General features: G+C 42.2%; 47 protein-coding genes and 2 pseudogenes (2 of these 49 only partly in view). 16 read left to right on the forward strand and 33 right to left on the reverse strand.

What is annotated here, in order from left to right; genetic code table 11:
• The 10 genes in view from MHN30_RS01600 to MHN30_RS01645 are tightly spaced (at most 26 nt apart) and all read right to left on the reverse strand, a layout consistent with a single transcriptional unit that may run on beyond the window.
• On the reverse strand, window positions 1–371 hold the start of the coding sequence (locus MHN30_RS01600) for an AAC(3) family N-acetyltransferase (protein WP_045989171.1). Its footprint begins 547 nt before the window's first position; 371 of the gene's 918 nt are visible here — the first part of the coding sequence; the start codon lies at window positions 369–371; its stop codon lies off the left edge, out of view.
• A gap of 11 nt (window positions 372–382) precedes the next feature.
• A complete protein-coding gene (locus MHN30_RS01605; RefSeq protein ID WP_222241127.1) occupies window positions 383–1,351 on the reverse strand; it encodes a transketolase C-terminal domain-containing protein in 969 nt (322 codons plus the stop codon).
• Window positions 1,335–2,180, reverse strand: a complete 846-nt coding sequence (locus MHN30_RS01610) for a transketolase (RefSeq protein ID WP_222241126.1) — start codon at window positions 2,178–2,180, stop codon at window positions 1,335–1,337. Before MHN30_RS01610 ends, MHN30_RS01605 begins: the two co-directional genes overlap by 17 nt.
• Window positions 2,181–2,191: 11 nt before the next feature.
• The gene (locus tag MHN30_RS01615; RefSeq protein WP_239357475.1) at window positions 2,192–2,938 is read right to left on the reverse strand and encodes an SDR family oxidoreductase; all 747 of its coding nucleotides are present in this window, start codon (window positions 2,936–2,938) and stop codon (window positions 2,192–2,194) included.
• Window positions 2,935–3,354: a gluconate 2-dehydrogenase subunit 3 family protein gene (locus MHN30_RS01620; protein WP_239357477.1), complete on the reverse strand. Its 420-nt coding sequence runs from the start codon at window positions 3,352–3,354 to the stop codon at window positions 2,935–2,937. Before MHN30_RS01620 ends, MHN30_RS01615 begins: the two co-directional genes overlap by 4 nt.
• Window positions 3,354–4,958, reverse strand: a complete 1,605-nt coding sequence (locus tag MHN30_RS01625; protein WP_222241123.1) for a GMC family oxidoreductase — start codon at window positions 4,956–4,958, stop codon at window positions 3,354–3,356. Before MHN30_RS01625 ends, MHN30_RS01620 begins: the two co-directional genes overlap by 1 nt.
• Window positions 4,955–5,428: a 3-hydroxyacyl-ACP dehydratase FabZ gene (gene fabZ / locus MHN30_RS01630; RefSeq protein ID WP_045989177.1), complete on the reverse strand. Its 474-nt coding sequence runs from the start codon at window positions 5,426–5,428 to the stop codon at window positions 4,955–4,957. The genes MHN30_RS01625 and fabZ overlap by 4 nt, the downstream gene beginning before the upstream one ends.
• Window positions 5,429–5,454: 26 nt before the next feature.
• The gene (locus MHN30_RS01635; RefSeq protein ID WP_239357479.1) at window positions 5,455–6,669 is read right to left on the reverse strand and encodes an acyl-CoA reductase; all 1,215 of its coding nucleotides are present in this window, start codon (window positions 6,667–6,669) and stop codon (window positions 5,455–5,457) included.
• Window positions 6,650–7,735 carry an acyl-protein synthetase gene (locus MHN30_RS01640; protein WP_130163651.1) on the reverse strand — a complete coding sequence of 362 codons (1,086 nt, stop codon included), beginning with the start codon at window positions 7,733–7,735 and terminating at the stop codon, window positions 6,650–6,652. The genes MHN30_RS01635 and MHN30_RS01640 overlap by 20 nt, the downstream gene beginning before the upstream one ends.
• Window positions 7,720–9,132 (reverse strand): AMP-binding protein, encoded by a 1,413-nt coding sequence (locus tag MHN30_RS01645; RefSeq protein WP_239357495.1) that lies wholly within the window; start codon window positions 9,130–9,132, stop codon window positions 7,720–7,722. Before MHN30_RS01645 ends, MHN30_RS01640 begins: the two co-directional genes overlap by 16 nt.
• A gap of 351 nt (window positions 9,133–9,483) precedes the next feature.
• Between MHN30_RS01645 and MHN30_RS01650 the strand changes: the two genes are divergently transcribed.
• The gene (locus tag MHN30_RS01650) at window positions 9,484–10,356 is read left to right on the forward strand and encodes a hypothetical protein (RefSeq protein ID WP_239357497.1); all 873 of its coding nucleotides are present in this window, start codon (window positions 9,484–9,486) and stop codon (window positions 10,354–10,356) included.
• Between the two features lie 25 nt (window positions 10,357–10,381).
• On the opposite strand, the gene MHN30_RS01655 is transcribed toward MHN30_RS01650, so the two are convergent.
• On the reverse strand, window positions 10,382–11,899 hold the full coding sequence (locus MHN30_RS01655) for a winged helix-turn-helix domain-containing protein (protein ID WP_239357509.1): 1,518 nt from the start codon (window positions 11,897–11,899) through the stop codon (window positions 10,382–10,384).
• Window positions 11,900–12,037: 138 nt separating this feature from the next.
• Between MHN30_RS01655 and MHN30_RS01660 the strand changes: the two genes are divergently transcribed.
• Window positions 12,038–13,465 (forward strand): beta-lactamase family protein, encoded by a 1,428-nt coding sequence (locus MHN30_RS01660; RefSeq protein ID WP_239357512.1) that lies wholly within the window; start codon window positions 12,038–12,040, stop codon window positions 13,463–13,465.
• 123 nt (window positions 13,466–13,588) lie between these two features.
• On the opposite strand, the gene MHN30_RS01665 is transcribed toward MHN30_RS01660, so the two are convergent.
• Entirely contained in the window at window positions 13,589–15,217 is a 1,629-nt protein-coding gene (locus MHN30_RS01665; RefSeq protein WP_239357514.1) for a methyl-accepting chemotaxis protein, read from the reverse strand.
• An 813-nt stretch (window positions 15,218–16,030) separates the two neighbouring features.
• On the opposite strand from MHN30_RS01665, the gene MHN30_RS23765 reads away from it, so the two are divergent.
• The 3 genes from MHN30_RS23765 (at window position 16,031) to MHN30_RS01675 (ending at window position 17,340) form a co-directional block, all read left to right on the forward strand.
• Window positions 16,031–16,156, forward strand: coding sequence for a hypothetical protein (locus MHN30_RS23765; protein ID WP_275446429.1), 126 nt, complete (start codon window positions 16,031–16,033; stop codon window positions 16,154–16,156).
• 440 nt (window positions 16,157–16,596) lie between these two features.
• Window positions 16,597–16,791, forward strand: coding sequence for a hypothetical protein (locus MHN30_RS01670; protein ID WP_239357526.1), 195 nt, complete (start codon window positions 16,597–16,599; stop codon window positions 16,789–16,791).
• A gap of 228 nt (window positions 16,792–17,019) precedes the next feature.
• Window positions 17,020–17,340, forward strand: a complete 321-nt coding sequence (locus MHN30_RS01675; RefSeq protein WP_239357529.1) for a hypothetical protein — start codon at window positions 17,020–17,022, stop codon at window positions 17,338–17,340.
• 79 nt (window positions 17,341–17,419) lie between these two features.
• On the opposite strand, the gene MHN30_RS01680 is transcribed toward MHN30_RS01675, so the two are convergent.
• From MHN30_RS01680 to MHN30_RS01700, 5 genes and pseudogenes are all read right to left on the reverse strand, one after another.
• Complete coding sequence (locus MHN30_RS01680; RefSeq protein WP_239357532.1) at window positions 17,420–19,291, reverse strand: hypothetical protein; 1,872 nt, start codon at window positions 19,289–19,291, stop codon at window positions 17,420–17,422.
• Between the two features lie 9 nt (window positions 19,292–19,300).
• Entirely contained in the window at window positions 19,301–20,611 is a 1,311-nt protein-coding gene (locus MHN30_RS01685; protein ID WP_239357534.1) for a hypothetical protein, read from the reverse strand.
• Between the two features lie 154 nt (window positions 20,612–20,765).
• Window positions 20,766–20,903: pseudogene (locus MHN30_RS01690) on the reverse strand (transposase); the annotation flags it as partial.
• A 323-nt stretch (window positions 20,904–21,226) separates the two neighbouring features.
• Window positions 21,227–22,285 (reverse strand): annotated as a pseudogene (locus MHN30_RS01695) (ISAs1 family transposase).
• Between the two features lie 59 nt (window positions 22,286–22,344).
• The gene (locus tag MHN30_RS01700) at window positions 22,345–22,863 is read right to left on the reverse strand and encodes a hypothetical protein (protein ID WP_239357536.1); all 519 of its coding nucleotides are present in this window, start codon (window positions 22,861–22,863) and stop codon (window positions 22,345–22,347) included.
• Window positions 22,864–22,976: 113 nt separating this feature from the next.
• Here MHN30_RS01700 and MHN30_RS01705 point away from each other — a divergent pair, with 113 nt between their 5' ends.
• The 5 genes from MHN30_RS01705 to map all read left to right on the forward strand — a co-directional run bounded on the left by MHN30_RS01705 (window position 22,977) and on the right by map (window position 27,474).
• On the forward strand, window positions 22,977–23,465 hold the full coding sequence (locus MHN30_RS01705; protein WP_130163661.1) for a hypothetical protein: 489 nt from the start codon (window positions 22,977–22,979) through the stop codon (window positions 23,463–23,465).
• Window positions 23,462–23,836 carry a rhodanese-like domain-containing protein gene (locus MHN30_RS01710; protein ID WP_069020152.1) on the forward strand — a complete coding sequence of 125 codons (375 nt, stop codon included), beginning with the start codon at window positions 23,462–23,464 and terminating at the stop codon, window positions 23,834–23,836. The genes MHN30_RS01705 and MHN30_RS01710 overlap by 4 nt, the downstream gene beginning before the upstream one ends.
• Window positions 23,837–24,033: 197 nt before the next feature.
• The gene (locus tag MHN30_RS01715; protein WP_239357549.1) at window positions 24,034–26,307 is read left to right on the forward strand and encodes a TonB-dependent siderophore receptor; all 2,274 of its coding nucleotides are present in this window, start codon (window positions 24,034–24,036) and stop codon (window positions 26,305–26,307) included.
• Between the two features lie 194 nt (window positions 26,308–26,501).
• Entirely contained in the window at window positions 26,502–26,702 is a 201-nt protein-coding gene (locus tag MHN30_RS01720; RefSeq protein WP_039496819.1) for a ParD-like family protein, read from the forward strand.
• A gap of 1 nt (window position 26,703) precedes the next feature.
• Entirely contained in the window at window positions 26,704–27,474 is a 771-nt protein-coding gene (gene map, locus MHN30_RS01725) for a type I methionyl aminopeptidase (protein WP_222241109.1), read from the forward strand.
• Between the two features lie 12 nt (window positions 27,475–27,486).
• On the opposite strand, the gene MHN30_RS01730 is transcribed toward map, so the two are convergent.
• Both MHN30_RS01730 and MHN30_RS01735 read right to left on the reverse strand, forming a co-directional pair.
• A complete protein-coding gene (locus MHN30_RS01730; protein WP_239357558.1) occupies window positions 27,487–28,290 on the reverse strand; it encodes a methyltransferase domain-containing protein in 804 nt (267 codons plus the stop codon).
• A 21-nt stretch (window positions 28,291–28,311) separates the two neighbouring features.
• Window positions 28,312–29,067, reverse strand: coding sequence for a Nif3-like dinuclear metal center hexameric protein (locus MHN30_RS01735; protein WP_239357563.1), 756 nt, complete (start codon window positions 29,065–29,067; stop codon window positions 28,312–28,314).
• A 191-nt stretch (window positions 29,068–29,258) separates the two neighbouring features.
• Between MHN30_RS01735 and MHN30_RS01740 the strand changes: the two genes are divergently transcribed.
• Complete coding sequence (locus MHN30_RS01740) at window positions 29,259–31,292, forward strand: tetratricopeptide repeat protein (RefSeq protein ID WP_130163666.1); 2,034 nt, start codon at window positions 29,259–29,261, stop codon at window positions 31,290–31,292.
• 86 nt (window positions 31,293–31,378) lie between these two features.
• On the opposite strand, the gene MHN30_RS01745 is transcribed toward MHN30_RS01740, so the two are convergent.
• Window positions 31,379–32,452: an efflux RND transporter periplasmic adaptor subunit gene (locus MHN30_RS01745; protein WP_239357576.1), complete on the reverse strand. Its 1,074-nt coding sequence runs from the start codon at window positions 32,450–32,452 to the stop codon at window positions 31,379–31,381.
• Window positions 32,453–32,466: 14 nt separating this feature from the next.
• Window positions 32,467–35,577 (reverse strand): efflux RND transporter permease subunit, encoded by a 3,111-nt coding sequence (locus MHN30_RS01750; RefSeq protein ID WP_130163668.1) that lies wholly within the window; start codon window positions 35,575–35,577, stop codon window positions 32,467–32,469.
• 285 nt (window positions 35,578–35,862) lie between these two features.
• Between MHN30_RS01750 and MHN30_RS01755 the strand changes: the two genes are divergently transcribed.
• Window positions 35,863–36,327: a hypothetical protein gene (locus tag MHN30_RS01755; protein ID WP_045989193.1), complete on the forward strand. Its 465-nt coding sequence runs from the start codon at window positions 35,863–35,865 to the stop codon at window positions 36,325–36,327.
• Between the two features lie 63 nt (window positions 36,328–36,390).
• On the opposite strand, the gene MHN30_RS01760 is transcribed toward MHN30_RS01755, so the two are convergent.
• From MHN30_RS01760 to dinG, 7 genes are all read right to left on the reverse strand, one after another.
• Entirely contained in the window at window positions 36,391–37,185 is a 795-nt protein-coding gene (locus tag MHN30_RS01760) for an NPP1 family protein (protein WP_045989194.1), read from the reverse strand.
• A 100-nt stretch (window positions 37,186–37,285) separates the two neighbouring features.
• On the reverse strand, window positions 37,286–37,447 hold the full coding sequence (locus MHN30_RS01765; RefSeq protein ID WP_010375809.1) for a DUF2496 domain-containing protein: 162 nt from the start codon (window positions 37,445–37,447) through the stop codon (window positions 37,286–37,288).
• Window positions 37,444–37,716 (reverse strand): late competence development ComFB family protein, encoded by a 273-nt coding sequence (locus tag MHN30_RS01770; RefSeq protein ID WP_039496836.1) that lies wholly within the window; start codon window positions 37,714–37,716, stop codon window positions 37,444–37,446. Before MHN30_RS01770 ends, MHN30_RS01765 begins: the two co-directional genes overlap by 4 nt.
• Window positions 37,717–37,743: 27 nt before the next feature.
• Window positions 37,744–38,649, reverse strand: coding sequence for a histone deacetylase (locus MHN30_RS01775; protein WP_239357579.1), 906 nt, complete (start codon window positions 38,647–38,649; stop codon window positions 37,744–37,746).
• Window positions 38,649–39,248: a primosomal replication protein gene (locus MHN30_RS01780; protein WP_239357582.1), complete on the reverse strand. Its 600-nt coding sequence runs from the start codon at window positions 39,246–39,248 to the stop codon at window positions 38,649–38,651. Before MHN30_RS01780 ends, MHN30_RS01775 begins: the two co-directional genes overlap by 1 nt.
• Entirely contained in the window at window positions 39,245–40,024 is a 780-nt protein-coding gene (locus tag MHN30_RS01785) for a TSUP family transporter (RefSeq protein ID WP_010606576.1), read from the reverse strand. The genes MHN30_RS01780 and MHN30_RS01785 overlap by 4 nt, the downstream gene beginning before the upstream one ends.
• A 2-nt stretch (window positions 40,025–40,026) precedes the next feature.
• Entirely contained in the window at window positions 40,027–42,096 is a 2,070-nt protein-coding gene (gene dinG, locus MHN30_RS01790) for an ATP-dependent DNA helicase DinG (protein ID WP_099029414.1), read from the reverse strand.
• Window positions 42,097–42,263: 167 nt separating this feature from the next.
• Here dinG and MHN30_RS01795 point away from each other — a divergent pair, with 167 nt between their 5' ends.
• The 3 genes from MHN30_RS01795 to MHN30_RS01805 all read left to right on the forward strand — a co-directional run bounded on the left by MHN30_RS01795 (window position 42,264) and on the right by MHN30_RS01805 (window position 51,229).
• On the forward strand, window positions 42,264–44,600 hold the full coding sequence (locus MHN30_RS01795; RefSeq protein ID WP_239357593.1) for a DNA polymerase II: 2,337 nt from the start codon (window positions 42,264–42,266) through the stop codon (window positions 44,598–44,600).
• Between the two features lie 380 nt (window positions 44,601–44,980).
• Window positions 44,981–47,848, forward strand: coding sequence for a TonB-dependent receptor (locus tag MHN30_RS01800; RefSeq protein ID WP_130163672.1), 2,868 nt, complete (start codon window positions 44,981–44,983; stop codon window positions 47,846–47,848).
• A gap of 498 nt (window positions 47,849–48,346) precedes the next feature.
• Window positions 48,347–51,229 carry a TonB-dependent receptor gene (locus MHN30_RS01805; protein WP_130163673.1) on the forward strand — a complete coding sequence of 961 codons (2,883 nt, stop codon included), beginning with the start codon at window positions 48,347–48,349 and terminating at the stop codon, window positions 51,227–51,229.
• A gap of 167 nt (window positions 51,230–51,396) precedes the next feature.
• Here MHN30_RS01805 and MHN30_RS01810 read toward each other — a convergent pair whose 3' ends face one another.
• On the reverse strand, window positions 51,397–53,733 hold the full coding sequence (locus MHN30_RS01810; RefSeq protein WP_239357606.1) for a DEAD/DEAH box helicase: 2,337 nt from the start codon (window positions 53,731–53,733) through the stop codon (window positions 51,397–51,399).
• 303 nt (window positions 53,734–54,036) lie between these two features.
• On the opposite strand from MHN30_RS01810, the gene MHN30_RS01815 reads away from it, so the two are divergent.
• Entirely contained in the window at window positions 54,037–54,867 is an 831-nt protein-coding gene (locus MHN30_RS01815; protein WP_130163675.1) for a M90 family metallopeptidase, read from the forward strand.
• A 66-nt stretch (window positions 54,868–54,933) separates the two neighbouring features.
• Here MHN30_RS01815 and MHN30_RS01820 read toward each other — a convergent pair whose 3' ends face one another.
• The 4 genes from MHN30_RS01820 to MHN30_RS01835 all read right to left on the reverse strand — a co-directional run.
• Window positions 54,934–56,757, reverse strand: coding sequence for a DEAD/DEAH box helicase (locus MHN30_RS01820; protein WP_010606583.1), 1,824 nt, complete (start codon window positions 56,755–56,757; stop codon window positions 54,934–54,936).
• A gap of 129 nt (window positions 56,758–56,886) precedes the next feature.
• Window positions 56,887–57,150: a GrxA family glutaredoxin gene (locus MHN30_RS01825; protein WP_010378880.1), complete on the reverse strand. Its 264-nt coding sequence runs from the start codon at window positions 57,148–57,150 to the stop codon at window positions 56,887–56,889.
• 94 nt (window positions 57,151–57,244) lie between these two features.
• Window positions 57,245–57,523, reverse strand: a complete 279-nt coding sequence (locus tag MHN30_RS01830) for a peptidylprolyl isomerase (protein ID WP_010378882.1) — start codon at window positions 57,521–57,523, stop codon at window positions 57,245–57,247.
• 60 nt (window positions 57,524–57,583) lie between these two features.
• On the reverse strand, window positions 57,584–57,671 hold the 3' portion of the coding sequence (locus MHN30_RS01835) for a TonB-dependent receptor (protein ID WP_130163676.1). 1,976 nt of this gene lie beyond the right edge of the window; 88 of the gene's 2,064 nt are visible here — the last part of the coding sequence; its start codon lies off the right edge, out of view; the stop codon is at window positions 57,584–57,586.

Below are 57,671 nucleotides of genomic sequence, written 5' to 3' on the forward strand. Positions count from 1 at the left end.
AAAACTAAAAAGGAATAAAATGGTTGTTGAACTCTATGTTGCGGATATTGGGCTAACAACATTGCACCAAAAACACCGGTTTGTACTTCACTCTTGTAGGGAGAAAACGCTTTACTGTGAGGAAAACTAAAGTAAAACGACGAAATAAGTAAAGACTCATTAGGTTTGAGTTGTTCTACCAATGAATCAACAATATACACTGCCGCTTTGTGCGCTTCTGTGTGCTTTACACCTGTTGCAGCAATCAGCATGCGAAAATCAACTGACAACCAATATACATCACTTTGACATTGATTAAAGCTCAATTGTACTGCTGATACGATATTATCAAGCGCTTGAGTGACAGAATGATGATTATGTTCAAATTGCATCTTTAATCCAATTACTTAGTGAGAAATGTTACTGCTTTTTGAGCTATTGATTTTGCGTCCAACCCTTGCTCGCCAAGCATATAATCGTAATCACCTGTTTTTATGTATGCATCGGGTAGGGCAACAGAAAGGTGACGAATACCACTGCCCAGAGGCGATAAATATTCAGCAATGGCGCTACCAAGGCCTCCAATTTTAGAGTGTTCCTCTACGGTGATAATAGGTCTGCCTTTCGCGATGATTTCTTGCAGTCTAGCTTCATCCAAAGGCTTGATAGTATGCATGTTAATGACGGATGCCGATATTCCTTGTTCCGCGAGTAATTCGGCGGCCTGCAAAGACTGGTAAACCATTGAGCCACAAGCGATAAGAGTTACATCAACCCCTTCCCTAAGCAGAATTGATTTTCCTATTTCAAATTCATAATCATCTGTGTAGACGATTGGACAGTTTGCTGTGCCTGTGAGGCGTATATACATGGGGCCTTTGAAACTGGCCGCGGATTCTACTAACTTCACGACTTCAACACAGTCTGCAGGGGACACAACGGTTAAATTTGGGATAGCACGCATGACTGCCATATCTTCGATTCCGAAGTGAGAGTTCCCCAAAAATCCCATGCTTATCCCACCACCGATTGCGACAGCTTTAACATTTAGCTCCATGTAACCCAAATTCATTCGAATTTGTTCGCTTGCCCGCATGGCGATAAAGGGTGAAAAGGAAGAGGCAAAAACATTGTACCCCTCCTTTGCAAGTCCTGCTGCTACGCCAATCATGTTTTGCTCTGCAATACCAGCATTAAGAAACTTATCTGGGTAGGTCGTGCGAAAACGTTCTAACCCAGATGAACTCGCCAAATCAGCTGACATTACCATAAGGTCATCGTGCTTATCTGCTATGGCAAGAATAGCTTGACCATACACCCCTCTCGGACCAAGTCTTGCCCACTGACGTGCACTTTTAGACGTTATTTCCATTGTCGCTCCTTTCGTTATTTGAATTATTGAGGGCAGCGACAGCTGCTTCGTAATTAGTTTTAGTTAGACGATTGTGATGCCATGCGTTATCGCCTTCCATAAAAGAAACACCTTTTCCTTTAATCGTATTAGCGACGATGGCTTTAGGCTTATTTAGAGGAGCTTCTTCAAAAGCTTCAACAATGGCATCAATATCATGACCGTCAACTTCAATAACATGCCAGCCAAAAGCACGAAATCGTTCTGCCATATTGTCGATGTGAAGTACATCTTTTCCAAAGCCATCATTTTGTTGTTTGTTGTAGTCTATGATAGCGGTTAGGTTGTCCAGCTTTAGGTGGGATGCCAACATAGCAGCTTCCCATACGGAGCCTTCATTGGTTTCACCATCACCAACTAATGTATAGGTATGAAAAGGCTTTGCTTGTTTTTTAGCCGCGAAAGCGATTCCCACCGCCATTGATATGCCGTGACCCAAACTACCATTAGAGGACTCAATCCCTAAATCAAGATTCATCACGGGGTGGGCGATTAGATCACTGCCATTTTGTTGAAAGGTATCAAAAACTTCTTGAGAAATGATGCCTGCGCCAAGCAGTGCAGGATAAAATCCAAGTACACCGTGGCCCTTACTTAAGATGAAACGGTCTCGTTCTGGCCAGTGAGGATCTTGGGCGTCAAAATTAAGTACTTTTCCATAGAGTACCGCCATGACATCAGTCATAGACAGAGCACCACCAATATGAGTAGATGTGCCACTGTGATAGCTAATATCGAGTATCTTTTGCCTCATGGTACGTGCAAACTCAGTTAATTCTGGATAACTCATTACATTCCTCTTTAAATTAAACCGCCATCAACGTTGAGCACTTGGCCTGTGATGTGCGTCGCTAAATCACTACATAAGAACAAAGCTGTATTTGCAATGTCTTGAGGTATCGCAGCCTTTTTCAGTAAACTTTTAGCGACTAAGTCTATTCTTGCTTGTTCATCCATCTCTTCAGCCATATCGGTGCTAGTGACACCAGGCGCAATAGCATTCACCCTAATACCGCTATCTGCAAGTTCTACTGCCATACTTAGACTCGCGCGCTCAAACGCAGATTTGACACTTCCGTACGCTAGTGTACCGCGATCAATTTGATGCGTTGCACTTGAAAGAATATTGATTACACACCCTTGTTTTTGTCGCTGCATTAGTCTTGAAATCTGCTGAGTTAGCAATAACTGATTGAACAAATTCACTTCAAATAGTTGTTTAACATCATGCATTGAAGTCATTTGAAACAATCCACCCATTGCAACTCCAGCATTATTTATCAATATATCGACCGTTTTAGAAATTGCTCTAATATCTTTTATCGAGGATTTGACACTATCTTCATGGTTTAGATCTAATTTCACAAAGTGCAGATTATCTTGATGTGTCAAACCTGCCTTTGCGGTTTCAATGTCCCTGACAGCAGCGATTACCGTGCAACCATGTGCCAACAAGGTCTCGCTAATCGCTTTGCCGATCCCCCTGTTTGCGCCAGTTACAACGGCAACTTTATTTTTAGCAAGTTGCCCTGCAATGTAAGGTATCATATGACTTTCCTGTAAATAGGCCCACGTTCGTACACATCCTCAAGCAGCAGCCAGTCATCACTTTCCAAAGAGTTCCCGTCAGGAAAAGGAGGCACTGCGCCGGAACCAATTTTGGTTAATACGCTAGGGTGAGTGTAGTAGGCAGTAAGACATTGTTGGACGATATAATTGACTAAATAAACATCCACTCGCTTAGCTTTTTCAATGCAAAGTAAGTAGCTTTTTTCATCAAGGGAGGACAATGAGTTCGAAAACTTTTCTTGCGCAACATTATTCAAAATGAATAAAAACTCTTCAATTTGCTGTGGTTCTAAAAGGTTTGCTACAGCCTTATCTATATGCAGATCCGTCGCAGAGGGCATATTAAGGCTTGTATCTGAAGGTAAAATAACATCTAGAAATTGCGATAAATTCATTATACTACCCAACTCTTTATATTTTTACTGATGTGGTCACAAAACTTTAGAGTTAAAGCTTGGGCGGTAGCGACTGGGTTGACAGCTCCTGATGTGATAAAAACGCTGCTGTCGACGATGAAAAGGTTGCTTACCTCATGTGCTTGCCCATGCTCATTGACCACTGAATTTGTTTTATCTGCTCCCATTTTGGTTGTTCCCATTAGGTGCCAACCTGCATGTTTCACAGGATAATGAGCTGCTGAAATTTTCGCTCCGGCTTCGGCGAATAACTTTTTAGTTTGTTCGATACCATGCTCGAGCATTTTTTTTGTATTTTCATGTAGAGAATAGTGCACTTTGATACCGGGCATACCAAACCTATCCGTTTTCGAATAATCAAGCTCTATACGGTTTTCAGGATCTGGTAAATCCTCAGAAATGACGGCAATGCCCATATTATGGTTAAAATATTGCGAAAAGGCCTGATGATGGTTTTTTCCAAGAGGTATTCTTCTCGTTATGTATCCGGAGCACGCGCTATCTACTGCTGAAGAGCCCCTTAATACGTGCAATGTGTAGCCGCGTTTAAAGCCTCTATCTTCTTGCGTTTCATAAAATTGTTGAGAATAAATACTACAGCCTTGTGGACCGATGCTTGTATCAAGTGGTTCATCAAATACACCTTCGACATATGCGAGTGGATGTAGCATCAAATTGCGACCAACAAGGTCATAGTTGTTTAATAGCCCATTAGGGAAAAGTTCGGATTTACTATTTAGTAGTAATCTAGGTGTACCTATCCCGCTACAAGCGAGAATGACAAGGGATGCGGCTAAAAATTGCTCATCTCCATGTTTGTCATAATATTTTACTCCTGTTGCTTTTTGTTCTTTATCAACTGGAATATCAAAAACACGGCATTCAGTCATTACTTGAACGCCTTGTAACTTTGCTTGCGGCCAGTAAGTAATATCAACGCTGCCTTTGGCACCTTGACTACACCCGGTATTACACGGGCCCAAATTTATGCAAGGAGGTCGGTTTTGGTGGTTTTTAGTATTGATAGCACTGTATGACGGCCACCAATGCCAGCCAAGCCGATTAAAAGCTTGAGCCAATTTTTTCGCACCTCGCCCCATCGCGACTGGCGGCAATAAGTTTTCATATTCAGGGTATGCAGTATCTCCAACTAACCCTGCAACGCCCATCATCTCTTCATTTTGATTAAAGTAAGGAGTGAGCGTCTGGTAGTCAAATGGCCAATCCTCTGCAACCTTATCAAGCTTATATGTGGCAAAGTCAGAAGGGTGAAAGCGCGGAAAGTGCCCTGAATATAAGATGGTACTACCACCAAAGCCATTAAAATTGGCAAGAGATATAGCGGAATTACTGTTATCAATTGGGTAATCAGCCTTGTTGGCTCTAACATTCGGGTCAAAACTCGCTGACCGTTGCTTATCTCGCTCCCAATCCGCTTTGGTCGTGGGGTATTGGGCTGGGTTAGATTCGCGACCTTGCTCAATACAAACTATAGATAGGTTGCTATCCTGGCTGAGACGCCAAGCAGCGGCTGCTCCACTTGCACCAGAGCCAACAATAATAATATCTACTTTAGCGGTCATAACTCAGTTTTCTTTCTTGGCAGATATTGCTCGAGGATTTCCGGAATGGTAATCATCATATCGGCCTCACAGGCTATTTCGCCATTAACCTTCGCCACGCCCCTGCCTTTACAAATACCTCTTTTCCAAGACAGTACTTCGGTTTCAATTTCAAACTTTTCACCTGGTTTTACTTCTCTTTTATAGCGCACGGTGTGTTGCAAGGCATGTGTTACTTTACCCTTTAAGCCGGGAAGAGTAGTAATCGCGACCGTTAGCATTTGCGCTAACGCTTCGAGTTGCAGGGCGCCAGGCATATTTGGACCATCAGGAAAGTGTACAGGGAAGTACCACTCATTCATGGTTAGATTTTTATAGCCTTTGGCATATTTCCCGGGAATAACTTCCTCAACATGGTCAATCATGAGAAAAGGGTAGCGGTTAGGTTGATATTCTTGTAGTTCAACACAGTTTAAACTGAATTTTTCCATTTTTTACAAAGCCTTGTTTAAATATCTTAGTCGATAGTTACGATTCGGGATAATGTCGTTATTATATCGTATCCATCCCATAAATTGTGCATATTCAGTGCGTTACCTATGGGGACTATACGATCAATTCCACTACAGCCATTGCTATAGATAAACTCAGCAATAGTACTTTTCTCAACGCCTAAATAGCTCAAAGTTTGCACTTTCTCGTTGATTAGCGGGGCAAGCTGCGCTATCGATTTAATTCTGGTTTCGTAGATTAAGCCACTCGTACCACGGAAGCTTTGTTGAGAAATATTGATGGATTTTACTTCAATCCTAGTAAGTTCAGGTGAAGCAATTTCAATATTGGCGATATCCTCATGGTCAATAGCTGCATTACAAGTATCCACAAACTTATTTAGTACCTGAATGTCTTCAATCGCGTATTTATCTGCCGCAATGTCAGCTAAGCGTTGCCAAAGTCGACTTTTTGCTTCTATAACCGAAGAGTCATCACCAAGCCAAACACACAGCTGAGGTGATGAGCAGCCCGCTTGATCTAGCTGATATATATCATTATAAAAATGGTGGCAGTGGGTATTGATAAGGTCGTCAGAACAACAGCTAATGTAGGCAGCATCAAGCAAACATAGAGAGTAGCGATCTGCAAACGCTATTTCTCTAGAGCGAGGAGGCGTGGCAAATTGGCGCATTTTATTAATGGTATGATCACCGCCCCAAATCACTCTTCCTGCTGCTTGGCTGAGCCAAAATGCAGTGACATCATCATTATGAGCATAGCGAATAAGAAAAACTCGTTGGGCGATTGATTGGTACTCAGACTCTAATAATAATTGTGAGAGAGTTTGTAACGCAATATCTGTGCTGCGGTTTGATTTAGATGACAAGCGCAAAACACAGCTATTACCTGCAAGTAGCGCAAATGCGAGTGAATAAGCAAAGTTTATCGGTACGTTTGCTGGGCAAATATGAAAGGTTAAACCCAGCCCTACAGATAGTCTGTTTGAGTAGGGGCCTGTTTTCATTGATAAAAGGTTGGCTTTTCTTAGCCAAAACGCGAGCGCCATTAGATCTGGAAGCGTATTTGCCTCTGGATGTCGTCGTAGCCTTGCTGAAAGTGTATTTAAAAACGATATGGTTTGCTCTTCCCAAGCCCTTGTTGGTTGAATATGAAAATCAGATGATGAACCAACTAAGGTGGTAAAGTGAGCTTGAATGTTATTTGGAATAAGTATCACTGCACCCTCTCACTTCCGCTTGCTTTACTCTACCCAGTACATCAAAATAGGTACCTTTCCAGCCGCACTGGCAGTCATCTTCTCCAAGCTTTACACCGATATCTTCACTTAAGATGCTGTGTCCAGGGTAGCTATGAGGGAGTGCAGAAATTAATTGAATAAGCCCCAAATTACCATCTTTAACTGGTTGTAATGTTTTAAAGTCTCTAATTATTACTTCAGACCATGATGAGCAGTGGAAGTGGCCCTGTTTACACTCCATAAAGATAGACCCTGTTTGCTCAATCATACCGTAGTAATTGTGTACACTCTGGATTGCAGTAACGTTAGCTAATCTAGACTTAAAATGTGACTTGGTTACCTTATTTGCTTCTATTTTCTTCCAGCCACCACCATGAAGCAAAATACTTTCGGATAAATCAATTTTTTTGCTCAATTGCTCTAAGGCTTCAACAAAATGAAGCCAAACTATATAAGTAAAGCCAAAGATAAACTTTTTCTGTCCTTGATATTTGTCTATGAATGCGTTGAGAGCATCAAAGTTTATTGTCATATCATCATTCAATGCGTAAGTGATGTCTCGCCCATACATTGAAAACCCTAAGATACCCGCAGTACGAGCCGAAAACTTTGTTCTATTTTTGACGGTAGACGGACAGTCGATAACTAGCATTGGAAGGCGCTGTTTACCAATTAAGTGAGTAACTAGTTTAGAGAGTATTTTTACTTGCAGCGCTGATGTTCTTTTATCGAGATAAATTTTGGAAACGGATTGTCCAGAGGTTCCCGAAGACATCATCGTCTTAATAACACTTTCTTGTGGTACACTTTTTAATTCTTGAGATTTAAATAGTCTGACTGGCAGAGGAAAAAACGGACTAAATGGGTGGCTATTTAAGTCAATACTAGGCATAGACTGCTTAAGCTTTGCAAATGGCGGACATTGAGACAAATGAAGTTGATCTAGTTCAGCCAACTTTGATATTAATACAGATTGCTTTTGCTGCTTAGGCCATGCGTATGGTGGCCAATCAGATAATATTACTTCATCTACTTCATAAGACATTGATAATCTACCTTGCCACTTTCTAATCGAGGAATGTGTGAAACAGTTTGAATTTTGATGGCTGTAAAATTAATGGAAAATAGTTCTGCGAACGTTTTTTTAAGTGTTCGTAGATCAATTTCTTCGCCATTTACAATGGCAATATTTAGCTTATCATCAGTGCCAAAAGCGACACTTTCATACCCTAATTCTTGCAACGTTGCTTCAACATGACTCAGAGATATACGATTTCCAAACACTTTGATAAAGCGCTTTAAGCGGCCCTCTATGTAGAAATAGCCCTGTTTGCAGCTTGCTAAATCGCCTGTTTTCAAAATGCCTTGGTTTTCATCACCTTTAGATAAGTCGAAAATAGTTTCAGCGTAACCTAAGCATACATTATCTCCCTCATAGACTAGCTCGCCTATGTCGCCTGACTCTGTGATGTCGTTACCTTGCTCATCTTGGAGCCATAGTTTTCCTCTCGGAATTGCTTTACCGATACTGCCAAGGTGCGTATTCAAATCACTAGGCTGCATATAAGATATCCTCGGTGAAGCCTCTGTTTGACCGTACATCACCCAAAAATTAATACCCATTTTGTTCGTCAATGTTTGTATCTTTGACAAATATCGCTCTGCTAATTTACCACCGGCTTGTGTCATCGTTCTAAGATGGGGCAATTTCATGGTATCAAGCTTCATTCTCAGTAGTGATTCATAATGAAATGGTACTCCTGAGAAACTGGTAATTTCGTGAGCCGTCATATTTTCCCAAAATGACTTGTCCATTATCGTTTCATTTGTCAGATAAATTGAGGCACCCGCAAGTAAATGGCTGTTTACAATAGATAATCCATAAGAATAGCTAATAGGCAAATGTACAATAGCGCGCTCTAATGGGGTGATAGATAAATATTCTTTGATAGCTTGCGCGTTACTCAATAGGTTTTGTCTAGAAAATCTAACGAGTTTTGGTGAGCCGGTTGATCCCGAGGTTGAAGCCAAAAATGCCAATTGGGGGTGTAAAGAGTGAGGTTTATTTAAGGGGTCACATAGTAATTGATATTGATCCTGTGAGCTTAAAACTGTGTACTTAGAGAAAATACTTGCTTTCTCTGCTTTGGTTAAAACATAGTCAGGTCGGTATGTGCACACTAGCGTTTCGAGCTGCTCAGTTGCCATATTTGCACTTAAAAACAGTACTACGACGTCAGCCTCAATTGCTGCTAGGTAATGAACAAGGCATGGGTAATCATTATTTCCGATGATAAAAAGTAATGCCTTTTGCTGTAAGGGTTTTGCTGCATTTGCAACATCATCAAGCAGCGCTCGATAAGTATAGGATTCGCCGTTTTCAGTGATCACGGCAATGTGTTCTGGATACTGCTTGTTGATTACACTTTGAATCTTGGTCATGGGCTAAACTTTTGACGTTAAAACTGCTAATGGCATTACGCTTATTCTACAATAAAAATCCTGCAAAAATCGCGCCGATATCAGATGAGTATCACATGCTCAACGTGAACATATAAATAAAATATAGCGGTACGTTTAAAACTGATATGAACTCAATGAATAGCGCTTACAGCACCTGTAATGTTAGCTTAAACAAATAAAAACATTAACTTATATGAAGAAGATAGAAAAGCATAACGTTAAAATCAGCGAAAATTCATCCAAATTTCATGGCATCACTCTCACCACTTGCTAGCTTGAACACCCTTTGTAATTGATTTCAAAAGTTTAATTAGTAATAGGGAGCTAAAAATGGATAACAAATTATTGACGTCTGAATGGTTGATACTATTCGTAACTTTAGTAATGGTCAGCAAGAGCCTTGCTCAAAACGCAGAAGTATCTTTAATAGGCCCTTATCTTGGCCAAACACCACCTGAGGACACACCTCAAGTATTTGCGCTTGGCACGGTGTCAACAGAGCACAGGGATCACAATGCGTTTTTCTCTCCCGATATGAAAACTTTTTATTTTACGCGAAAGGATCTGAACGTGAACCGTTGGAGTTTAATTGCATACGAGCAGCGAGGTGAACAGTGGCATGAAACGGTTGTTGGTCCAAGAGTTGGAAGGCCATTACTAGCACCAGATGGTGTGAGCATGCATATGGGGAAATATGTTATGACGCGTCGAGAGGGGAGCTGGTCTGAAGCCAAAAGTCTAGGCCCTATGTTTGATAAAGAAAGTTGGGGGATCATGCGGTTAAGTGCATCTGCGAGTGGTACGTATGTGTTTGACGATTATAAAAGTGGCGATGTTATTAGGATCTCTGAGGTGAAAAACGGTCAACGCCAAAGACCGGTTAAATTAGGTCCTGAAATTAACACTGGTCTATATAATGCGCATCCATTTATCGCGCCCGATGATTCTTACATTATATGGGACGGGGTTCGAGATTCAGGGTTTGGTAACTCAGATCTTTATATCAGCTTTCGTTTGAAAGACGGTAGTTGGGGCGAAGCGATTAATTTGGGAGACAAAGTAAACACGAGTGCGCGGGAGGCGTCAGCGAGTGTAACGCCCGATGGCAAATATCTGTTTTTTAACCGTACCACACCTTCAAGAGATGCTGATATTTTTTGGGTTGATGCTCAGGTAATCGAAACACTAAGACCTGCCAATTAACTTATTGGTATACAGCGCACAGTGACTACTTTGGTGTGCGCTTTATTCTTTTCTTTAAGTTAGTCAGAGTAAGTTGCTCAACAATGCTATCTACAAAATGAGCTTGATCTCCTGTGATGTTGAAAGGCAATGCTTTAAACCTAAACTCGTCACTAAATCCCTGTTGAATAGCCTGTTTGAAATAGTCCTGAGCCTTGTCATTTTGCTGATGGTAAAGGCTGATGAGGCCGAGGCTAAAGACTAATTCAGGGTCTTGGTTGCCGGTCTTTATCTGGTTGGCAATATCATCGGTATATTTACTTATTGATTGATGCTTAGCTGTGAGGAGTGACAAGTATAATTGACTGAATAATGCGTATTTACCGTGTTTTTCAACAGTCAGCACCAAAACATCGGTCGCTTTATCATGATGATTGTTACTTAGATAAGAAAGGGCTGTGAACCAGTTTAATGTCTGGGTATTTGGCGCGGCTTTGGCTAATAAGTTAAGGTGTTGGATGGCTTTTTTATGCTGCGTTTGTTGCTGTAAAAACTGGACGTGTTCTAGTTGTATCCAAGGAGATCCCTTTACTTCAGGACGGGCGTTGATAAGTACCTTGCTAAACCAGTTGGCCATGTGCATTTTGCGCAGGCAGTGGAGGTAGCTAGCAACTACCTTAGGCTCGCTGGGAGAAGCCTCATAAGCTTGGCGTGCTAGTGGGTATGCATCAATGGTGTTGCCTTGCAAGAGATAGGTCTCGGCTAGGTGTGACTTTAACAGAGGCCAATTCGGCGTATTTGCTATGGTGTCATTTAGAAGTTGTTGTGCTTGATGGTAATGCCCTTGAAGAGTATGGACTTGAGCCAAAAGCAGTTTTACTGATGGACTATCGGGTGTTAAATCCAGCGCTTTTTCTGTATTGATCCGGCTTTTCGTCAGCGCGTCTGCAACCTGATTATATAAGTTATAGTCGCTCAATAAAGCTCGACTCAAGCCCTTATAACTCTCATCTACGTCTTGTGATGTTGTGATGCTTTGCTGATACAGCGCTATCGCCCGTAAATTATCTTCTAAAGTTTGTCGGGTAAAGTGCTGCTGGGCGATGCTCAATGTTGCGTCATAGCTTGTTGAAGAAAATGGTGAGGTAAAAGGGGAGTGATATATACCAAGAATACACGCCAGAGCTAGGCCGATACTTCCGCCGGCTAGAGTCGTAAATCGCTTTACTGCTGGCGCTTGCGGTTTATGATTTATCTTATTAACGGTTGCACTAAAGCGGTATCCGACGCTGCGTTCAGACACGATATATTCTGGTTTATTGGCATCATCTTCAAGGAGCTTTCGTAGCCGTGCTATTTGTTTTTTAATCGCATCATGAGTCACGACTCGACCAAGCCAAACTTGTTGTTCTAATTGCTGGTGGCTCACAAGGTGAGGTGCATGCTCAATCAGGTTCAGCAACAATCTATGTGCGAGCGGTGTCAGTACATGAGATACATCGCGATGACTGATGGTGCGAGAAGATACATCAAAATCCCATTTTTGATTCAACTGATACTGCAAGTCATAAATCCTGTATTTTTTATTTTATTGATTTAAATGCTTTTAATTGTTTTGTCACGCAATGTCACCAAAGCGCACTGGCAAGCCAATATTAGATACGTAGAGTAAGACTCGTCATAACAATAAACAAGGATTTACATGAAAGCATTACCCCATTTACTGTTATTTTTATGCTTGTTTTCTATGCCTGCTCAGGCGACGACTCAACTGCAAAAACAACTAGATGACTATATCGCGCAGTATCACCAAATTAAAGAGTTTGATGGTGCCGCTTTGGTTGCTCGAGGATCTGAGGTGTTACTGCAACAAGGTTATGGGTTTGCCAACGTAGAGTGGCAAATAGCAAATCAGCCCAATACTAAATTTAAGCTAGCATCAGTGACCAAACAGTTTACCGCGCTTTTGGTATTACAACAGGTTGAGAAAGGAAAGATTGAGCTTGATGCTAATATTTCCAGTTATTTACCTAAATACCGAAAGGATACGGGAAACCAAATTACCATAAGGCAATTACTTAATCACACGTCAGGCCTACCTGATGTGTTTAAACACCCTGAATTTCGCCAAGTGCAAAGTCACAACCCTTATAACCGCGATGAGTTTATCGACCATTTCTGCTCAGGAGACTTGTTGTTTGAGCCAGGCTCTGCGTTTCGTTACAGCAATGCCGGCTACACTATACTTGGGCGTATCCTTGAGCTTGTGAGCGGAAAAAGTTACTGGCAACTACTTGAAAAGCAAATATTAGTACCGTTAGATATGAAAGAAACTGGATTTGCCGATCATAAGCAGGTAATTAAAGGTCTAGCGAATGGTTACGATAGCACGTTGAAGGGGTTCAAACATGCCGATTTTATTGACATGACAGTACCTTTTTCCGCAGGCGCAATGTATTCAACGGTGCAAGACATGTATAAGTGGGACCGGGCATTATACACAGATAAGCTATTAACGCCTGAGACCAAGACATTGTTATTTACCCCCTCTAAACATAGAAATTACGGGTTTGGCTGGGAAGTCACCGACAAAGAAGATACCAGTCAAATTAAAACGCTGGTTCACCATGCTGGTGGCATCCCAGGGTTTGGGGCTAAGATTGCAAGAGTATTGGAGGACAAAACGGTTATTATTTTATTGGATAATACAGGTGGCGCGCCATTGACACAGATGGTTGATGGCATACTTGAAATCCTTGCAGGTAGGGCTGTAGCAGCGCCTAAGTTAAGTCCATATCGGCTGCTTTTTGCAACGATTTTATCTGACGGCGTTGAAGTTGCGATTAAAAACTATCAACAACAGGTTCGCAAAGGGAAGGGGCTGAGTGAGCGCCAGCTAAATCGCTTTGGGTATCAATTATTGGAAGTCGGTTATTACGACGCCGCAATTGAATTTTTCAAATTGAATGTTACGGCACACCCAAAAAGCGTGAATACCTATGACAGTCTTGCCGAAGCCTATCTTATTAAAGGAGATAAAACCAATGCAGGTGTTACTTATCGGCAGTTATTGCAATTAGATAATAACCATGAGGCGGCTAAGAGGTTTGTAGAATCAACCTTGAAGTGAGCGCAGCAGTCAACTTTTGCGATGTCTGTTACCGAGTATAGTTTTCCGATGATAAAGTGCCTCAATTATATAGCGCCTAGCCGTACGTAGGCTTAGGCGCTATTTATCCATTATGGCGGTATTTTAGAGCGTAAACTTGTCGACTTGTGACTTTAAGTCGTGGGCAAGTTTACTCATTTCATTACATGCCGTCGCGGTTTGGTTGGCACCTTCGGTCATTTCAACGGCTGAGTAATTGATAGTTTCGATATTTTTGTTCAGTTCCTCTGAAACCACTGATTGCTGATGACAAGCTGACGCGATCTGTGTACTCATGGCTGCGATGCTATCAATTTGAGATTCAATTTGATGGATCATATTGCCAGCGACTTCTGATTGCTCAACACAAAGTGCAATACCTTGTTCACAGGTCTTGGTTGCCACGCCAGTTTCCTTCGACTTGGTTTGTAGGTCGTTGACGATTTCAACAATTTGCGTGGTTGAATCTTGGGTGCGTTGGGCCAGTGAGCGAACTTCATCCGCAACAACGGCAAAACCACGCCCTTGCGCGCCTGCACGAGCGGCTTCAATGGCGGCATTTAATGCCAATAGATTCGTTTGCTCCGCGATTTCTCTAATTACGTCAACAACCACATTAATGTTGTGTGAGTTTTTCTCGAGATTATTGGCAAGCTCGCCTGCAGCTGTGACTGTTTGTGCAACGTCTGAAATATGATTAATATTTGATTTAAGTGCGTCGCTGCCTTCTCTGGCTTTTTCACTTGCTTGATTTGCTGACTCAGCACCCATTTCTGTACTTTTAGCTACTTCACTAATCGCTGCTTGCATTTGTGTCATCGCGGATGCGACGGATTGCAGCTCATTTTGTTGTACATTCATACCTTGGGCATTTTGGTAAGAAATGGCATTTACTTCTTCTACTGCTGCAGTTAATTGAATGGCAGAGTCATTGATCATGGTGATTAAGGCGTGTAACTGTGAACGCATTTTTTCTAAAGATTGGGTCAATAAACCGAGCTCGTTCTTGCCTGTATCTTCAAGTGTAATCGCATGATTTAGCTCACCACGGGAGATTTTACTCGCAAGCTCCACGGATAAAGCGAGCGGTGTCTTAATCGCTTTACTCAACAGCATACAGATAATGACTATGGTTATTGCAACGAGTAATCCAGAAATCGCTAAAGTAAATAAGGTACTATTAACTGCTGATATAGCCGAGCGCTCAGAATTTTCAACACTGCTATCATTTAGTGCTTCCAGTTCACTAAGCTCAGACATGGCGTTGGCAAACAGGGGGTAGCTATCTAAAATGATTCGATTCGCTTCTTTGGCATCACCATTGATGATGAGGCTCTCATAACGGTACGTGGCATTGACGTATCGCTGCCAAGCGGTAATAAACGCATTGAACAGTGCCTTTTCTTCTTTGCTGACAGGTAATGATTGATAAAATGTTATCTTGTCATTCAATGACTTCTTCAGATCTCTTAATATAGCGAGCCAGTTTCGTACCTCTGAGTCTTCAGGGTTTAACGCAGTACTAAACTCATCTTTACGTATCGTTGCTAAGTCAATTTTAATGTCTTTGATGGTTTCCATCGATGGAATGCTGGTTCTGACTATGTCGTTCAGATTGGCGTTTACTTCTTTCATTCCTTGGTAGCTCATCAAGCCAACTCCAATGAAAATGACAAAAAGTAAGGTGAAACTTAACGTTATTTGGTTAGAAATAGATAGTTTTTTTAACTGCATTATTGAAGCTCAATGAATCCATGGATGATGATTGATATTTAAAGGGGCGGTATTGTATTTGAAAAGCAGGTGATATTAATAATTAAATGTTTTTTGCTAATGTTTGCAGTTTGTATTATTTGTTGATTATATTTTGTGTTTTAGATTTGTGATTTTTTAGCTGAAAGTCAGTGTGGTTTTTTATCCTTTTTTTGTGGTTTTATTTTCTAAAAAATGTCCGGTTTTTAACTTTGCCACATCACTTACTTTTTTGTTTAAAATCTTTGTTTTATGTGGCTTTATAGATGGCGTTGAACGATGAGATTGGGGTGTGTAGGCTAGGTGAATTAAAATTCACCAAAATTTTAGTTGTAGAAATCTGCATAATATTGATTTAGTTCAGTTGTTATGAAGTCAGGGTGGGATTCCACTTTGCTCACAGCTTAACCAAAAAGTAACTCTGTCCTAAAATTGCAGTTTTTTTGAACCACATAACCAAAACATTGCAATTTGAGTGTAAAAATGACACCAAAATCAACCACGCACACTCCACAAAAGAGTCGAACTTATTGATATCGTTTCATCGCGTCACGAGCTCGTGAAGCTGGAAAAACTCATTGATTGGCGGCGTCTAGAGGCTAAATTCAAACAGCATTATAGGGGTAAAGGTACTTGCGCAAAGCCTATCCGCCTACTTACGGGTCTCGAATACCTGAAACAAATTCATAAACTGTCTGATGAAAACACGGTGGTCATGTGGTGCGAAAACCCGTATTGGCAATATTATTGTGGCATGCAATTTTTTACGCATGAGCCGCCTTGCGATCCCAGTTCATGACACGTATTCGCAAGAGAATTGGCGAAGATGGCGTTGAGTTGATGCTGTCACTCACGGTAGATGCGGGTCTTAAAAACAATACAATTCAACGTTCAAGCTGTCATGGAGAAAAATATTGCTAACTCAACAGACAGCAAGTTGCTCGAACAATACCGCAATAAACTGGTTAATTTCGCTCAGTAAGCTGGCATTGCGCTTAGGCAAAGTTATGAACGAACTGGCCGTAAGACAGCACAAAAAAGTAGCGTGTTATGTTCATGGCAAACAATTCAAACGCATTAAGAAAACACTGAAAAAACAGAAAAACTATCTCAGATGAGTGATAAAAGACATCTTGCGGAAAATTACTGAGCAACTGTTGAAGCAAGAAGAACGAGTAAAAACAAACTATATAGCCTACATGAGCCTAGTGTTGAATGTATCTCCGAGGGAAAAAGCGCCAAGCCATATGAGTTTGGTGTCAAAGTGGGTGTCGCAACTACATTGAAAGAGCTGTTTGTGGTGTGCGCTCATGCAATACACTCCAATCCCTATGATGGTGACACGTTATGGGAAACGTTGAGTGACGCCGAGTATTAAGAAAAAACTCAAGCGACGCAATGCGATAGAGCCAATCATCGGGTACATAAAACAAGACGGTCACTCTGGTCTTAACCGTTTAAAAGGGAAGCTTGGTGATAAGCTTAACGCAGTACTTGCGCGTGTAGGTCAAAACTGCCGTAAAATCCTAGCTCAACTACGGCTTTTCTATGCCTAGATTTTATATCAGCTCTTAACAGCGCGAAGCGCTGTGCAATAACGTCGCTGTCAATAAAGGTAATGCTCAGTCTGGGCTGATTTTGTACGGCCAATCTAAGCATCAAAACGTCAATATTCAGAATCGACTAGATAACCGAAGTCAGTGAGCCTAATAAGCTATTCTCTGAAAACCATGAGATCCAGAAGAAGTTTGATGTATTGGCTCTGGCTGACAAGCTAGGGAAATGTGGCACGTCAAAGTGGTGTCCCCTGCGATACTATTTACCGCCATCGTAAGCTGATAAAACAAGGTGGGATCGAATCGTTAAAACGTCAGGAAATGCCAAATCGTCACCACAAAAATCGTACTGACAGAGCTATTGAGGAAGTTGTCATCGAATTCTCACTAGCTAACCCATACATGGGACAATCCAAAGTGTCACGACTGCTCAAGTCTGAAAGAAACGTCGACATACATGATAGCGGCGTTCGCAATATCTGGCTAAGGGAAAGTACGAATACTACTGTGTTACGGTTAGCAAAACTTGCTGAAACTCGGCAACATTGATAGTGTGATTACGTCAAAGTCGCTTGGTACTTATACCGTCAGTATCCTTTGGTAATCACACTAGTACACTTAATATAACTTACTTTACCTTGATCTGATTAATATAATACTTTTCAGTATCTGAAGTTGTTTTTGCGTCGATAAATAATACCAGTTCACCTTCACCTGATAGTGGAATATCAAACCCTTGAGTAATATAGTGCTGCTCTATTTGTCCCCACCTAGTAAAGAATGTGCCCCTCTTTACTTCTGCCGCACCATTATAAACAACATAATAAAACTTAATAAAATCACTGTATGCAGAACTTTTACTATCCAGCCCCTCTGAACCTTTATATGCTATATACAACTTCGTACTACCTTTTATACGAATTCTTTGGCTTTTCCAAGTCAAGCGTTGTGCATTAGCCCAGTCACCTCCTATACCTGTATTACCTAGTACTAGTGCTCCATCAATAACGTCGGAAATCACTTGTTTACTTGAATGGGCCTGATGACTAATAGACCAGCGGTTTAACCAACTTTTTTGCTCTTTGCTTGGTAGATTATGTAGTTTATTTACTAGCGTATTATATACATCATCATTTTGATTGTTTTCTAGATTAAAGCTTTCTACCCACCTATCATCTGCGGCACTTAGACTTTTAGTGTCTGAAAGCACGGGGTAATGCAAATTAACACTTTTAGCATCTCTAACATGATCAAACTGAGATAATACATTGTAGTAATTACTTGAAACATCTATTTTACTAGGGAAGTCAGCCTCACCGGTCAAACCCCTATAATTGTTTCCAATTGAACGTAGCGTTGCACTAGAAGAAAAGTCCCTCATGAACGTATTATTAATACTATAAATTGCGGTTCTAAAGCTAAACTTAGGTGAAGCCAAACCTGTTTTACAGTGATTCCCGAAATTAATATAGACGTCATTTTCAAAATAAGAATTACTAATTCTAGAATTATCCCCCCAGCTTCTCAAACACAAAGCTATATGATTTTTACTCCTAACATTATTTTCAGGAGAGTATTGATATAAATGAGTCCCGTCTATATCCAAAGTAGGAGTTGCACTATCTGAAATCAATATGCTTGATGAAAAACTGGCATCTTCAGATCCATAATTAAAGAAAAAACCTCCGTGAACAATTAAACCTCCATTAGCGTACTCATCGAAATATACACCATGATTTGCACTGCCACTGATAAATGAATCAGTTAATGTTAAAGATGAATCGCCCGATACAACATGTATTATTGCATTTCCATTATTTGAAACGTTGCTTCTATTTATAGTTAAATTTCCGTTATTTAACTTTATAGCACTTTGAAGCTTATGGGTTGTACCTGAAAATGCTCCTTTTACATGAATATTCGTTAGAATAACGCTTTTATTTATTTCAAGAAACGTATTAGGTATCTCTAGGCAGTCTTTACCACGTATAAATCCAACATCACGGCTTGAACCCTGTGAGGAAAAAGGAGCATTTGTCGCAATTTCTGATATCGCTGTTCCTGCTTCGATGCTCAGTTGACATGCCTCATATTGACCATTCAAAACTATTTTGGAAGCGGTTTTAAATGCAAGTTGAATGGCAGCGTTGTTGTGCTCCACTTCATTCCGGTTGCTGGTATTGCTCCTCACTCCAAATGCTTCAATATTGATACCTTGTGTATTTCCCATATCTAATTTAGCACAAAGTGTCTGCCCCAAATTTTCAAGCTGAAATATACAATCACCTTTATTAACACTAAAATTATAAGTTGCTGCGCCAAAGTCACCAACACTGTAATAGCCTAATGTAGTTACCTTTTCGCCGTCTAAATTTTCACTAGTTTCACTATTAATAAGGGCTGTTACTGTTTTATAGTGTAAGTAAATTTCTTCACTAGCTAGAGTTTGGTTAATGAAGAATGCATTAATAAAAAGCACCAATATATAATTTTTATTCATCATCATCCCTTATTGACAACCATAGATTTTAGAATTTAATCCATTTGAAAAATCTCCAGAATTAAAATCACCACAAAGATTATATGTAACATCTCTGTAATTAACTTTGGATTTTTTGAAAATGTATTGATCAGTACTGCGCTGACTATCGGGGAATTGGCCTATATCATCTAGATGAGAAACAAATCTAACCCCTTTACTTCCCCCTGTCTCGCTATTAAATTCAAGGCTTGAGATTGTATTAGAAATAGATCTTACTAGGTTAATACGGTTATCTCCCGGTGTAACGTTAAGTTTTTTAATCTTGTTGTTAGGTCCTATTTGACCACTACCAAAACCAGAGCTCGCAGAAATATTAAGATCTTCGATTTGGTTGCTTATAATTCTTGAGCCATACGAATTATTAGGTATTATGACTTTTCCATTAAATTTCACACCATTAATTAACACACCAGCTAAACTGTCAGAGTCCACCTGTAAATTCACACTACTTGTTGACTCAAATGTACCGCCTTCTAGATGCCAATCTGTCGCATTTTTAACAAACATATGTGCTTTGCTAACATTTCCTTTGAAAGTAATGTTTTTAAAAACATTATTGACGATAGTGCCTTGGTCGGATTTTATATTAAGTGTCGTTGTTTTAGCTCCAGATAAAATAAGGTCTGAATGGTATCCAAAAAACCAATTAACACCGAGCACCACATCATGGTTTTGGCGCGCATCAAGTGTTAGGTTCATTAATGTTATGGGAAAGGAGCGCTGTTCATTTGTAGTAACAAAACTTGTTATACCTGTATTTGTACTTGCTTGTATGTTTGTTGAGTAAAAGCCAGCGATTAAGGGGTTTGAGCCAATAATCGACTGGCGACTATTTGGCTTTGATTTAAGCTCTAATTTTGACGCACAGTAGAGGCCATTCACTTTTAACGTACTAACTTTGTCCAAGGCTGCATTAATTTGCTTTGTACTATCCTTAGTTTCATCATTACACTCATCAGGAACGCTTACTTTCTCAACACCAAAAGCTTCTAACTCCATTTCGGTCTTAATCACTAATTCCGCACAGACTTTCTCACTTCTTACCTGCATTGTCCTTATATCGATACCACTTTGACAATTGCTACTAGAAATCACCTTATATATAGCGCTGCCATAAGGATAGGTGCCAGAACTATAGCTATTTGTTTTGATGAAATCTCCGTCGCTTAAAGTCTTAAGCTCAATTTCAATTTGCTCAAAATTGTCAACAACAACTACTTTAGATGCATACGCATTTAATGAAGCGATCATTAACATGGCTAATATATTTTTTCTCATTGTTTCTCCTTTCAACAGAAGCATATTATATCTTGATATACCACTATATGAAAAAGCCTATTCATGATTGGTCACCGATTATTAAAGAAAAACAATACTGGGAAACTTATAGTGAGGTGGGAAAAAGTATTGGCCACTACACAAAATACTTGAGCAAAAACAGCAGCAGCTCTTCTACCCAGCCTCGTCGGTGTTCATATGATTTACCCATGAGTTCATCTTCACCGCACAAAAATGCGTGGCGAATATAGCGTGAAACACAATGATAATACGGTGTATCCGACACATTGATTTACCGCTTCTTACTAATCCCATCGTTCTCTCCTTGAACTGATAATTGAGTATGATTTTAAGCACTCAAAGTATAAAAAATTACAACTACCCCATAAAATGAAGCAGTTCATAAGTAGAGTTTTCCATTAACAACAATAGGAAAATTTATGATGAGAAAAGCAAGTTCACTGAAACTCCAAGGTGAGAGCACACTTTGTTAACTGCCATTAACCGAAGATAAGTTCTGCCCTGAATTCATCGTCAAAACTGGCTCGAACACAGGGGGAATTCCACTTTGTTCACAGCTTAACCAAAAAGTAACTCCGTCCTAAAATCACCGTTCTAAGCTGCTCCTCTTCGTTTCGCTGCTAAACTGTCTTTTTTACCTTGATGTTGCCTGATTATGTTTAAGCATACTCTGTTGAACAAAGCGATGTGTGCCGCCCCGTCGGGGTCTAATACCTTTAACTTATCTTCTTTGAAAACAACACCTAAGACTCAGTGAAGCCGATTATCTATGTGCCAATGTTCGCCTATTGCTTTTGCCACTAACCCTGGATCTACCGCCATTAAACTGATATGGAAGTGGGGGGTATAACTGGTTTTGTCACCTAATTTACGACCTCTTGCAACCTCAATCAGCGTTTTGACATGAGGCCATTTTTCTTTGAGTTTCTGTGGTAATTTAATCGGTATCTGTATAACTAGATGACTTTCGCCTCGGCCATGAGCATTACCATTGCTTTGTGCTTCTTCGTGTGAGTCCATGTAGTCATAGTGAATTTTAAAGTGCTCAGCGATAGCATTGTGTAAATTACGCTGATTGACTTTGACTTGGATAATAAAGTCGCCCTTATTCTTTACAATCGTCTCCAATGTTTTCGTTTGGCAATGCTGAGCATCAAGCGTCACAATACAACCTTTACACGCTAATATGTCGATGATATCACAGGTAATTTTACCTTCTTGGCCTTTGTTTTGCGCAGCTTGTTGATACAAGGCTAGCCCATTATCAACATCAAATGCACTAACCACATTTAGCGCATTGTACACATTGTCTTTTCAGCAACCTCTAAGCACCTTCCCATTAATCGCAATGTGTGGCTTTTGAGCTTCTTTACGATGGGAGCTAATCCAATTTAACAGTGCCGTGAGTAAAGCTCCTGTGTCTAATGATCTGATTATATTAGCAATACAGTGACGTTTTGGAATGCCATTTTCAAAAGGACGATGCTGCCTTAGCCAATCCAGTTGCAATTCACCAAACTCTTGAAGTGACTTCCATCCGTCAGCGCTACTAAGCACGGTACTCAAAGTTAAAAACAAGACGTCGACAAGATTATGTTTGATATTAACATCGGTTCTAAGATCTTCAATCCACTCTAAATAAAAAATTGCGATGCGCAATCAGATCATCAAACCCCAAGACTCGCCAATTTAAAGTACGATCCCGCCCTGATTTAGACTTCATACCTTTTATCTCGTTGCCTAGTCATTTCATCAAGTACCATTTGGATCATCTGTTGCTTTATATCTGCATGCTGTGATTTAAGTTCATCAAGTTGTTGGGTTAAAATCTCAATTTCTTTTTCTGTTTCATTATCGTGGTACTGTTTTGCGCCGGTATGCTCATATCTCAGGATATTTTCTTGTGTTGTTGGGATATCAGCATCGCTTACTGTGGATACCTTTATAGCTCGTTGCAGAGGTGTTTTTTTTAACTCGCTAATAAGCTGTTGTAAATGTTGGATTTGCTCTTTCATTAGGGCTTCTGACTGTTCTAACATTTCATATTGTTGCTTAAAATTAGGGTTGTTACCTTTGTATTTCTTTGCCTTTTTATCCATAAACTCAGTCAGTATGGTTTCATTTGCTGGTTTTGCTTCCGTTTCTTCTGTGGAGTTACTTGTGGCAGTGGATGTTTCGTTGTTTGCGTTTAGTGCGTCGGCAAAGTGATGTGGCTTCATTTGAATTTCCATAACGTTATCCTTGTTATCTCTATTTCTAACTGTATCGGAGTATTTTCTGATTTCTTTAGCTGTTTGGTTAATCCCCGCTAAGCTAACAAGGTTGGGTATAAGGAGTCAGCGAAATGAAGGTATGGTTGGTTATTAGTATTTTGTTTTTTAGCTGTAATAGCTTAGCTAAATGTGAAGAACAAGGATTTAGACAGTTTGATTTTTGGCTTGGAGATTGGTCGGTAACGAGCGTAGGAGGCTTTGAGTCTGGACGTAATCGTATTACCCGTGAGTATGATGGTTGTGTCATTAAAGAAAGTTATACCACTGAACTTGGGTATCGTGGTGAGAGTATAAATATTTATGATGCATCCACTCATCGTTGGCATCAAACTTGGGTGGATAATAGCGGGCTGTTGTTACGGTTGGATGGTGAGTTTCATGAAGGGAAAATGGTATTACAAGGGGATAGGAAAAATGCAGCAGGTATTAAGGTGACGGATAAGATAACATGGACTGCGAATCCCGATGGTACGGTACGTCAAGTTTGGCAGAGTAAGCAAGGGGTCGATAAGTGGCAAATAGTATTTGATGGATTATACAAAAAGGAGACTGAAAAATGAGAAAACTGATTATTAGCTTTATGTGGTTTGTTAGCAGTATTTGCTACGCACAGTCGGAAACGATCACACAACAAGCGCTGATGGTAAATCAGATGTCTGCAGATGCTTACACTATAGTGGACGTACGAAGCCCTGAAGAGTTTGCCGCAGGACATATCAAAGGGGCAATAAACATTCCCTTTAACGAGATTGAGACGCATCAGGAAGAACTGACTAAATTGACTGATATACCACTTGTTGTGTACTGCCGCTCAGGGCGTAGGGCAGGCATATTTATTGAGGCACTGGCGCCAAAAGGCTACACCTTAAAACACCTAGAAGGTGATATGAATAAGTGGCTGGCGGAGTCTTTACCTGTGGTGAAGAAGTAGGGGCTCCCTACTTTTTGAGTAAATAGCAGAGGGTAAAAACAAAAGGTAAACGGCAAAGCTCAATAGGGTTTGGTCGCTGGTACGTTTGAATAGCACTTAAAATAACTTCATATAACTAAAAAAGGGACTTGAAAGAAGAGTTAATATAAATGATAATCACTATCGTTTTCAAAATGAAGTTAATTTAGGGAAAAACGATGCGCTCTTCATCTCCACGTACACTAAACCATTCTTTAAAACTCTCTCTTTGCGCCACTTTTGTGCTGCTCTCACTACACGGCAATGCACATGCCGCTGAAGTTGCTGATGATACGCTAGCTGCTGATGCTGTGGGTGATGGCAGGGCTCAAGAACTAGAGCATATTTATGTGACTGGTACGAGTGTAAAAAATTACACCGAGTCTTCGAACAAAGCAGCATTAAAAATGATTTTATCACAACGTGAAACGCCTCAAGCGGTGACCGTTATCACTAATCAAATGATGCAAGATTGGCAAACGGTTAACATTGATGAGATCTTGGAACATGCAACGGGCTTTTATGCAAAGCGGGGAGCCAGTCTTGATAGGACACGTTTTTCTGTACGTGGCGGTGATGTCAATTTAATCCAAATAGACGGCGTGCAACAGTTTCCAGGTGGCCGAAGACCAAATGTAAACGGGGATGCGGTTGCTTATGAGCGCGTTGAGATTGTACGTGGTGCAAATGGTTTATTAACTGGCGTTGGTGACCCAACCGCCACCGTAAACTTAGTAAGAAAACGTGCAACAAGCGATGAATTTAAGGGCAGTGTGGCGGTTTCGGCCGGTAGTTGGGATAATTACCGCGCAGAGGTGGATGTGGCGAGCGGGTTAAACCAAGAAGGCAGTATTCGCGGCCGCTTTGTTGCTGCACATTATGAAAGAGATTCTTATATTGAGCGTTATAGCCAAGAGAAGACGTCCATATATTCTACTATTGAGGCAGATCTGACCGACTACACCTTATTACGACTCGGTGTGGAATATGCTGATACTGCTTCAAAAGGGGCGATAAATAGCCACTCTCAACCATACTTTTACGCTGATGGGAGTCGCTATCAGGGACGCCGTGGTGACACCGGGATGACGGCAAAATGGAGTAGCTGGCCAATCGAAGAATACACCTATTTTGTTGGGCTTGATCACGCGTTTGAAAACGATTGGCAACTCCATGCCATCGCGACTTACAATACCATTGAGATGCAAGGTGGGCAGCTGTTTTTCGTTTATCCTGATGGGCCTATTAACCCAGATGGCAGCAGCGATAATGGATTCGGTTACAGTGCTGTAATAAGTAGCTCTGAAGATGAACAAAAGACAATTGATTTGTCACTCCAAGGCCCTGTAGAGCTATTTGGTCGTACGCACGATGTTATTTTCAGCTACAACCAATTCAAGCGAGAGCGTACGTCATTTGGTAATGAAGCAGACCAAACCACGATTTCATTAGAAGGATTAAATTTTCACGATTGGACTGGTGACGTGCCGCGCTATCCATTTAAAGGTTTAGGCCGTGATAGTTTGACGATAACAGACTCGAATGGTGGATTTGTAGCCGTGCGTGTTAACCCGCATGATGATGTTAAACTTATTGTTGGCGCTAGGATCACCAATTGGGAGTACGATATTGACCTATATGATCCTAACAACGGTAAGTTTCTTCGTAATCGCTATCATGAAAAGGTGGATACAGAAGTCACCCCTTATGCCGGAGTCGTGGTTGATATCAATGAACAATATAGTGTTTACGCAAGCTACACAGAAGCATTTCAGCCGCAAGCCTATTTTGATATCAATGATAAAATGCTCGACCCAAGCACAGGCGAAAGCTATGAGCTAGGGGTAAAAGGTGAGTTGCTTGATGACACCTTGAACTTTACGGCAGCGGTGTATCGCAATGTTGAAAATGGACTTGCGATTGCCGATCCAAATTACCCAGACAGCTATCTAACTCCGCAGGGTAATAGGCCATATATTCAGCGCGGTGAAGGCGATACGACAGAAGGCTTCGAAGTTGAATTTACGGGCTCTATCAATGAGCAGTGGAATATCAGCTTAGGGCTGTCAAAACACAAAACTGAATCAAAAGATGGCAAAGAGCTGTTAACGGATCAGCCCAAAGAGCTGATCAACCTGTATACCACCTATGACTTTAGCGCGTTTGTTGACGGCTTTACTGCGGGGCTTGGAATTAATTGGCAAGGTAGCTTTTATGCAATACCACAAAGGCCATTGCCGGGCGGCGGTAGCGAGGCGTATAAGATCACACAATCTTCCGGTGCGTTACTTAATTTAATGGCAAGATATGAAGTGAGTGAACAACTTAGTGTGTCGCTTAACTTCAACAATCTACTGGATGAAAGTTACTACAACAGTATTTCATCTTGGGACGGCTACGTAATGCACGGCGAACCGTTCAATTGGCAATTAGGGATGCGCTATAGCTTTTAGTGAGTCAACCTAAGCTTGGGTGACGTAAGCTTGAAATACGGAATGCACCGCCGAAGCGGTGCATTTTTTTGCCTCAAATTCTTTGCTTCAAATCTTTTGCCTCAAAATAATAAGCAAATTGGCATTAGATTTTGCATTGTTCCGCAACTTCGTTATTATATAAAGTATATATGATATGTATATGGTTTATATAAGTGGGAATCGTAAAAATTTCAGATGAACTACACGATGAGATCCGTGAAGCGAGCACTGTGATGTCGCGCTCAATCAATTCACAGGCTGAGTTCTGGATTAAAATTGGGCGACTTGCCGAGCGCAATCCAATGCTTACTTTTACAGAGATCATTACGGCAGAGATGTCGCGAGTGAAGTCACAACAGCCAAAAGGAAATTGAGATGCAAGAGGTTACCTTCAAAACCGCTGATGAGATCCAATTGATGCGCGAAAGTGGGCGATTGCTTACGCAGGTGTTTGACTACATTGATAGTTGGATTGAACCCGGAATTTCTACGCTAGAGATTAATGATAAAGTGCACAACTTTATTGTTGATGAGCTTAAAGCGCGTCCTGCCAGCCTTGGTCAATATGGTTATCAGTTCGTTCTCAATAGTTCTGTAAACGAGGTTGTGTGCCATGGTGTGCCGAGTAAATCACAAATCTTAAAGTCTTCAGATATTGTAAACATCGATATTACGCTTGAGAAAAATGGCTTTATCAGCGACTCCAGCAAAATGTACGTGATGCCAGACGCATTACTCCCAGCCAAAAAGTTAGTGGCAACGACTTACCAAGCGATGTGGGCTGGAATAAAAATGGTTAAGCCTGGAGCAAAACTTGGGGACATCGGTGCGGCTGTACAGCAAGTGGCTGAAAAAGCCGGTTACACAGTGGTACGCGAGTATTGTGGTCATGGGATAGGTAGAGAAATGCATGAAGCGCCAAATATATTGCACTATGGCAAAGCAAATACCGGGATGACGCTAAAGCCTGGGATGACCTTTACCATTGAGCCGATGATCAATCAGGGAAGCGCAAAAATTAAAACCAAAAAAGATGGCTGGACTGTGGTAACCCGAGATAAAAAGCTATCGGCGCAGTGGGAGCATACGGTGCTGGTAACAGATGACGGTGTTGAGGTGTTAACCCTAAGAGCGGAAGAAGCGTAAGCAGTGCTGTACTTACGCTTGCTTTAACATCAAGTGGGTGTAACGACCTAGAGACGCATAGGGCTCTTGACGATTGTATTTAAGCTCCAAGGCGAGCAAAGCATCAAAACCTTCATCCGCCTTACTCAACTCCCTTAAGTAGTCATGAAAACAGCGAACACCGGTTTTTTGCATAACGCTGAGCTTTGCCTCATCAAGCCAAGTTGCCATATCAGTTTGACTAATTGGTTTATTGGGACTGAGACCTACTTTTTGCTTTACCTTAAGGCCTTTTTGCACATAGTCGAAGTTACCGTACACCATATTGGCCATCAGGTGCGCCTCATGGTTGAAATACATTAGCGAAAGCAAGCCAGTTTCGCTTAGCTGCGTCTTTAGCAGCATAAGCGCACTTTGTTGCTCAACCAGCCATTCAAGCACCGCATGGCACAATACTAAGTCGAATTGTCCTAAGTTTAGCGTATCGAGCGCTTGCAGGGGCGCGTGGATAAAATGAAGCTGGTCACTCAGTCCGGCTTCATCCGCGCGCGTTTTGGCAAGTTCAAGCATCTCTTCTGAAATATCAATCACAGTGACATGGTGGTCAAGCGATGCTAGAAAGAGCGCCAATTGCCCTTGTCCGCCGCCAACATCTAATATGCGTTTGCCACTTGATTGCGTTAACCAGTCAACTTGTGCGCTCAAGTCACGCTTGAGCACCGCTTCTCTGATTTTACCTTTATTGGTGCCATAGATATTGTTTTTAAACTTGTGCGTTAGTTCAGCAAAGTTTCTATCTGTCGGTGCCGGTTTTTGCTGCTGCTTTTTTCTAGCCATATGCGAGATCACACCAAACGGTTAAACCGGGTTGTCGATATCAATAAATTCAACATCCAAACCATATTGCGCTGCCAAATATTCACCAAGTGCCTTCGCGCCGTAACGCTCTGTGGCATGATGTCCCGCCGCGATAAAGTGGATCTGTTGTTCGTTTGATGAATGAATGGTTTGCTCTGATGCTTCACCCGTTAAGTAGGCATCAATGCCTTGGCTTGCTGCGAGATCGATAAAGCTTTGTCCACCACCTGTACACCAAGCTATGGTGCTGATTGGATGATCGCCTGCAACATTTAAGAGCGGCTTTCTACCGAGTTTCTCTTCAACTAAAGCGGCAAAATCAACAGCAGTCATTGGCGTCGCTAATTTGCCTTTTACCGCTACGCTATTTTTATTCCAAGGTTCAAGTGGTCTTTCATATTCAAGCCCAAGTAACTTACCGAGCTGTGCGTTATTTCCGAGTTCAGGATGAACATCCAGTGGAAGGTGGTAAGCGATTAAGTTGATGTCATTGGCAAGCAGGGCTTGTAGGCGGCGCTTTTTCATGCCAGTGACACATTGATCTTCCCCTTTCCAAAAATAGCCGTGGTGAACCAAAATGGCATCTGCACCGCGTTCAATAGCGGCATCAATTAAAGCTTGGCTGGCGGTAACACCTGTGACGATTTTTTTGATTTCGTCTGTCCCTTCTACTTGCAGACCATTTGGACAGTAATCGTTAATTTGAAATGGCTTCAGTAATTCCGTTAATTGATTCACTAATTTGGTTCGTTTCATAACACCCCCTAACTCTCAGATAGCGCTAGTTTAACTGGTTTTACGATAGATCAAAAAGGGAGATTACACCGATAGATGCGTGCAATATGAAGGAATAAAGGCAAACAGCTCGGATCTGATTGTTCTTTTATTCGAAATAAAAATAAATTACTGTATATCTTTAGTTCTTTATTATTAGTAAAGGTAAATATATGTTTAAGTTTGCAGTGTTTCTGCTGCTTTTGTGTCCGTTTTACGTTCAAGCAGAACTGAATGAAGAGGATTTTGAGTCTCTTCGGCTGCAAATTAGAGAACAATATACCGTTGACCCTAAAATTGCGCTTCAACTCACTGAACAAGCCTTAAATACTAGTCGTTTGAGCGCAGATCAAAAAATCAAAATCCTGAATTACAAAGCTTGGTTTCAAATGGAGCTGAATCAATTTTCGGCTGCTATGCGTACGACAAATGAAATCAAACAGCTGATAAGTGACGCTCAAGATAAATCGCTGATTTATGCATACTATAATTTGTCGGGGGGAGTTTATTCTAAACTAGGATTGTATGAGCTTGCTTTAGTGCAGTACAAAGATGCATTGATTGTTGCGGAGCAACGAGGCGAGGACATGGTATACCAAACAAAAAATAATATTGCTGACGTTTATTTTTTGCTCGGCCAATATGATGTTGCGTTAGATTACTATAACGAGTACCTGCACTTTCTGAATTCAAATAAAGATGAGCTGTCATTATCATTACTTTACAACAACATTGCTAAAGTCTACATAGCTAAAAGTGAATACGATAACGCTACAAAGTTTATTGATAAAGCACAGCAAATTCAAAAGAATAGCAAGTCAGACTACCATCTAGCGTATTCGTCACAGTTTAGAGGAAAAGTCGCGCTTGCTAGAGGTCAACTGGGTGCTGCATCGGCCTATTTCAGGAAAGCCATCGTGACTTTTCAACGGCTTGGTAATGTTCGCGAAGTCAATGACGTTAAGCTCGATTTAATTACCTTGGATATCAAACAAGGAGATATCACGGAAGCTAAAAAGCTGGCTGAAGAAGTCTTGGGATCTGCGAAGCAAACAAGTACTAAAAGTAAGCAGGTAAGCGCTTTGTCTGTGTTGGCGAAAATAGCCGAGCTTCAGGGGGACAGCAAACACGCACTGGCTTTAACACAGGAGTTAAGCCAAGTGGAGCGAGAGATTTATGCTCAGCAGCGCAATATTACCTTATCTCGTGCTTCTTACGAACTTGAAATGGTTGAAAAAGAGCTAGAAATAGAGTCGCTTAAACGAGTGCAGGCGGTTCAAGCTGCAGAGGCAAGCGCACAACAAAAGTGGCTATTGAGTATTATCATATTTATGTTGATTTATGCCGTATCAACTATTTTAGTGATCCAAATAATTCGACGTCGAAATGGCAAGCTACGGGCCACATTAAAAGAGTTAACCAATACGCAAGAAATGCTCGTTGAAGCGGAGAAAATGTCGTCACTAGCTGGATTGGTTTCGGGGATGGCGCATCATCTCAATACACCAATAGGTTTAGTGATCACCGCAAACTCATCCCTTAATGGCTCGCTACGCGACGTTCAAGATAAATTTGAACAAAAAACCCTGTCGCCTAGTCAACTTAATCACTTTATAGGGGATGCTTTAGTGGCATCAGATATTGTTGACCGTAGTGCCAATCGCCTCAATGCCACAGTCGAGCGATTTAAAGCAATTAATACCTCAATTGGTAGTGCAGAACTTAAAACGATAGAATTATCAGACTTTTTAAATTTACACATTCGTGAAATGCTGATCCGCACAGCGCCAACTGCTAAGTTAATGTTGGATAACGATAGCCTTGAGGTACAAACCTATCCCAATATCTTGCTTGAGGTATTGAAGGAGTTTATGCACAACTCAGTGCAACACGGATTTATCGACAATCATGTAGAAGACCAACCTCTTATTACCATCCGTGTGAATGAATACGATGATGCATGGCAGCTAAGCTATAAAGATAATGGCCGAGGCCTGCCTGATCATAATACAGAGCAAGTGTTTAATCCCTTTTTTAGTACAAATCTAGCGGCACAATTAGGACTTGGCTTAACCATTGTATTTAACAGCGTGAGCCATGTGCTTCAGGGCAGTATTAAGGCATATTCAGATGATAAAGGAGTGGAGTTTTTGTTGACCTTACCCAAGCAGCTAAAAAATGGTAGGCGTAAAGCTGTGAATAATTAATTCAACTGCATACGGAAGCTGTGATGCTTTTAAAAATGAGCCGCTCGTCCATGAGTGAGCTCATTGGGCTAGTAACTGGTTTGTTATTAAGGGTTTGTCACCTCGACGTCTTGTCCTGTTTGCAGGCGCTCTGCGCCGCGAATGGCGACTCTATCACCGGCATGTAAGATATCGCTGGTGCGAGGAGTAATTTCCACCCATTGGCCTTTGCCATTGCCGACGGTGACAGGAATTTGTTCGGCTTTATTTTGCTCGTCTATCTTAACGATATGGGTGCCTTGCTTGCGTAATATCAAGGCGTCCCGGTCAACTAGCAATACGGCTTGTTTGCTGGTGAGCGGCACTGCCACATCAACTAATTGACCAATTGCCCACGTATGGGTTTGATCTGCTGCAAGTGTTGCACGCACTTCAACGGTTTGTGAGCGCGGATCGGTTGAGGGGATCACAGCTGTGACTTTTGCTGACGTATTATCTGGCTGCGATAAGTCACCAGAACGGATTGGCAGCGCTATGCCTTTTTGCAAAAACTTTAAGTATTTAACGGGCACATATAAGCGAACCTCAAGATGATGGATATCTAATATGGTGAGCAGTTCATCGGCGCGGTTTATTTCTCGACCCGCGCGCTTAAAACGTTCACTGATAACGCCATCAAATGGTGCACGGACCGTTGCGCGAGACAACTTATCGTCAATAACCCTAAGTTCGACTTCCGCTAAGGCGATATCCGACAGCGCTAGGTCATGTTTATTTTGCATTTCATCGACTTGACTCTCTGCCGCACTACTGGTTTTTGCGAGCTTCTTTAATCGCGTCAATTCTTGCTGATATAAGCGTAAGTTGATCTTGGCTCGATTTAATAATTCGGCTTGGCGGGCCTTATCGAGTTCCAGCGGAAGTGTGTCCATACGTACTAAGATTTCGTCTTTTGCGACACTGGTACCGGGTTCTGCTACGTACAACAAACGGCCACTAACTCCAGCGGTCAGCGTCACGTCGTCTTTCCCATACAGTGTGCCACTAACTTCAATTTCGCTCGTGAGAGGGGCTTTTGTCACTTCTGCGACGGTGACTGGCACCACGGCGATGGCTTGTGGCGCAACGATCCCAGCACATAGTGCTAGGGCCTGAAGTGTCTGTTTTATCGGGTTTTTCATTCTGTTCTCACTACTTACTGATTGGCAACTAGGCTGAGCGGGGCTTTGGCCGTTGATTTGTTTGTTTCGGATGGCGGAGTTTGCCGCCCAAGTTGCAATAAACTCGGCATCAACACTAAGGTAAATAGTGCACTGATAGCCATGCCACCGACGATGACGGTCGCAAGGCCGCGGTAGATTTCTGAGCCTACGCCTGGCATGAGCATGAGTGGCAGCATGCCAAACAGACTGGTTAAGGTGCTCAAGTAAACGGGCCTTGCTCTTAGTAACACCGCTTGTCTGACCGATTCTTCACGGCTCATGCCTGATGCCATCGCAACGCGAGTCTGATCCACCAGCAAAATGGCGTTATTTACGACCAGCCCAAGCAAGATGATAAAGCCTATCATGGTCAGTAAATCCAAGGACTGGAAGGTAAAGAGGTTTAAAATATACAGAGCCAGCACGCCACCTGCGATAGCCAGTGGCATCACTAACAATACCAAGGCGCTGTCTTTGGCAGACTTAAATAGCGCGGTCATCAACAAAAACAAAATGAACAACGCAAGGACAAAATTCAGTGCCATTTCTTCCATTGCGGAATTCATCTTTTGCGCATTCCCCGCCAAAATAGCACCAGCACTGGCCGGCAGGCTTGCGCGCACTTTTGGCATTACCTGTTCACTCAAGATGGTTTGCACTTGCTGCAGGCTCATATCAGCCGGAGGTGTGACAACTATGCTGACCGTGCGACGGCCGTTGACACGTCGCAGCTGCGTCGGGCCAACTGTACGTTCTATATTCGCCAACTCGCCGAGAGTTTGAATTCCTGACTGAGGTGTTACGATGGGCAAGGCTTTTAGTTCCTCAGGGCTTTGCCAAGGGATACCACGAAGGATAACGTTCATACGCTCGTTACCATCAAAATACTCATTGACGAATAATCCACCGGTATAGGCTTGTACCGCTTGAGATACATCTCGACGGGTTAATCCCGCTTGGGTGATCCTGCGATCGTTAGGCGTTAATCTAAGTTCTGGCTCTGCCATATCCAATCGCGGCTGAGGTCTGGCAGTTGCCTCTGGTAGCGCGGTTTGTACTGCCTGCAAAGCCACCTGAGCAGCTGAGATTAAGTCGTCCATATTGGGACCTGTGAGGTCAATATTAATATCGCGACCATCGCCGCCATTGGCGACTTGGATCATGGAACCGCGAAAGAAAAACACTTGAGTATCGGGAAGGTCGACGAAGATTTCTTCTCTGGCCACTTTCATCAGTTCTTCAACACGTTGAGGGTCGGCTGAATAGATAAAGCCGCCAGCATTAGAACCAAACGCATAGAAATTAAAGTCTTTAATACCTGGTTCTTTTTCGCCTTGGTAATAGGGCATTAAGCGTTTTTTCACGCGCAGCAGCAACTCTTCTTCCATAAACTGTACGTTGCCGCCAGGTGGTGTCACTAGGTTAAAGAAAAAGCCGTCGGTAGGAGCTCTTGGCATAAAGTCAGTTTTTGGCAGCATGGTCATGGTTGCAACCACAGAGCCACCCAGTAATACGCCAATCCAAGTAAGTTGCTTTACTCTGTTATTGGTCAACTTCATGATGAAATTTGTGAGTTTTTGCCAGTATTGATGATAAGGATCTGGCTTTAGTTCAGAGTCTGGCCACAAATGGTTTGCCAGTGGAATAAGGGTAATAGCACACAACATTGACGCAATAACGGCAATCGAGAGTGTCAGTGCTAAATCGGAGAATAGCTGTCCCTCAATACCCGCCATAAAGAGAATAGGTAAAAAGATGGCGACGCTGGTGGTTGTCGAAGCAAATAATGCTCCGGTCACTTGGGCCGCTCCTTTTAAGGCGGCTTTTTTGTTATCGAGTCCTTCTGCTCTTAAGCGTGAGATATTCTCCTGAACTATGATAGCGGCGTCTAGTACAAGGCCTACTGCAAACGCTAACCCTGCCAACGAGATCACATTCAGACTGCGGTCAAAGATATTGAGTGCGAGAAAGGCGACCATCAATGAAATGGGGATTGTAGCTGCAATCACCAAAGTTGCTTTTAAGCCTCTAAAAAATAGCCACAGAATTAAACAAGATAAGAGTACCCCAAGGCCTAAATTACTTTTTACTAAAGAAAGTGCATTACGAATGTGGACGGAGGCATCAAAGCTGAGCTCAATCGACAAGCCATTCTCAGCCAGCGGCCCTTGGTTTAATTCATCAATTGCAAGGTTGATTTCATCAAGTAAGGCAACGGTGTTTGCCTCGTTGGCCCGTGAGATCCGAATATAGTAGGCTGGTTTACCATTGCGGCCACTCATGCCTAAACGGTCTGAGAAGGTGCGTTCCACACTCGCGATATCACCTAAGTAGATTGGCCTGTCTCCTGAATAGCCGACACGCATTTGGGCCATACTGGAAAGGTCGTATTGGCCGGTGAATCGCACGGTATATTGACGACGTCCAACGTTGGCAAGACCTCCAGAGGTATCGCGAGAGCTCGCAAGTACATTACTGATTTGATCTAAACTAATACCAAGCGCTGCGGCTTTGTGCGGATCGAAAGTAATACGCAGCTCTTTTGGCCGCTCACTTGCAAGATCAACGCGTGCCACACCGGGAATACGTGCAAGTCTTGGTTCAATAAACTCGTCGATTTGCTTTTGAAACTGCGCCATATCAAAGTCGAGACTATTTGATTGATAGTCTTTGGGCGTGACCAACAAAGTGGCTGCTGCTTCACCGTTATTACCGCCGGCGAATACGACTGGGTCTAGCGCATCAAGTGGCAACGGCGGAGCCTGATTTAAGCTTGTTAGCACATCAAGCATCGCTTGTTGCATATTCGCACCCACCGCAAATGTTAGCGTAATAGAGCCGTTACCACGATTGATGTTGGTATTAACTTCAAGTGCGCCGGGTGTGTTTTTTACCGCATTTTCTAGCGGTTCGATGATCACTGATTCTATTTCTTCTGGAGCGGCTTGGCGCCATCCCGAGAAAATCGTGATCTGTGGTTGCTCAATATCTGGCGTCAACTGAATGGGCAGTTTAAATATACTTAACAGCCCAAATAAAACAATCAACACCAAGATGACAATTACACTCGCTGGATTTTTTAGCGAACCGCGTGTCACGTTCATTTGATATATTCCAATCTTGCTTTTTCTGCATTGTAGTGGGATGTAAAAAAAGTGCCAGTAAGGTGAAATTCACGTTTGCTAAAGTTAGCGCTAAATCGGCGAAAATAAGCGATAAAGCGCATTTCTGTAATACCTTGTAACGCTTTTTTATAGTTTGAAAAACTTTTTGATCTGAATTAAGGGCAACTGAACTTGTACTAGTAAGATCAATAAAAGTGGCTAAACTTAGCCGAGCATGATCAGTTCTTTGCAATAATTGATAAATGATGTTCATAAGGAGGTTATATGTACGTTGCGTTAAAATGGGACCACGTTATCGGAGCACATTTTGTTCAGTGGATCGTCGTAAAATGCAGTGGCGTAACGGATAAATTTGGATTACCGCAAGCCTTACCCCCTCGGCGTGATATTGCCTATTTCACCGATCCCCAATCTGCAGAGCAAGATGCTAAACAATTTGCAGATTACAAAAATACTGGGCAAATGGCGCATATTGAAAAAAAATACTCACCCAACTTGGGGGAGCACCATGGCTTTTGTCACTATGCGTGGGATCACACCTATCTGAGTGAATTAGTAAAACACGCTGTGCTTTATTGGGAAGATGGCAAACACTTCTCACCCGAACCATATAGAAGCGATATTGCCTATTTTATCGATCCGCAAACAAGTGAAATGGATAGTATTTTCTTTGCACAATATAAATTAGAGCGAGCAAGGCTGCTGAGGCAAAAGCAAGACGCAGGTTAATATCTATTGGCATAAGCATATCGACTCACCTCACCGACGGGGGAGGTGAGTTTGTTATAGCAATTACTGAGCGTTATCTACATCACTTTGTGAGTACACTGGGTAGTCACTGGGTTTAAAGCGATTAAGGTTATTGAGGAAGCGACTGTCTTTAACGGGCAAGGTGGCAGAGCCATAATCATATTGATTGAGCTTTTCTCGTAACTCCGTGTTCGAAATTCCATCTCCGGCCATTTTGTACCAACTGATGATAGCGGGTGTGACAAAGCGGTAATAGTGGTTTTCAGCGATTTCGTTTGATTTGGCGAAGCGCAGTGCATGGGTCAAAATGCCGTCTTTATGATAGACAATTTTTAAGTGGCCATTCTCGAATGGTAGCTCATTAGCAGGTTTAGTGAATAAGTCGCCATGTGCGCTATAACTACCGTGTGTAACTATCCCATCTCGAGTCCATACCGCTGCATACTCCCAATCATGGCGGTGACCACCACCAAAGTAATCAAACACTTGATCCTTTTTGAAGTAAAGTGCATAGAAGTGTCCACAATACTCGCCGCTAGTCGTTGTTTTACAAGCGTAGCGATGCACAGTATTAGAAGTATTTAAAAATTGATTATCTCGGCAATCACCTGTGATGCGCCCCGATGTTTTTAGCCCTGAATTTTGCACGCCAGTTCTACTGATCCCTGCGCTAGGCAGGCAACCATCACCGTCAAAATCGAACACAGGTTCAGTACCATTGATAATGTAGGGGGCTGGTAGGGCTTCGTCTAATGCCGCAAAGTCATTGGCGTAAGCGTATTGTGTACACGCTGCAACAATTGCGAGGGACAATAAAGGGAGTTGTGTTGTTGTCATACTGCTTTCCTTAATAAATGCGGTTGTGCCGTTTTGCACAACCGCTATCGATTAGACTCTAAGGTTAAAGAAGAAGTATGACTTAAATGTATATTTAATGTTAAGTTTTTTGTTGGTTGTTTAGCTTTTTTTGAAAGTCAGATCTGACAATTTCAAGTGCAGCCATGACTTCTTCTGCAGGAAGATCATGCTCTTCTAACAACATAATAAGGTCGACGGCAAGTTTTACATGAGTTGGCGCTTGTTCTAGAGGGGTACTCATACTTGAAATTGTTCCTTTTTAGCGATTTGTGCAATGGCAAAATCAATCGCACTTTCTACCGCTTGTTCCATTTTTACACGCTCGGGCTGAGGCAGGTAAAACTCCATGTCGACATCGTAGCGAATATAACGCGATGGAAGTTGGTTCAATACAGTACAACAAAAGTCGGCCATTACGTCTTCATCATAGATTTTATCTAACTTACGACGGACGATATGTTCGACTACCAGCTTTTCATAATAATTATGAATATCATCATGTAACTTCATACAGCCTCCTGCACATTCCTTTTAAGTTTATATCATAATAGCGGGGTTATCGAACAAAGCCAAAAAGGTTTGTTGATGTATATCTACAAGACGATCAACGTCGCGCTGGTAGCCCCCACCAAGAGCAAAAGCTAACGGAATATTGAGGTGATGAGCATACTCAAAAACAATCGAATCCCGAGCCCTAACACCTTGCTTTGAAACACTAAAGTGTCCTAGTTCATCGCCTTGATACACATCTGCGCCGGCGTTATAGAGGATGATGTCTGGCTGGTATAATCGAACCGCCAATTGTAAGGCTTCGCGGACGGTTGCCACATATTGCGCGTCCGGTGTATTCACAGGCAAGGCAAAGTCCAAATTGGATTGCGGTTTAACACGAGGAAAGTTACTTTCACAGTGGATGGAGCAGGTAATGATATCGTCTCTATCTGCAACGATCGTTGCAGTGCCATCGCCTTGATGCACGTCACAATCAAAGATAAGCGCTCGCTCCACCCGTTGATGTGCAATGAGCGTTGCTGCGATTACCGCCCAATCATTAAATATGCAAAAGCCACTACCAAAATCGCGATGTGCGTGATGATAGCCGCCGCTTAAGTTTGCTCCAAATCCATATTCGAGCGCATACTTTGCTGCCGCTAAACCGCCACCTAGAGAAATCAAAGTGCGTTCAACTAGTTGCTCACTCCAAGGAAAGCCCATTTTCTTAATTGCTTTTTCGCTCAACGTGCCGTTTAGAAAGCCATCAACGTAATTACTGTCGTGGCAAAGTTGCAGTGCATCAGCTGTGATTTTTTGCTCGGGTTCTTTGATAAATTTAGCAAATCTACTGGCGTTTATTCGTTGGTATAATTTTTTATACTTGCTGATAGGGAAGCGATGCTTTTCAGGCAGGCTCAACTCGCTATAAATAGGGTGGTAGTACAGCATTAACGGCTCTGACTTTTCTCAACTTCTTGAATTCTTTGCTCGGTGGCGGAAATGGCTTTTCTACAGCGGCCAAGGCGGGCATGAAGGGCTAATATTTCGGCATTGAGTTTGGCAGCTTGAGTGGGATCTGCTTTGTCCATCTGTAGTCTTCTGAGATCAATCATTTCTTGCAGTCGACGCTCAAATTCATGATTTTGTGACAGCTCCTGATATAACTCATGGGACGACTGCATAATCTTCTGCACTGCCTTCTTATACACTTTGGTTTTTTTTGGTGTATTCAGTTTGTTTTCTTTCGCCCAGACCGGGGTTGATTTTAACACCTTCAACACGGCTTCCATTTGTGAACCTATCCGTTCGATGGCAAATGTAAAGGCGTGGCGCTGTTCACTTGGCGGCAGGTGGGACATTGCTTCTGCTATTTCTTCAACATAGTCGCTGAGCTTTAAGCTTTTAGTTCGAAATACACGGGCATCAAATAAGCTGGGCTGTGCCTGCATATAACGATTCTTATCAAACCATTTCGCGGAGTCAAATTGTGCTGCTTGTTGCTTTAAGCGGCTGACTTGTTGCTCAAGCTTGATAAGTCCTGTACTCACGAGAAATAAGCCTCAAAAATGAGCTTGCCAGCAAGTACAATAACCACAGTGTTAAAGAGTGGTTTGATTAGTTTGTTGCCAAACTTAATCGCAGAATGCGCACCAAGCCAAGCTCCAAACATTAAAAAGGCGCCCATGGTGATACCTAGCATAAAGTTAACATGACCCAAGGCTACAAAGGTGATAAGCGAAATAAAGTTGGAAACAAAGTTCATTGAACGAGCAAGACCACAGTTTAAAAGTAAGCTCATCTTATAGAGCATACTGTTAGACGCAGTCCAAAACGTGCCAGTACCAGGTCCTGCCATACCATCAAAAAATCCCAACGATAAACCTTGCGCCCATTGCTTGATTTTGAGTGCTCGATTCGCTTCAGGCAAAGTATGGGAATCTGTTGGGCTTAGTCTACCGACTAAGCTATAAATTGCGACAGCGATGATAATAACGGGGATAAGTTTATTTAAAAACTCGATACTTAAAAAGTCGACAAGTAATGTGCCCAATACGGCACCTATCGCAGTGGCAATAATAGAGCCAATCCAAAAGCTAGGTTTGAATAACTGCTTTTTGTAGTAAGTAAAGCTCGCGGTTAAGGAGCCAAAACTCGCGGCAAGCTTATTGGTACCTAAGGTTAAATGCGGAGGAAGGCCAGCAGTAAGCAAGGCAGGTACGGTTAGCAGCCCACCACCACCTGCAATTGCATCAATAAATCCAGCAGCCAGTGCGACTAAGCAAAGTAACCCCCAAGTAGTGGGATCTAAAGCGAGTTCAAACATTATTAATCAATTTGCCTTTTGTATGGTGGCAGAGTATCAAGCATGGCTTTGCCATAACGTTTTGTAACTAAACGTCTATCTAAGATGGTGATACGGCCGGAGTCTGATTCTTTACGCAGCAGTCTACCACAGCTTTGTACTAATTTCTTTGCAGCATCGGGTACAGTGATAGATAAAAATGGATTCCCCCCTTTACTTTGCACAAATTCCGCTTGAGCCTCTTCAATAGGAGAGGTTGGCACGGCGAAAGGGATCTTAGTCACCACTAGGTTCTCTAGGTATTTTCCGGGTAAATCTAGCCCCTCGGATAAGCTTTGTGTACCAAATAAGATACTGCCGCGACCTAAGTCGATATTTGCTTTGTGACGAGTGAGTAAGGCATCACGGGAAAGCTCACCCTGCACCAAAATATTGAGATTTTTACCTCTTAATTTTTCTACTACATGGTTCATTTGCCAATAAGAAGCAAACAGTACAAGGTTAGCCTTACTGGTGTCTAAGTAGGTTGGCAGGGCATCCGCTAAATAATCGCTAAAGGCTTTGTCCGTTGGATCTGTTTGGGTTTTTGGCAAATGCAATGTTGCTTGATTGGGATAATCAAACGGAGAATCAGCCTTGATATATTTAACACCAGGCTCTTTTGCCAACCCACTTTCGTGGGCGAAATGATCGAATGTGCCCAAAGCACTGAGGGTTGCGGAGCAGAGCACCGCGCCTGCACACTCTCGCCAGAGGTTATCCTTCAAATAATAGCCGACTTCAATCGGACAATCGCAAAGTAAATGGTCGTGATGGTGTTTGTATTCTAAGCGCTTTATCCACCTTGCATGTGGCACGCTGTCGCCTTTTCGAGCATAGCTAAACCAGAGTTTGTTGAGTTGTTCAAGTCGGTTGATATATTGACCGCTTTCAACCAATAACGGGTCGGCTAAAAATGCTTGCACATCGCCGTCTGAAACATCGCCCGACAGAGCATCATGCATCTTGGTAAGACAACGCAATGCATCTTGCGTGGCATCTGCGATGTCTTTTGCTTTTACGGTGAGCGCTTCAGGTACTTCGCCATGACTAAAGCGGTAGGTATCGTCATCGTTATAGGTAAAGTCGCTCTGATCGAGTATATCTCTTACCGCTCTGAGATATTTCGCCGCGTCATTGGCTGCATCGTTCAGTTTGAAATTCTGCCCAATGGCTTTTTGCGAAACCACGGTGTTTGCCATCTTTCCGCTAAACTTAAGTAGCTTTTCAAGCCACTCGATAGTGCCTTTAATCGTTGCCGCTGCAGAAGAAAAATCTCTTGTAATATGAGGCAGGTGGTGCGCTTCATCAATTACGTAAAATGTTTCTTCTGGTTCCGGTAATATCGTCCCGCCACCTAGTTCTAAGTCGGCCAGTAACAAAGCGTGATTAATCACTAACACATCCATTTGTGCAATCTTTTGTCGAGCTAAATGAAAAGGGCATAAGTGATGAGATTTTAATTGCCGTTGGCAGGCGTGTTTATCACAAGCGATAACATTCCAAACTTTATCTGGAATTGTGTCTTCCCAGCTATCCCTGTCACCTTGCCAGCGCTTTTCTTGGTAAGCAAGTGCTAACTCTCTCAAGCACTTTTGCTCCATTTGAGAAAGCGGGCTGCTGGTTGTCGGCATCATCGACATTTGCATCTCATCATCGCTGACGGCAGCCATCAGTTTTTGTACGCAGATGTAGCGTTGACGGCCTTTTACAAGGTCAAATTTAAAGTCTATACCTGAATGTTCTTTTAAAAATGGCAACTCTTTGTTGATCAGTTGTTCTTGTAAAGCGACGGTTGCAGTTGAAATGACGAGTTTCTTTTTACTTGAGAGTGCGACAGGAAGCGCGCCGAGTAGATAGGCTAAAGATTTTCCAGTACCCGTTCCTGCTTCAATCACGCAAATACGTTGAGTGCGGTGATAATCACCAGAGAGTGTTTTTGCTATTTCGGCGACCAGATAATTTTGACTCGGACGAGGACGAAAGCCATCTAAAGCGGAGGCGACATTTTGATGTGCTTGGCGGATGGTTTTTTTTAGTTTGTCTGAGAGCATAATCTATTTAGCCTAGAGTTCTGATATGAAGCAAGCCTATCACTTGAGTCTCGATTTTTAGTTAATCACTGCGTTAATGGATAGGTTTTATTCTGTTTGTGACTTTATGTTCAATAAACAGGTGGATATAATTACAGTGATTCGTCTATTTTAGGGTGGTATTGTAGTTGGCACAAGCGATATATCAGGGCTTTGTTTTATCGAGACAGCAGATGCAGGTAAATGGCCAACTGCGCTTGTGCTATTGGCTCAAATCGCAACATCAGTTACTCAAGGTGTGGGTAGAGGATGAGCAGCCACTTTTTTTCATTAAACAAGATAAAAAAACGGAAGTAGAGCTGTTGCTAAATCGCGCTCAGTTGCAGTTTAGTATCTCGCCAAGTCAATTAAAGCACTTCGATCAAGCCCCTGTTTGCGTTGTGAAATTTCGCACCTTGAATCACTTCTATGAGGCAAAACAGCTACTTGAAAATAAAGCCGCATTATATGAAGAAGATATTCGCCATTCCGACCGCTATTTAATGGAGCGCTTTATTCGCGGAGCCGCTTGGGTCAAAGGTAAAGCCACGCAAAAGCCGGGCTATATCGAAATTACTCAGGCGCAATTTAAGGCTTGCGATGATTATAGACCACATCTTGAAATGCTTTCTATCGATATAGAATGTAACGGCGAGGGGGTCTTATTTTCGGTAGGCCTAGCGACCGATACAAAAAAGCTGGTGATCATGATAGGTGAGGCGCAGCACGCTGCCGTCAATGTCGTTTGGGTTGAAGATGAAATTGCGTTATTAGAAGAGCTGGTCAAGCAAGTGAATCGTTTAGACCCAGATGTGTTAATCGGGTGGAACGTGATTGAATTCGATGCCGCAATACTTGTGGAACGCGCGCAGGCTAACGGCGTCGAACTTGCGATAGGGCGAGATGGCGGAGCGATGTCAACCTTCAAAGGTAACTATACCCGGGTGTTTATTCCGGGGCGAGTGATGCTAGATGGCATTGATATGATGAAAAATGCGACCTATCACTTTGAAACATTTAAACTGAGCTTTGTGGCTGAGAAGATTTTGGGTGCTACCAAGCTTATCGCACAGGACGACAGGCTTGAGGAAATCATCAGGCAGTTTCATCATGATAAACCGGCGCTCGCAGCGTATAACTTACAAGATTGTCAGTTGGTGCTCGACATTTTTAGCAAACTTAACTTACTTGAATTTGCCCTCGCTCGAACTCAGTTGACGGGACTGGAACTCGAGAAAATGGGCGGCTCAGTCGCTGCGTTTACCAACTTGTATTTACCATTACTGCACCGTAGCGGTTACATTGCACCAAATCTATCTGAGCATGGCATTAACTTTGACAGTCCCGGCGGTTATGTCATGGACTCAAAGCCGGGCCTCTACCAAAATATTTTGGTACTCGATTTCAAAAGTCTTTACCCCTCAATTATCCGCACTTTTTGCATTGACCCTATGGGGTTAATAGAAGGATTACAACATCCTGAACGTGCCATAGATGGCTTTAATAAAGGTAAATTTAGCCGCACGGAACATCACTTACCGGGTTTAGTCGCAGCGCTTTCCAGCGCACGTGAACAAGCTAAATTAGACAAAGACATGATGCTCTCACAGGCGATTAAAATCATCATGAATAGCTTGTATGGTGTACTTGGATCTAAGGGGTGTCGGTTTTACGATCCTCGTCTTGCGAGTTCAATAACGATGCGCGGTCATCAGATTATGCAACAAACGCGAACCTGGATTGAACAGCTTGGATATGAAGTGATCTACGGCGATACCGACTCAACTTTTGTCTGTTTACCCGAGTCTTTGCGTAGCGAAGCGTGCCAAGCAATAGGTAAGCAGCTAATGGCTGAAATTAACGAGCGCTGGCGCGCACTGCTGATGGAAAGCTTTGGCCTCCACAGTCATTTAGAAATAGAGTTTGAAACACATTATAGCCCTTTCTTTATGCCCACCATTCGTGGCCAAGAAGTCGGCTCTAAAAAGCGATATGTTGGGCAGATCACCGAACTTGGCAAGCAAAAGCTGGTTTTTAAAGGCATGGAGACCGTACGTAGTGATTGGACGGAAATTGCAAAGGAATATCAACAAGCAATTATTCGCGCGCTGTTTGACGGGCTCGACACCGTTGAGATCACTCATCAATACATAAATGAGATTTTCGCTGGAAAAGTAGACGAAAAACTCATTTATAAAAAGAAGCTTGGTAAGTCTGTTGAACTATATACAAAAAATATCCCTCCCCAAGTAAAAGCGGCGAAACAGGCTATCGAAGATGGATTGCTGCAAACCGCCAAAAAGGGGGCACAAATACCGTATTATTTAAGTACCGATGGACCTAAGTTCGCACAGCAAGGCAAGCTCATAGATATTGATTATTATCAATACGTTGAAAAGCAAATTCTGCCTATATATCAGATGCTTCCCAATGCTTCTAAGCTATCAATTCGTTCAGATGGGCAGCAAAGTTTCGATTTGCTTTAATCGAGTTCGTACAATCAAACTGCCAGCGTCTTCCAGTTTTAAAATTAATTAGTCAGTTAAATACACTAAAATAAAGTTCCTTTTTTGTTAACTTAAAAACCACTCTTTTGCTTGTTTTTTGTTCTATTGTTTTGTTTTTGAGGATTTATCGGTTTTAATTTTAACCAAAATTATGTTTTATTCTTTTAATTCAGTTGGTTGTAATAGGTTTTTTTGTGCCTTAAATTGGTAATTGCAAAAAACAGTATAATTAACCTTGATCATTGGTCTGGTGTTTGTTTAATATCTTGCCCCTAATGTTGCTATTTTAGAAATTAACAAGGCGACAAAATAATAATTAATACAAGCTGTTTACAATAAAATAATCCAGGGTGATTCACATGCTAAACAATAAGTTAACTAAGGCGGTTCGCTTAGCGATCGCGTTTGGTGGCGCTAGCGCTGCCGTGTTTGCAACCAATGCAGTTGCTGAAGAAGAAGGCGCGAAAAGCGTTGAGCGCATTGAAGTTACAGGTTCTCGCTTAAAGCGCACCGACCTTGAATCTACTGCTCCAATCACTGTTATCGGCGGCGAAGCGCTTGGCGATATGGGTATCAGCAACGTTGGTGAGTTTGTTCAATCAAACCCAGTTATGTCTGGATCACCAGCAACAACAACGCGTAACAACGGCGGTAGTGGTGGCGTTTTTGTAGAACTACGTGGTCTAGGTTCAGAGCGTACGCTAGTACTTATCAACGGTCGTAAGCCTGTAAGTTCAGACTTCCAGAATATTCCTGCTGCAATGATTGACCGTATCGAAATTCTAAAAGATGGTGCTTCGGTTGCGTATGGTTCGTCAGCAATGGCTGGTGTTGTAAACATCATCACTAAAAAAGAACTTACAGGTGTTGAAGTTAAAGCAACAACGTCTTGGTACGACATGTTTAGCGGTGGTAAAGAGCAAAGCTTCCAACTAGTTGGTGGTAAAGAGTTCGATGCAGGCCATATCACAGTAGGTTTCGATTATACCAAGCAGGATCCAATCTATCAGGGTGATGTGAAAGACGTTAACTTCTTCCAGTATCCTTGGCAGGTGCTTTCAGAAGAAGGTGCTAAGAGTTTTTACGAGAACGGTTTAATTCCAGATGGTGACAATGCGAACGTATTCATTTTAGGTTCGGGTTCTACTCCTTGTGGTAATTTCTATGTTGAAGGTAAAGGTAACTTTACTAACGATAAATGCCCAAGTGGTGGCGACGGTAAGCCTTCTCTAAGTGACATGCGCCCATTTGTCGGCGGTGGTGAAGTAAACGATACTTACAACTACAACCCAGTAAACTTAATGCAAACACCTTTTGAAGTGATTAACTTCTTTGTTGATACTTCATTTGAGTTAAACGATGACCTTGTCGTATATACAGAAACACGCATCAATAAGCGTACTTCAAAACAGGAACTTGCGGCTGTACCTTTCGACACAGCCTATGATCCAGGTTATGTAGTTACACTTTCAAATGGTTCGACGGCTAACGGTGTATCAGCTGATAACTACTACAACCCATTCGGTGAAGATGTTTATCGCTCTCGTCGTCGTATGCTTGAAGGTGGTCGTTACTTCGAACAAGATTATGTACGTTTCCAACAAGTTGCAGGTCTAAAGGGCGCAATTAACGACAACTGGCAGTTCGATGCTTACTACAACTATGGTGCAAATAGCCTTCAAGATACTGACTTTGGTCAGCTTTACGGCCCACACCTAGCAAAAGCTTTAGGTCCATCATTCAAAGATGACGCTGGCAATGTGGTATGTGGTACGCCTGACGCACCTATTTCTGACTGTGTATCGCTAAATGTATTTGGTGGCCCAGGTACTGTGACTCAAGAGATGCTTGATTACATTACAGCACCACTAGGCGATCACTACAATGATTCATTCCACCAAGTTCGTGTAGACGTATTTGGTGAGCTATTTGAAGTTCCAGCAGGGTATGTTTCAAGTGCATTTGGCCTTGAGTATTACACCACTGAGTTTGAACAAGTAAATGATTCTGGTAAGTTCTTTGATTCAGTGACTGGTAACACCAGCAAGCCACTAACAGGTCTATCTAAGAACTACACAGCTGCGTCGGCAGAGTTCTTAATCCCATTAGTACGTGATTTAGGTGTTGAATCTGCAGATTTGACGCTAGGTGCACGCTATGACGACTTTAGCACAACTGGTTCAAACTTCTCTTGGATGGCTAAAATTGAGTCAAATATTTTTGATGGCTTAAAGTTCCGTGCAAACTATTCAGAAGTATATCGTGAACCAACACTAAGCGATTTGTATTCGCCAGAGCTTGATTCATTTGAAAGCGCTTCAGATCCGTGTTCTGCGGCAAACATTGGTGGTTTATCTGCAGCAGGTCAGGCTAAATGTCTTGAAATGGGTGCTCCAGCTGGCGGCCACAACAGTGCTGATGCGCAAGTTCGTACACGTTTAGGCGGCAACACAGGTGTTCAATCTGAAGAAGGTGAAACATTCACTATTGGTTTTGTGTGGGCTCCTGACTTTGTTGAAAACTTAGGTATTACTATTGATTACTGGGATATCAACATTGACGGTAAAATTGGTTCTCTAGCAACTGATGATATTCTGCAGGGTTGTTATGCCGGCCTTATCGAAGATATGTGTGCAAAAATCTCACGTGGCTTTGATGGCTCGGTTGATCGTGTAGACAGCCGTACAACAAACTTACAAAGCATGACTGCTCGTGGTATCGACCTTGATGTGAACTATTCATTTGACACAGACTTCGGTGCATTTGTAGCTAGCGTATCATGGACACATTTCTTAGAGCGTGGCGAAGAAAACTTTGATGGTGAAACAGGTACATTTATCGTTGAAGATCTAGTTGGTAGATTTGAAGATGATACGTCTTACTTTGAAGACAAAATCTTATTCAATCTACGTTATGACCTAGACAACCTACGTGTTGTGTGGGCTGCAAATTACCAGTCTGGTCTTGAGTACGGTGATCTAACTTACATTAAGCGTGATAACTATGATTCATTGGTAGGTTTAGTTGCTAAAGTTGATTCATATGTGTACCACGATTTAACAGCACAATACTCATTTGATACAAACACAACGGTGCAAGCAGGTATTCGCAACCTAACAGACGAACTACCTCCTTATATCGAAACAGCGTTCAACGCGAACACTGACGAAAGTAACTTCAAGCTATTCGGACGCCAGTTCTTCTTAGGTGTAACTCAGAAGTTCTAACCGAAATTTAGCAAATTTGACCCAAATCGGCCTCTGTTGAGGTCGATTTTTTAATTTTCCATTCTAGCTAGCTTCTTCTTGTAGTAAACCCGCCCAATTTATAACAAATTCTTCGATGAGTGTTTATTTTATTGTAGATATGAGTTGTCTATGTTTATCGAATGTTATTCATTGCCATGTGTAAATGTAGTGTTTGTACCTTTATTGTTGCGTGAAGTGTGATTTTTTGCGATGAATTACAAAAGTGATAAAAAAAGTGAACTTATTTTTAATTTTATAACGTCATGAAAAACAAAAGAAAAAAACTATTTTAATGTTAAAATAAAGCGTTTTTTGGTTTGTTTTATGAAATGATTGTTGACCCTATGTTGGTACTAAAAGTAGTATAGCTCTCGACACGATAACTCAAGCGATTTTAGGTACTAGATTTAAGCTCTTTTAATCTGTTGTTTTTATTGAGTTTTTGTTCATTAAAATAAAAATCAGGGATCATCAATCATGTTGAATAATAAAATAAGTAAGGCTGTTCGTTTAGCTATTGCCTTCGGCGCAGCATCGACTGCTGTGTTAGCGAGTACAGCTGTTTCAGCTGAAGAAAACACTGAAGAAGTAGAACGTATTCAAATTACAGGTTCAAAAATTAAGCGTATCGCTGCTACTGCGCCAACGCCTGTCGTTGTTATTGGTCGTGTTGAGCTTGAAAATGCAGGTGTCAGCAACGTCAATGATTTCCTATCTGAAATGCCAGCTGCAGAAGTTGGTCTAAGTCCTGAAAACTCTAATAACTATATCTATGCCAACGGTCTAAATACAACCGACCTGCGTGGTTTAGGTTCTAGCCGTACTCTTGTTCTAGTGAACGGTCGTCGCTTTATCGGTGGTTCTGCAGGTGATAACACTGTAGATTTGAACAACATTGCGACTTCAATGATCGAGCGTATTGAAATTTCAACTGGTGGTGCATCTGCAGTTTACGGTGCTGATGCCGTCGCTGGTGTAGTGAATATTATCACGCGTAAATCATTCGATGGTATTGAAATTGATGCTGCAACGACTCGTCCATTTGAAGGTGGAGGCGAACAAACGTTTGGCTCTCTTGTTTTTGGTAAAGAGTTTGATGGCGGCGGGTTCATCTTTAACTATGACTTTGCTGATCAAAAGCAAATGGCGAAAAAAGATAAATCATGGTGGTATGATAACCCGGTCTCTCTTGTACCTAACCCGAATAACAAAAACGGTGATGACGGCGTTCCTTCCGAAATTAAATATGAAGGCAGAAAGCATTTCGGTCTTTATGATGAGTCGAGTGAGTTTGTTTTAGGCGGCAAGCGCTGGACATTCGATGAAAATAAAAATCTACGAGAGTTCGATGTTGGTAGTGGTTATCTACCGAGCGACCCGGATGCAGGCACTTATCGCTATTACCCAGGTGAATATAAAGATGGTATTGAAGAAGGTCTTGATGAATTCTTCCGTACGCCTTTAACGCGTCATACATTTAACCTTGCTGGTAACTACGAGATAAACGAAAATCACAAGTTGACCTTCGATACTATCTATTCTATCAGCGAAGCTTTCGGCCAGGGCTCACCTGTATTTTGGCGTACAGGCGATATTGTTATTCGCAAAGATAACGCTTTTATCAAGGACGATTTACGTCAGCTGATGGAAGAAAATAATGCAGAAACAATTTCTTTACGCCGTTTAGGTGATGATTTCGGTTCAAGAAAATACAACCAAGATCGTACTACTTTCCGAACGTCAATTGGGCTTGATGGTTACATCGATGATAATTGGTCGTACTCTACATACTTCCAGCACAGCCGCTTACAGCAAGATACGTCTTGGCACGGCGAAGTATTAAAGAATAATTTCCAAAATGCACTTGACGCAGTTGAGCGCAATGGTGAAATTGTTTGTGCGCAACGTGATGATGACGGTAATGTTGTTGGATCGATTTTTGGTTGTTCACCAATCAATGTATTAGGTGCGCCAGGTCACTCACAAGAGACTATTGATTACATCTCTACAGTAGCGACTGCGGAACATGGTGCTACCCAAACAAGCTTTGGAGCCACAATTACAGGTGATGTTTATGAACTACCAGCAGGTCCAATTGGTACTGCATTCAGTTTCGAATGGCGTAGAGATTCTGCATACGAAACGCCGGGAACCGGTATCCGTAAAGATCTAGTGTTTGGTAACTCAGGTTTAGCATATTCTGGTGCAGTGAATGTGAAAGAATACGCAACAGAAGTCATTATTCCGCTAATTGCCGATCATGAATGGGCACAAGAATTAAATCTTGAGCTTGCGTATCGTTACATGGATTATTCATCAACAGGTGGTGATTCTGCGTATAAAGTAGGTCTGACTTATCAGCTTAATGATGACATTCGTTTCCGTGCAACTAAAGCAGAGTCGGTACGTGCACCAAACGTTAATGAGTTGTATTCAGCTGCTGGAACCCAGTACTGGTCACGTGGACGCTTTGATCAATGTGCTGCGGACGAAATTGCGAAAACAGATGACAAGTATCGTGATAATGTAGTCAAAAACTGTGCGGCGGCAGGTATTCCAGCTGGATGGATGCCATCTCAACAGTGGTTAGATAGCGGTAGTATTGAAGGTAAACTTGGCGGTAACAACCAGCTGGACAACGAAGTTTCAAGCGATGTTGTGTTTGGCTTTGTGTATACACCAACTTCTATTGAAGGTTTTGATATCACTGTAGATTACTGGAGCTTTGAGATTGAAAATGCAATCGAAGACTATGACTATGGCGAGTTACAAAGAAACTGCTACCGTGCTGATAGTCTAGACAACCCATTCTGTGGTTTTATTACTCGTGGTGCAAACAACGAAGTTACTAGCTTCTTCCAAACTTCTCTGAACGCAGCTGAAGAGAAGAAGAGCGGTGTTGATATCGAGTCTGTATACGACTTTGAAACTAGTATTGGTGAGTTCGGTGTTAAGCTGACTGCAACTTATGTTGAAAATTACGAAATTAACCAAACAGGTAACCCTATTGACCTGCTAGTTAAAACGGGTGAGCAAGATCACATGAGATGGCGTGGTCGCTTGAATACTAGCTATGAGTACGGAGATTTCAGAGCTGTATTAGTTGCAAACTATCGTCACAGTGCTGTAAACGAGCGTAATGGTTGGACTATCGAGCAACATAACTATAACGATATTCCTTCTTATACAACGTTCGATTTATCAATGAACTACCGAGTACTTGAAAACGTAGATCTGCGTTTCGGTATTCAAAATATGTTCGACAGAACACCACCTAGACATCCTCTAGCGTTTGAAGACACTAGCTGGTACGATCCAATCGGTCGTCGCGCTACTGTTGGTGTGAACATCAAGCTATAATTTTTATAGTGATAAAAAGCCGCTCATTGAGCGGCTTTTTTGTTTTTGAAAACTTTCCAGTCCAAAAATAGATAATTTAATTAATTGAGTTGGTTTAATGCGCTATTGGATAAAGATCTACCTGTGCTTAACTATATAAGTTATTCGTCATCCAAAAGTCATGTATGCTAACTTATATCGACGACCTTACTGGCTTTACGATAGCGTATTTTGAAGCCACTCCAGGCTGGCAGTTCCCACCTTTTTGGTGCGTCTTTCCTTGTACCGTTGATATAAGTAAGTTCGATTCTTTTTCCTTTAAAATTATAACTTACTGCCATTGTCAGCGCTGGAATCGACCATGTTAGCGGAAACTTTTCAACAAATGGTGTTAATTCCCACGCTTCAACTTCATTGAAGAACAAATCTTGTTCGCTGATTAGTTCTATATCGTCATAGCTTTCTATACCAAGTGCCGTTAGCTTGTCACTTAAAAATGAGTTTAGTGTGGGCACAAGTTCATCGCGTTCATGAAATTGGTAGAACAATGCAGTCTGCTCAATATTGGCTTCTATCTGCTTGGCCAAACCTGAAAACAGCGTATTATTTTGGATAAGAAATACTAAGGCAGAAACAATGTCTCTGGGGTTATCAAGGCACTTAGCTTTTTGGCCTAAAACCTCGTCACCGTAATGTGTAATAAACTCACCCCAAAGCTCACCATTATCAATATAAGCTGAGCACAGTGTTTGACTGCCAAGGCCCATTTCAAGTAATTGCTTTTTCGTTAGTAGCGCATTACACATCGCGAGTGTCTTAGCTTGCTTGGTACCTTTACCTGCGAGTGAAAAAGTATCTAATACCAGTAGTGCTTCTGCCTGTTCCGGTACGCGAGTATGGTTTGAAGGCATGACTTCAGCGAAGCCATTATTAAAACCATTACGACGGTTTTGCTTATTGATATAAACCCAATGTGGCATTAGCTTAGCTAACTCAATGACAAGTTTGTCATGGTCAAAACTGGCTGCCTTATCCAAAGGCGGTAGTGCAAATGCTTCACGCAATTGGGTGCTAAATTGCTGTGCTTCTGTGAGCGCCTCAGGCGTAACATCAATTAATTCTTCAGTTTGCCCTCTCACCACCGCGATAGCGATTTCTATATCTGAGCCTCGAGTAAATCGGCTATTTAATCTTGTTAAGCGCTCTACATCATTAGGTAGCTGGTAAACTCTGGCTGGTACAGATAGAAGCGAAATAAGGTCAATAGCCGCTTGGCGTAGCGTGTTTGAAACCAATTTATGGATCACATAACCAAACTCAAAATCGACGGGTAGTGGGTAAAGCAGCTTGCCAAGCGGAGTTGCTATATATTGTTCATTAATGGCTTCTAATGTAATTAGCTGTTGTTTAGCTCTATTTAGTGAGCTTTCAGGAAGTGGGTCGATAAAATCAATAGACGAGACGCCTGTCGTTGCGCAGCCCGCCGCAAGTACAAGCTCTGCCAATGATTCTCTTTGGATCTCAGGCGGGGTGCTGTCTATCAAAGGTGCATATTGGCCATATAACCGGATACATAGTCCCGGTTGCGTACGTCCTGCGCGTCCTAGACGTTGCTTTGCCGAATCTCTTGCAATCGCATCTAAGCCTAATACGGTTTTTCCAAGGCGTAAATGAGTACGACGCTCAAGCCCTGAGTCAATCACGCAAGTGACATTGGGAATAGTGAGCGAGGTTTCGGCAACATTGGTTGCGAGGATAATTCGGCGTGTACTTTGTGCGGTTAATGCAATGCGCTGAGCTTCTGGGCAGCAGCCACTATATAAACCAACGGTAGTCGCTGGCAGCGCTTTCACTTTAGCTAAGCTTGCTTGGATCTCGGCCTTACCAGGTAAAAAGACTAAAATATCGCCTTGGCAATGTTCCAATGCGTATTGGCAAGCTACAAAAACTCGAGTATCGAGTTGCTCTTTTTGGGGCATAGTTCTTGGGTCAGGGGCGTGAAAACACTCCTCAACGGGGTAAATGAATCCTTCTGACTCTAAGATAGGGGCGTCTAAGTAAGAGGCTAATTTTTGGCTGTTTAACGTGGCCGAGGTAACAATGAGTTTGTGTGATCGAGCTTGCTTTAAGAGCGCTAAGAATAAGTCCATGTCCCAGCGTCTTTCATGAAACTCATCCAATATAACGACGCTGAATTCTGCAAGTTTGCTCTCAAAAAACCACCTTAATGCGACACCAGGCGTTGCATAAACTACCTGAGTGTCTGGTGAAAACCTCCCTTCAAACCGAATAGCAAAGCCCACCTTATCACCAAGCGGTGAGCCACTTTGAGCCGCGACATATTCAGCTAAAGAGGTACAAGCAATACGCCGAGGCTCAATGACTAATACTCTGCCATGTTGTGAGGCCCAAAGCGGAAGTTGGGTTGATTTGCCAGAACCTGTTGTCGCACATACAACAATCGCATTTTGTTCGCTTAGTGTTTGCGTAAACTGAGGCTGTAAAGATTCAATGGGTAAAGACATAGTAGTTCATTTGCATTTTTCCGTCATAGTAACAAAGTTTGCTTGAAAAAGTCGGAGTCAGTACCAATTAATATTTGATGGATTATTCAACCTGAACTTGGAATAAGAAGTTAGGGAACTGATTTAAAATACGCCTTCTAACATTATTCAACTCTAGCCAGATGTTCTTTCTTAATACAAGGCAAATTTGTGCGTCAATAGCTAGCCTATTGCAAACAAATTTAACGCAGTAGTAAGGGATAACAACTGCTAGAGAACAAGTTATTATTCCTAGTTCAGGTTATTTTATAAAGGCCAACAGCCATGATAGAAATAGTGCTTATTATCGGCCTTATTCTATTTGTTTCTCTGTATTGGAACTGGGAAAAAATTCAAAGACTGCAGTGGCAAAGGAAATACCAAGATCAAACGCTGAGCGCCTCAGATAAGCAAGTATTGCTAAAATACATGCCTATCTATCGTAAGATGACAGATGCTGACCGCGCACAGCTGGAAAAACATATTGTCTGGTTTCTTGGCGAGAAACGGGTGTTGGGTAGAGATGGGTTAACGGTATCACGACCTATGACCCTAATTATTGCCGCAGATGCCTGTTTACTGGTTCTTAAGCAAGCTTGGCCGTTATATCCCAACGTCAAAGAAATATTACTCTATCCCAGTAGCTATTACGCGCCACAAACCTCTAGAGATGGTGCAGGTTTGGTTAGTTTTCACCAAACAGTTCGTCAAGGAGAGTCTTGGCCTGGAGGTACTTTAGTGCTGAGTTGGCACGATGTACTTGAGGGAAATCGATTGCCTGAGGATGGCCACAACTTGGTGTTTCATGAGTTTGCCCATCAACTTGACCAACAAACTGGTGCGACGAATGGAACGCCTGCGTTACCTGTAGGAATGAGTTACCAAGACTGGGGGAGGGTGCTATCAAAGGCTTACCAGCACTTAAAAATGCAGCTGTCTTACAATATGCCCCATGCTATTCATTCATACGGCGCAACAAACGAAGCGGAGTTTTTCGCCGTGGTAACAGAAACCTTTATTGAAAAGCCCCATGAACTAAAACAGGAAAACCCAGAACTATATAATTTGTTAAAAGACTACTATCAGTTTGAACCAAGAGATTGGCAACGACAGTAGAGGATTATTGATGCTAGCTAAAATAAAAAACCGCTCAGTTGAGCGGTTTTTTCTTAAGAGCGTCGATTAAGAAAAGCTAATTTCTTTTCTTTCGCGTTTTTCTCTTCTTTGACCTTCAGGACGGCGTTTATCGCCACCGCCACTACGTGGGTCTTTAAAGCTACGCTTACGATCTCTTTGCTCTTCACCTCTGCCCTGACCTTGGTCGGCAGGGTGAGTGCTCTTAGTCATGTTCATAGGGCGTTGACAGATGTGAACGCTCTTGAAGTGGCTAAGTACATCACTTGGCATATTCTGTGGCAATTGAACCGTGCTGTGTTCATTGAACAGACGGATTTCACCGATGAACTTGCTTGAGATATCCGCTTCGTTTGCGATAGCACCAACGATGTTCTTAACTTGAACACCATGATCACGACCCACTTCGATACGGTAAGTATCCATTGGACCTGATGCACGGTCACGGCTACGAGATTTGCGTTCACCACGCTCGCCACGTTCACCACGGCTACCATCTCTGTCACGACGCTCGCCACGACGGTCGTCACGTTCTCTACGCTCACGCTGTTGAATTTGAATATCTTCAACTTTCAGCGGCGTTTGCTGCTGTGCAAGACACAATAGCGCTGCTGCTAAGTCTTCTTGGCTCAGCTCTAGCTTTTGTGCAAGGCCTGATGCCACTTTTGAGAAGAACTCAATGTCTTTGTGCTCAAGCGCTGTAGAGATCTTAGTCTCTAATGCACCAATACGCTTTTCTTCAACGACTTTCGCACTTGGTAATTCAACCTGTGCAATATCAGAGCGCGTATGGCGCATGATGTTTTTAAGTAAATAACGCTCGTTGTTCTTAACGAACAAGATTGCTTTACCTTGACGACCTGCACGGCCGGTACGACCGATACGGTGAACATAAGCTTCACAGTCTTGTGGGATATCGTAGTTAACAACAAGGCTTAGACGCTCTACGTCAAGACCACGTGCCGCAACGTCAGTTGCGATAACGATATCTAGTAAGCCGCTCTTTAGACGGTCCACTGTGCGCTCACGCGCCTGCTGGTTCATGTCGCCGTTGAGCGGTGCAGCTGAGAAGCCTTCACGCTCTAGTAGCTCTGCAAGCTGAACAGTGTCATTACGTGTACGTACGAACACGATAGCACCGTCGTAATCTTCCGCTTCTAAGAAACGTACGATAGCTTTGTTTTTGTGTGCGGTTGCACGCCAGTAAACTTGCTCGATCGTAGATACTGTAGAGTTACGCGGAGTGATTTTAACTTGTTCAGCGTTATCTAAATATTTATTACAGATTGATTGGATCTGCTTTGGCATAGTCGCAGAGAACAAACAAGTTTGCTTCTCTTCCGGTGTTTTCTCCATGATGCTTTCAACATCATCGATAAAGCCCATGCGTAGCATTTCATCTGCTTCATCAAGTACAAGTGCGTTTAGACCAGAAAGGTCAATCGTCTTGCGGTTGATGTGGTCAATCAAACGACCTGGTGTTGCCACAATAATTTGGGCACCACGGCGTAGAGCACTTAGCTGAATGCCGTAGCTTTGACCACCATAAAGCGCTAGTACTTCAACGCCTTTAGTATATTTAGCATATTGCTGAAATGCTTCAGCAACTTGAATAGCTAGCTCACGCGTTGGCGTAAGCACAAGAATTTGCGGTTGTTTAACGGATGCGTCTACTTGGTTTAACAATGGCAGTGCAAATGCTGCCGTTTTACCTGTACCCGTCTGCGCTAGTCCCAGTACGTCTTTTCTTTCTAGCAATAACGGTATACATTGAGCTTGGATCTCAGAAGGTGTTTTATATCCCAGCTCTTCGACTGCTTTTAAGATTGCAGGAGAAAGGTCTAAAGATTCAAACGTAACTGGTTCTGACATTAATGCGCCTCAACTATTTTAAAGAGGCGCGCATTGTACAGGAAAGATAAAATAAAAGCTTGCATAAAATCACACTATTTTATATGTGCCTGATATTGGTTAAAATTTAATCTGTGTGATTTTGCTAATTTACTGGTAAAGGCCTAAATTTGCTTTTGCATAGGCTTCAAATTCAGTAAAGCCGCCAATGTGATCTTGGTCGATAAAAATCTGTGGTACGGTAGGGCAAGGTTTACCCGCTGACTTTTCAAGATCGGCTTTGCTTACGCCTTCCTTGATAATGTCAACATAGCGAAAATTGAAGTCATCGCGCTCTTGCGTTAAACGCTCAGCCACTTCTTTTGCACGAACACAAAACGGGCAACCTTCACGACCAAAAATAACAGTAAACATATTCTTTTTCTCCTTTAAACGGTTAGCTTCAGTATAGAGGATTAATCATGAAGGTAAATTGAATTAAAATGATGAGATTAATCCAAAAAAGCGATTAACTCCGATAGACGGTTTTGATCAAGTGAAAGCCGAACTTGGTTTTCACAGGACCGTGCACTTCAAATAACGGCTTTTTGAATACCACATCGTCAAAGGCCTTCACCATATCCCCTTTATTGAACTCACCAAGGTCGCCACCGCGCTTTTTTGAAGGACATAGGGAATGTTGTTTAGCCAATTTGCCAAAGTCAGCACCTTTGGCTAGTTTGGCTTTGATGTCTAAACACTCTTTTTCGGTTTTTACTAAAATATGATAGGCGCACGCTTTAGGCATGAAGGGACTCTCATTAACAAAATAAATGCGATCATGCAGAGCTTGTGCGCCTATGGCAAGTTAAAATGTTACGCTGAAACCAATAGAAGGACGCATTTCAAAGTCATCGCTTTCCTCTTCTATATATAAATCATTGATTGATTTGACT

The organism is Pseudoalteromonas sp. OF7H-1 (assembly GCF_022347825.1).
Lineage (GTDB): Bacteria > Pseudomonadota > Gammaproteobacteria > Enterobacterales > Alteromonadaceae > Pseudoalteromonas > Pseudoalteromonas maricaloris.

Coding starts and splice junctions, on each gene's coding strand:
- MHN30_RS01680 (WP_239357532.1), bottom strand. CDS start 19,291: ATGAATAAAAATTATATATTGGTGCTTTTTATTAATGCATTCTTCATT.
- MHN30_RS01685 (WP_239357534.1), bottom strand. CDS start 20,611: ATGAGAAAAAATATATTAGCCATGTTAATGATCGCTTCATTAAATGCG.
- MHN30_RS01765 (WP_010375809.1), bottom strand. CDS start 37,447: ATGAGTACCCCTCTAGAACAAGCGCCAACTCATGTAAAACTTGCCGTC.
- MHN30_RS01735 (WP_239357563.1), bottom strand. CDS start 29,067: ATGAAACGAACCAAATTAGTGAATCAATTAACGGAATTACTGAAGCCA.
- MHN30_RS01710 (WP_069020152.1), top strand. CDS start 23,462: ATGAGAAAACTGATTATTAGCTTTATGTGGTTTGTTAGCAGTATTTGC.
- MHN30_RS01605 (WP_222241127.1), bottom strand. CDS start 1,351: ATGGAAATAACGTCTAAAAGTGCACGTCAGTGGGCAAGACTTGGTCCG.
- MHN30_RS01645 (WP_239357495.1), bottom strand. CDS start 9,132: ATGACCAAGATTCAAAGTGTAATCAACAAGCAGTATCCAGAACACATT.
- dinG (WP_099029414.1), bottom strand. CDS start 42,096: ATGCTCTCAGACAAACTAAAAAAAACCATCCGCCAAGCACATCAAAAT.
- MHN30_RS23765 (WP_275446429.1), top strand. CDS start 16,031: ATGACACGTATTCGCAAGAGAATTGGCGAAGATGGCGTTGAGTTGATG.
- MHN30_RS01745 (WP_239357576.1), bottom strand. CDS start 32,452: ATGAAAAACCCGATAAAACAGACACTTCAGGCCCTAGCACTATGTGCT.
- MHN30_RS01640 (WP_130163651.1), bottom strand. CDS start 7,735: ATGTCTTATGAAGTAGATGAAGTAATATTATCTGATTGGCCACCATAC.
- MHN30_RS01815 (WP_130163675.1), top strand. CDS start 54,037: ATGATAGAAATAGTGCTTATTATCGGCCTTATTCTATTTGTTTCTCTG.
- MHN30_RS01830 (WP_010378882.1), bottom strand. CDS start 57,523: ATGCCTAAAGCGTGCGCCTATCATATTTTAGTAAAAACCGAAAAAGAG.
- MHN30_RS01730 (WP_239357558.1), bottom strand. CDS start 28,290: ATGGCTAGAAAAAAGCAGCAGCAAAAACCGGCACCGACAGATAGAAAC.
- MHN30_RS01825 (WP_010378880.1), bottom strand. CDS start 57,150: ATGTTTACTGTTATTTTTGGTCGTGAAGGTTGCCCGTTTTGTGTTCGT.
- map (WP_222241109.1), top strand. CDS start 26,704: ATGCAAGAGGTTACCTTCAAAACCGCTGATGAGATCCAATTGATGCGC.
- MHN30_RS01800 (WP_130163672.1), top strand. CDS start 44,981: ATGCTAAACAATAAGTTAACTAAGGCGGTTCGCTTAGCGATCGCGTTT.
- MHN30_RS01755 (WP_045989193.1), top strand. CDS start 35,863: ATGTACGTTGCGTTAAAATGGGACCACGTTATCGGAGCACATTTTGTT.
- MHN30_RS01715 (WP_239357549.1), top strand. CDS start 24,034: ATGCGCTCTTCATCTCCACGTACACTAAACCATTCTTTAAAACTCTCT.
- MHN30_RS01665 (WP_239357514.1), bottom strand. CDS start 15,217: ATGCAGTTAAAAAAACTATCTATTTCTAACCAAATAACGTTAAGTTTC.
- MHN30_RS01775 (WP_239357579.1), bottom strand. CDS start 38,649: ATGCTGTACTACCACCCTATTTATAGCGAGTTGAGCCTGCCTGAAAAG.
- MHN30_RS01785 (WP_010606576.1), bottom strand. CDS start 40,024: ATGTTTGAACTCGCTTTAGATCCCACTACTTGGGGGTTACTTTGCTTA.
- MHN30_RS01615 (WP_239357475.1), bottom strand. CDS start 2,938: ATGATACCTTACATTGCAGGGCAACTTGCTAAAAATAAAGTTGCCGTT.
- MHN30_RS01700 (WP_239357536.1), bottom strand. CDS start 22,863: ATGGAAATTCAAATGAAGCCACATCACTTTGCCGACGCACTAAACGCA.
- MHN30_RS01750 (WP_130163668.1), bottom strand. CDS start 35,577: ATGAACGTGACACGCGGTTCGCTAAAAAATCCAGCGAGTGTAATTGTC.
- MHN30_RS01770 (WP_039496836.1), bottom strand. CDS start 37,716: ATGAAGTTACATGATGATATTCATAATTATTATGAAAAGCTGGTAGTC.
- MHN30_RS01760 (WP_045989194.1), bottom strand. CDS start 37,185: ATGACAACAACACAACTCCCTTTATTGTCCCTCGCAATTGTTGCAGCG.
- MHN30_RS01705 (WP_130163661.1), top strand. CDS start 22,977: ATGAAGGTATGGTTGGTTATTAGTATTTTGTTTTTTAGCTGTAATAGC.
- MHN30_RS01610 (WP_222241126.1), bottom strand. CDS start 2,180: ATGAGTTATCCAGAATTAACTGAGTTTGCACGTACCATGAGGCAAAAG.
- MHN30_RS01805 (WP_130163673.1), top strand. CDS start 48,347: ATGTTGAATAATAAAATAAGTAAGGCTGTTCGTTTAGCTATTGCCTTC.
- MHN30_RS01820 (WP_010606583.1), bottom strand. CDS start 56,757: ATGTCAGAACCAGTTACGTTTGAATCTTTAGACCTTTCTCCTGCAATC.
- MHN30_RS01740 (WP_130163666.1), top strand. CDS start 29,259: ATGTTTAAGTTTGCAGTGTTTCTGCTGCTTTTGTGTCCGTTTTACGTT.
- MHN30_RS01620 (WP_239357477.1), bottom strand. CDS start 3,354: ATGAATTTATCGCAATTTCTAGATGTTATTTTACCTTCAGATACAAGC.
- MHN30_RS01810 (WP_239357606.1), bottom strand. CDS start 53,733: ATGTCTTTACCCATTGAATCTTTACAGCCTCAGTTTACGCAAACACTA.
- MHN30_RS01660 (WP_239357512.1), top strand. CDS start 12,038: ATGAAAGCATTACCCCATTTACTGTTATTTTTATGCTTGTTTTCTATG.
- fabZ (WP_045989177.1), bottom strand. CDS start 5,428: ATGGAAAAATTCAGTTTAAACTGTGTTGAACTACAAGAATATCAACCT.
- MHN30_RS01650 (WP_239357497.1), top strand. CDS start 9,484: ATGGATAACAAATTATTGACGTCTGAATGGTTGATACTATTCGTAACT.
- MHN30_RS01625 (WP_222241123.1), bottom strand. CDS start 4,958: ATGACCGCTAAAGTAGATATTATTATTGTTGGCTCTGGTGCAAGTGGA.